General features: G+C 70.4%; 47 protein-coding genes, 2 pseudogenes and 1 riboswitch. Of the genes and pseudogenes, 33 read left to right on the forward strand and 16 right to left on the reverse strand.

The window, feature by feature from the left end; translation table 11 throughout:
* Nucleotides 1-174: 174 nt before the first annotated feature.
* On the reverse strand, nucleotides 175-705 hold the full coding sequence (locus tag ACH492_RS29790; RefSeq protein ID WP_398990948.1) for a TerD family protein: 531 nt from the start codon (nucleotides 703-705) through the stop codon (nucleotides 175-177).
* Between the two features lie 246 nt (nucleotides 706-951).
* On the opposite strand from ACH492_RS29790, the gene ACH492_RS29795 reads away from it, so the two are divergent.
* From ACH492_RS29795 to ACH492_RS29805, 3 genes are all read left to right on the forward strand, one after another.
* Complete coding sequence (locus tag ACH492_RS29795) at nucleotides 952-1,557, forward strand: YdbC family protein (RefSeq protein ID WP_307660690.1); 606 nt, start codon at nucleotides 952-954, stop codon at nucleotides 1,555-1,557.
* Between the two features lie 227 nt (nucleotides 1,558-1,784).
* Complete coding sequence (locus ACH492_RS29800) at nucleotides 1,785-2,444, forward strand: histidine phosphatase family protein (RefSeq protein WP_398990950.1); 660 nt, start codon at nucleotides 1,785-1,787, stop codon at nucleotides 2,442-2,444.
* A 12-nt stretch (nucleotides 2,445-2,456) separates the two neighbouring features.
* A complete protein-coding gene (locus ACH492_RS29805; protein WP_398990952.1) occupies nucleotides 2,457-3,365 on the forward strand; it encodes an ADP-ribosylglycohydrolase family protein in 909 nt (302 codons plus the stop codon).
* 210 nt (nucleotides 3,366-3,575) lie between these two features.
* Here ACH492_RS29805 and ACH492_RS29810 read toward each other — a convergent pair whose 3' ends face one another.
* Complete coding sequence (locus tag ACH492_RS29810; RefSeq protein ID WP_398991092.1) at nucleotides 3,576-5,129, reverse strand: MFS transporter; 1,554 nt, start codon at nucleotides 5,127-5,129, stop codon at nucleotides 3,576-3,578.
* A 121-nt stretch (nucleotides 5,130-5,250) separates the two neighbouring features.
* Here ACH492_RS29810 and ACH492_RS29815 point away from each other — a divergent pair, with 121 nt between their 5' ends.
* From ACH492_RS29815 to ACH492_RS29825, 3 genes are all read left to right on the forward strand, one after another.
* Complete coding sequence (locus tag ACH492_RS29815) at nucleotides 5,251-5,877, forward strand: TetR/AcrR family transcriptional regulator (protein ID WP_398990954.1); 627 nt, start codon at nucleotides 5,251-5,253, stop codon at nucleotides 5,875-5,877.
* A 94-nt stretch (nucleotides 5,878-5,971) separates the two neighbouring features.
* Nucleotides 5,972-6,673: a ribonuclease HII gene (locus ACH492_RS29820; RefSeq protein WP_398990956.1), complete on the forward strand. Its 702-nt coding sequence runs from the start codon at nucleotides 5,972-5,974 to the stop codon at nucleotides 6,671-6,673.
* Between the two features lie 82 nt (nucleotides 6,674-6,755).
* Nucleotides 6,756-7,376 (forward strand): hypothetical protein, encoded by a 621-nt coding sequence (locus tag ACH492_RS29825; protein WP_398990958.1) that lies wholly within the window; start codon nucleotides 6,756-6,758, stop codon nucleotides 7,374-7,376.
* A gap of 64 nt (nucleotides 7,377-7,440) precedes the next feature.
* Here the strand turns inward: ACH492_RS29825 and ACH492_RS29830 are convergent, their stop codons facing one another.
* Together ACH492_RS29830 and ACH492_RS29835 are read right to left on the reverse strand one after the other, a co-directional pair.
* On the reverse strand, nucleotides 7,441-8,070 hold the full coding sequence (locus ACH492_RS29830; protein ID WP_398990960.1) for a hypothetical protein: 630 nt from the start codon (nucleotides 8,068-8,070) through the stop codon (nucleotides 7,441-7,443).
* Nucleotides 8,071-8,298: 228 nt separating this feature from the next.
* On the reverse strand, nucleotides 8,299-10,479 hold the full coding sequence (locus tag ACH492_RS29835) for a RecQ family ATP-dependent DNA helicase (RefSeq protein WP_398990962.1): 2,181 nt from the start codon (nucleotides 10,477-10,479) through the stop codon (nucleotides 8,299-8,301).
* A 110-nt stretch (nucleotides 10,480-10,589) separates the two neighbouring features.
* Here ACH492_RS29835 and ACH492_RS29840 point away from each other — a divergent pair, with 110 nt between their 5' ends.
* The 7 genes from ACH492_RS29840 (at nucleotide 10,590) to ACH492_RS29870 (ending at nucleotide 20,885) form a co-directional block, all read left to right on the forward strand.
* Nucleotides 10,590-11,900: a DUF4192 domain-containing protein gene (locus ACH492_RS29840; RefSeq protein ID WP_398990964.1), complete on the forward strand. Its 1,311-nt coding sequence runs from the start codon at nucleotides 10,590-10,592 to the stop codon at nucleotides 11,898-11,900.
* A gap of 229 nt (nucleotides 11,901-12,129) precedes the next feature.
* Nucleotides 12,130-14,049, forward strand: a complete 1,920-nt coding sequence (locus ACH492_RS29845) for a glycogen debranching N-terminal domain-containing protein (protein WP_398991094.1) — start codon at nucleotides 12,130-12,132, stop codon at nucleotides 14,047-14,049.
* Nucleotides 14,050-14,146: 97 nt separating this feature from the next.
* Entirely contained in the window at nucleotides 14,147-14,911 is a 765-nt protein-coding gene (locus ACH492_RS29850) for an NUDIX domain-containing protein (protein WP_307660680.1), read from the forward strand.
* Nucleotides 14,912-15,126: 215 nt separating this feature from the next.
* Complete coding sequence (locus ACH492_RS29855; RefSeq protein ID WP_398990966.1) at nucleotides 15,127-16,959, forward strand: ATP-binding cassette domain-containing protein; 1,833 nt, start codon at nucleotides 15,127-15,129, stop codon at nucleotides 16,957-16,959.
* A gap of 159 nt (nucleotides 16,960-17,118) precedes the next feature.
* Complete coding sequence (locus tag ACH492_RS29860) at nucleotides 17,119-18,006, forward strand: FadR/GntR family transcriptional regulator (RefSeq protein WP_398990968.1); 888 nt, start codon at nucleotides 17,119-17,121, stop codon at nucleotides 18,004-18,006.
* 337 nt (nucleotides 18,007-18,343) lie between these two features.
* Nucleotides 18,344-19,900, forward strand: a complete 1,557-nt coding sequence (locus ACH492_RS29865) for an RNA polymerase sigma factor (protein WP_398990970.1) — start codon at nucleotides 18,344-18,346, stop codon at nucleotides 19,898-19,900.
* 169 nt (nucleotides 19,901-20,069) lie between these two features.
* The gene (locus ACH492_RS29870) at nucleotides 20,070-20,885 is read left to right on the forward strand and encodes a serine protease (RefSeq protein ID WP_398990972.1); all 816 of its coding nucleotides are present in this window, start codon (nucleotides 20,070-20,072) and stop codon (nucleotides 20,883-20,885) included.
* Nucleotides 20,886-21,068: 183 nt separating this feature from the next.
* Here the strand turns inward: ACH492_RS29870 and ACH492_RS29875 are convergent, their stop codons facing one another.
* Nucleotides 21,069-21,299, reverse strand: a complete 231-nt coding sequence (locus tag ACH492_RS29875) for a hypothetical protein (protein WP_307660675.1) — start codon at nucleotides 21,297-21,299, stop codon at nucleotides 21,069-21,071.
* 434 nt (nucleotides 21,300-21,733) lie between these two features.
* On the opposite strand from ACH492_RS29875, the gene ACH492_RS29880 reads away from it, so the two are divergent.
* The 5 genes from ACH492_RS29880 to ACH492_RS29900 all read left to right on the forward strand — a co-directional run bounded on the left by ACH492_RS29880 (nucleotide 21,734) and on the right by ACH492_RS29900 (nucleotide 28,049).
* A complete protein-coding gene (locus tag ACH492_RS29880) occupies nucleotides 21,734-23,851 on the forward strand; it encodes a type IIA DNA topoisomerase subunit B (RefSeq protein ID WP_398990974.1) in 2,118 nt (705 codons plus the stop codon).
* 106 nt (nucleotides 23,852-23,957) lie between these two features.
* A complete protein-coding gene (locus ACH492_RS29885; protein ID WP_398990976.1) occupies nucleotides 23,958-25,121 on the forward strand; it encodes a sensor histidine kinase in 1,164 nt (387 codons plus the stop codon).
* Entirely contained in the window at nucleotides 25,118-25,792 is a 675-nt protein-coding gene (locus ACH492_RS29890) for a response regulator (RefSeq protein ID WP_398990978.1), read from the forward strand. The genes ACH492_RS29885 and ACH492_RS29890 overlap by 4 nt, the downstream gene beginning before the upstream one ends.
* 98 nt (nucleotides 25,793-25,890) lie before the next feature.
* On the forward strand, nucleotides 25,891-26,460 hold the full coding sequence (locus tag ACH492_RS29895; RefSeq protein WP_398990980.1) for a DUF485 domain-containing protein: 570 nt from the start codon (nucleotides 25,891-25,893) through the stop codon (nucleotides 26,458-26,460).
* Nucleotides 26,457-28,049 (forward strand): cation acetate symporter, encoded by a 1,593-nt coding sequence (locus ACH492_RS29900; protein ID WP_398990982.1) that lies wholly within the window; start codon nucleotides 26,457-26,459, stop codon nucleotides 28,047-28,049. The genes ACH492_RS29895 and ACH492_RS29900 overlap by 4 nt, the downstream gene beginning before the upstream one ends.
* 122 nt (nucleotides 28,050-28,171) lie before the next feature.
* Here the strand turns inward: ACH492_RS29900 and ACH492_RS29905 are convergent, their stop codons facing one another.
* Both ACH492_RS29905 and ACH492_RS29910 read right to left on the reverse strand, forming a co-directional pair.
* Complete coding sequence (locus tag ACH492_RS29905; protein ID WP_398990984.1) at nucleotides 28,172-28,852, reverse strand: response regulator; 681 nt, start codon at nucleotides 28,850-28,852, stop codon at nucleotides 28,172-28,174.
* Nucleotides 28,849-30,492: an ATP-binding protein gene (locus tag ACH492_RS29910; RefSeq protein WP_398990986.1), complete on the reverse strand. Its 1,644-nt coding sequence runs from the start codon at nucleotides 30,490-30,492 to the stop codon at nucleotides 28,849-28,851. Before ACH492_RS29910 ends, ACH492_RS29905 begins: the two co-directional genes overlap by 4 nt.
* Before the next feature lie 76 nt (nucleotides 30,493-30,568).
* Here ACH492_RS29910 and ACH492_RS29915 point away from each other — a divergent pair.
* A pseudogene (locus ACH492_RS29915) lies at nucleotides 30,569-30,670 on the forward strand (carbohydrate ABC transporter permease); the annotation flags it as partial.
* Between the two features lie 218 nt (nucleotides 30,671-30,888).
* Nucleotides 30,889-31,092, forward strand: a pseudogene (locus ACH492_RS29920) (hypothetical protein); the annotation flags it as partial.
* Nucleotides 31,093-31,113: 21 nt separating this feature from the next.
* Here the strand turns inward: ACH492_RS29920 and ACH492_RS29925 are convergent.
* The gene (locus tag ACH492_RS29925; RefSeq protein WP_398990988.1) at nucleotides 31,114-32,346 is read right to left on the reverse strand and encodes a citrate/2-methylcitrate synthase; all 1,233 of its coding nucleotides are present in this window, start codon (nucleotides 32,344-32,346) and stop codon (nucleotides 31,114-31,116) included.
* Between the two features lie 87 nt (nucleotides 32,347-32,433).
* On the opposite strand from ACH492_RS29925, the gene ACH492_RS29930 reads away from it, so the two are divergent.
* Nucleotides 32,434-33,597: a citrate synthase gene (locus ACH492_RS29930; RefSeq protein ID WP_398991095.1), complete on the forward strand. Its 1,164-nt coding sequence runs from the start codon at nucleotides 32,434-32,436 to the stop codon at nucleotides 33,595-33,597.
* A gap of 59 nt (nucleotides 33,598-33,656) precedes the next feature.
* Here ACH492_RS29930 and ACH492_RS29935 read toward each other — a convergent pair whose 3' ends face one another.
* Both ACH492_RS29935 and ACH492_RS29940 read right to left on the reverse strand, forming a co-directional pair.
* Entirely contained in the window at nucleotides 33,657-33,893 is a 237-nt protein-coding gene (locus ACH492_RS29935; RefSeq protein WP_356229864.1) for a hypothetical protein, read from the reverse strand.
* Between the two features lie 124 nt (nucleotides 33,894-34,017).
* Complete coding sequence (locus ACH492_RS29940) at nucleotides 34,018-34,656, reverse strand: DUF6082 family protein (protein ID WP_398990991.1); 639 nt, start codon at nucleotides 34,654-34,656, stop codon at nucleotides 34,018-34,020.
* A 346-nt stretch (nucleotides 34,657-35,002) separates the two neighbouring features.
* On the opposite strand from ACH492_RS29940, the gene ACH492_RS29945 reads away from it, so the two are divergent.
* Nucleotides 35,003-36,052 (forward strand): CobW family GTP-binding protein, encoded by a 1,050-nt coding sequence (locus tag ACH492_RS29945; protein WP_398990993.1) that lies wholly within the window; start codon nucleotides 35,003-35,005, stop codon nucleotides 36,050-36,052.
* Here ACH492_RS29945 and ACH492_RS29950 read toward each other — a convergent pair.
* Nucleotides 36,049-38,499 carry a DNA topoisomerase (ATP-hydrolyzing) subunit A gene (locus ACH492_RS29950; protein ID WP_398990995.1) on the reverse strand — a complete coding sequence of 817 codons (2,451 nt, stop codon included), beginning with the start codon at nucleotides 38,497-38,499 and terminating at the stop codon, nucleotides 36,049-36,051. The two genes, ACH492_RS29945 and ACH492_RS29950, sit on opposite strands and share 4 nt — an antisense overlap.
* A 159-nt stretch (nucleotides 38,500-38,658) precedes the next feature.
* Between ACH492_RS29950 and ACH492_RS29955 the strand changes: the two genes are divergently transcribed.
* From ACH492_RS29955 to ACH492_RS29970, 4 genes are all read left to right on the forward strand, one after another.
* Complete coding sequence (locus tag ACH492_RS29955) at nucleotides 38,659-40,023, forward strand: M16 family metallopeptidase (protein ID WP_398990997.1); 1,365 nt, start codon at nucleotides 38,659-38,661, stop codon at nucleotides 40,021-40,023.
* Between the two features lie 17 nt (nucleotides 40,024-40,040).
* Nucleotides 40,041-41,408, forward strand: coding sequence for a M16 family metallopeptidase (locus ACH492_RS29960; protein WP_398991097.1), 1,368 nt, complete (start codon nucleotides 40,041-40,043; stop codon nucleotides 41,406-41,408).
* Between the two features lie 229 nt (nucleotides 41,409-41,637).
* A riboswitch (cyclic di-AMP (ydaO/yuaA leader) is annotated at nucleotides 41,638-41,801 on the forward strand.
* A 12-nt stretch (nucleotides 41,802-41,813) separates the two neighbouring features.
* On the forward strand, nucleotides 41,814-42,584 hold the full coding sequence (locus ACH492_RS29965) for a M23 family metallopeptidase (protein WP_398990999.1): 771 nt from the start codon (nucleotides 41,814-41,816) through the stop codon (nucleotides 42,582-42,584).
* Nucleotides 42,585-42,762: 178 nt separating this feature from the next.
* Nucleotides 42,763-43,440, forward strand: coding sequence for a GntR family transcriptional regulator (locus ACH492_RS29970; protein ID WP_398991001.1), 678 nt, complete (start codon nucleotides 42,763-42,765; stop codon nucleotides 43,438-43,440).
* Nucleotides 43,441-43,587: 147 nt separating this feature from the next.
* On the opposite strand, the gene ACH492_RS29975 is transcribed toward ACH492_RS29970, so the two are convergent.
* Entirely contained in the window at nucleotides 43,588-43,869 is a 282-nt protein-coding gene (locus ACH492_RS29975; protein ID WP_398991003.1) for an HPr family phosphocarrier protein, read from the reverse strand.
* Between the two features lie 161 nt (nucleotides 43,870-44,030).
* Here ACH492_RS29975 and ACH492_RS29980 point away from each other — a divergent pair, with 161 nt between their 5' ends.
* From ACH492_RS29980 to ACH492_RS29995, 4 genes are read left to right on the forward strand one after another with little or no spacing between them, the layout of a single operon-like run.
* On the forward strand, nucleotides 44,031-46,994 hold the full coding sequence (locus tag ACH492_RS29980) for a GNAT family N-acetyltransferase (RefSeq protein ID WP_398991005.1): 2,964 nt from the start codon (nucleotides 44,031-44,033) through the stop codon (nucleotides 46,992-46,994).
* A 37-nt stretch (nucleotides 46,995-47,031) separates the two neighbouring features.
* A complete protein-coding gene (locus ACH492_RS29985) occupies nucleotides 47,032-47,616 on the forward strand; it encodes a DUF5998 family protein (protein WP_398991006.1) in 585 nt (194 codons plus the stop codon).
* Entirely contained in the window at nucleotides 47,616-48,809 is a 1,194-nt protein-coding gene (locus ACH492_RS29990) for an alkaline phosphatase family protein (RefSeq protein ID WP_398991008.1), read from the forward strand. The genes ACH492_RS29985 and ACH492_RS29990 overlap by 1 nt, the downstream gene beginning before the upstream one ends.
* A 50-nt stretch (nucleotides 48,810-48,859) precedes the next feature.
* Complete coding sequence (locus tag ACH492_RS29995) at nucleotides 48,860-49,540, forward strand: thymidine kinase (RefSeq protein ID WP_398991010.1); 681 nt, start codon at nucleotides 48,860-48,862, stop codon at nucleotides 49,538-49,540.
* On the opposite strand, the gene ACH492_RS30000 is transcribed toward ACH492_RS29995, so the two are convergent.
* On the reverse strand, nucleotides 49,512-50,285 hold the full coding sequence (locus ACH492_RS30000) for a VOC family protein (protein WP_398991012.1): 774 nt from the start codon (nucleotides 50,283-50,285) through the stop codon (nucleotides 49,512-49,514). The genes ACH492_RS29995 and ACH492_RS30000 overlap by 29 nt on opposite strands.
* Before the next feature lie 224 nt (nucleotides 50,286-50,509).
* Between ACH492_RS30000 and ACH492_RS30005 the strand changes: the two genes are divergently transcribed.
* A complete protein-coding gene (locus ACH492_RS30005; protein WP_398991014.1) occupies nucleotides 50,510-51,340 on the forward strand; it encodes a sulfurtransferase in 831 nt (276 codons plus the stop codon).
* Between the two features lie 74 nt (nucleotides 51,341-51,414).
* Here ACH492_RS30005 and sepH read toward each other — a convergent pair whose 3' ends face one another.
* The 3 genes from sepH to ACH492_RS30020 form a co-directional block, all read right to left on the reverse strand.
* On the reverse strand, nucleotides 51,415-52,461 hold the full coding sequence (sepH, locus tag ACH492_RS30010) for a septation protein SepH (RefSeq protein ID WP_398991015.1): 1,047 nt from the start codon (nucleotides 52,459-52,461) through the stop codon (nucleotides 51,415-51,417).
* Nucleotides 52,462-52,986: 525 nt separating this feature from the next.
* Complete coding sequence (locus ACH492_RS30015) at nucleotides 52,987-54,306, reverse strand: D-arabinono-1,4-lactone oxidase (protein WP_398991017.1); 1,320 nt, start codon at nucleotides 54,304-54,306, stop codon at nucleotides 52,987-52,989.
* Entirely contained in the window at nucleotides 54,266-55,507 is a 1,242-nt protein-coding gene (locus ACH492_RS30020) for an MFS transporter (RefSeq protein ID WP_398991018.1), read from the reverse strand. Before ACH492_RS30020 ends, ACH492_RS30015 begins: the two co-directional genes overlap by 41 nt.
* Nucleotides 55,508-55,696: 189 nt before the next feature.
* Here ACH492_RS30020 and ACH492_RS30025 point away from each other — a divergent pair, with 189 nt between their 5' ends.
* Nucleotides 55,697-56,824 carry a ferrochelatase gene (locus ACH492_RS30025; protein ID WP_398991020.1) on the forward strand — a complete coding sequence of 376 codons (1,128 nt, stop codon included), beginning with the start codon at nucleotides 55,697-55,699 and terminating at the stop codon, nucleotides 56,822-56,824.
* A gap of 9 nt (nucleotides 56,825-56,833) precedes the next feature.
* Nucleotides 56,834-57,634 (forward strand): inositol monophosphatase family protein, encoded by an 801-nt coding sequence (locus ACH492_RS30030; protein ID WP_398991022.1) that lies wholly within the window; start codon nucleotides 56,834-56,836, stop codon nucleotides 57,632-57,634.
* Nucleotides 57,635-57,671: the final 37 nt, after the last annotated feature.

Genomic DNA, 57,671 nt, shown 5'->3' on the forward strand with positions numbered 1-57,671 from the left:
GCTGGCTTTCTTGTCCCTGTTCTGGGTGCTCGCTCTCGCCGCGCGCCGGGCGGCGCGGGGGGGGGGGGGGGGGGGGGGCGGGGGGGGCCCGCCCCGGGGGGGGGGGGGGGGGGGCGGGGGGGGGGGCCCCCCCCCCCTCTCTCGTGCTCTCGTGCGTATCGATACAACGCGTGCTCAGTAAGTACTGTTGCCCATCAGCGCGATGAACGACTGCGGATCGGCGTCGAATCCGCGGACGGTCTCGCGGAACTCCCAGGCGCCTGCCTCGCTTTTGGTGAAGTCGCCGACGACCGCGCCGGTGGCTCCAGCCACGCTGGTGAAGTCGTTCTTCCCCAGCTCGGTGTGTCCCTCGAGGACCCGCACGAGGGGGTTCGCTATGTCGCCGAACACCTTTCGCCCGTCCCGCTGCTGGATGACCACCCCCACGACGACGCGCCCGTACGTGGCCGCCAGCCGGTCGAACTCCAGCGTCATGACCTCGTCGGAGCCGAAGCCCTGACCGGTCTTGCTGTCCCGGGTCAGGATGATGGTGCCGTCGGGCGACCGGCTGTCGAAGTGGACGACGTACACCGGTTCTCCGGTCGGGGCGTCCGCCTTGTACGTCGCGGCGACGATGTCGAGGTCATGGGGCGACTCGCCCAGAGGGCTCGGATCCCACTTGAGTGTCACCTCGGCCTTCCGGATCCCCTTGTTGAGACTGCTCACCGGATTCCCCTTCCCCGTAACTGCCGGGTGTTTTACGTCGGTTGACCATGTTGCCACGCTCACTCTTCCGCACCACGGGGTTCGTATCACCGGTTCGCGCCGTCATTACGATCATTGGGCAGTCTGGGGCCGTTCGAGCCGTCGGTGTCCAGGATCGAACTGGACGCCGGGGATTCGGCCGAGCTGGTACGAGTGCACTCTGCCGGAGCGTGACCGGGGCCACGTTCCGCGCCGTACGATGGCGCGGTGCTGGTCAAGTGGATTCGCTGCACAGTGGTGGACCGTCGTGGGTTCGAGCGGGGACAGCGGAAGTGGGCGGGGCTGCTGGGTGAGCCGGGATTCCGGGGCCAGGGCGGTGGGTGGAGTAAAGGGCGGCCTCATGTCGCCCATGTCTTCGCCTTCTGGGAGAGCCGGGCGTTCTACGACTCGTTCATGGCGCGCTCCCACGACCGGCTGGCGTCCGGGCAGTCAGGGACGTACAAGGACATACAGGTCAAGCTGTTCGACTACCGCTTCGATGTGAAGACCGGGTTCGAGCCGCGGTTCACGGACGCCGACGTGGTGCGGGTCGCCCACTGCAGGGTGCGCGAGGACCGGGTCGAGCACTATTCGCTGATGCAGGAAAAGGTGTGGAACCCGGCGATGGCCGGGTCGCCCGGGATGGTGCGCGGCGTGTTCGGGGAGGCGCCGGGGAGCGAGTTCCTGGTGATGTCGATGTGGCAGTCGGCGGCCGAGCACGGGAAGTACCGCAGGGAGCGGGTGGAGCGGCTGCTGCTGCGCGCGCAGACCGAGGCGGATGTCGCGGCGCTGGCCGGTGATGTGGTGCAGCTCGAACCGTCCTGGACGGTCTGAAGCCACGGGCGCACCCAGTGGAGGCGCAGCTGACCGCCGGCGCAGCGGGCGGTCCGACCGGCTACCGCTAGCTTCTGGCGCCGTGCCACCGGCCGGCCCGCCACGCCGACGCACGGAGCCCGCTGCGCCGCCGACCGCCGACCGCTTGCGCCGCCGCCCCGCCCTGATACGCCGGATGGACTCGGCCCGGCTGCTCGGCCGAGCCCGGCCCGATCTACTGTCGTGCCATGGCACGACCGCGACGCATCGTCCTCGTCCGGCACGGCGAGTCGGAAGGAAACGCCGATGACACCGTGTACGAACGCGCGCCCGACCATGCGCTGCGGCTGACCAGCACCGGCTGGGCCCAGGCCGAGGAGACGGGCGTGCGGCTGCGTGAGCTTTTCGGACGTGAGCGCGTCAGCGTCTACGTATCGCCCTATCGCCGCACCCATGAGACCTTCCGCGCGTTCGGCCTCGATCCGGAGCTGGTGCGCGTCAGGGAGGAGCCGCGGCTGCGCGAGCAGGACTGGGGGAACTGGCAGGACAGGGACGACGTACGGCTGCAGAAGGCCTACCGGGACGCCTACGGCCACTTCTTCTACCGCTTCGCCCAGGGTGAGTCGGGAGCGGACGTGTACGACCGGGTCGGGGCGTTCCTGGAGAGCCTGTACCGCAGCTTCGAGGCGCCGGACCACCCGCCGAACGTACTCCTGGTGACGCACGGACTGACCATGCGGCTGTTCTGCATGCGCTGGTTCCACTGGTCGGTCGCCGAGTTCGAGTCGCTGTCCAACCCGGGCAACGCCGAGACCCGGATACTGCAGCTCGGCGAGGACGGCCGCTACACGCTTGACCGGCCGTTCGAGCGCTGGCGCACCCCCGAGCCGTATGGCGTCACCGGATAGAGTGGCAGGAAGATGACCGCTGACTCCTCTCGCGACCGGCGCTTCGAACGCGCCCTGGACAGCCTGCGTGGACTGTCCGTGGGAGACGCCCTGGGCTCCCAGTTCTTCGTTCCCTCGAACTATCCACTGCTGAAGCGGCGGCAGCTGCCGCCTGGCCCCTGGCACTGGACCGACGACACCGAGATGGCCTGCTCGGTGCTGACTGTGCTCGCCGCCCACGGCCGGGTGGACCAGGACGCACTCGCCAGGTCCTTTGCCGAGCACCACGACTTCGACCGCGGCTACGGCCCCGCCGTCAACCGGATGCTCCGGCTGGTCAGGGAAGGGGGCGACTGGCGCGAGCTGGCCGCCGAGCTTTTCAACGGCCAGGGCTCGTGGGGCAACGGCTCGGCGATGCGTATCGCGCCGCTCGGCGCCTGGTACGCCTCCGATCCGGAGCAGGCCACCCACCAGGCCGAGATCTCCTCGTACACCACGCACCAGCACCGTGAAGCGGTGGTCGGGGCCATGGCCGTGGCGGCCGCCGCCGCGATCGCCGCGAATCCGGCCGGGCCACCAGGGCCCGCGGAGCTGCTCGACGGTGTCGTAGCGCTCGTACCGCGCAGCGCGGTGGGGGCGGGTCTTCGCCGGGCGCGGGACATGCTCGACTACGACGACGCGGGGACCGTCGCCGCCGTTCTGGGCAGCGGCCGGCGCACGAGTGCGCATGACACCGTGCCGTTCGCGCTGTGGTCCGCGGCTCGCTCGCTCGGCGACTTCGAGCGCGTGTTCTGGACGACCGCGCAGGTGGGGGGCGATGTGGACACCACGTGTGCGATTGCCTGCGGCGTGGTCGCTGCGGGCAAGTCGGGGCAGCCCCCCGCGGCCTGGCTGGAGCAGACCGAAGCCCTCCCGGACTGGGTGCCGGAACAGGCCCGCTGAGCCGCTGCCGCGGGTCCCGCAGCCTGCCTGCGGCTCGCCCCTACCGGCACGCGCGCGTGCCGGTAGGGGCGAGGTCCCGTGTCAGGCGTACGGCCGACTGAGCCGCCTGGCTTCCGACTGCTGAGGTGGGGTACGGGCCATGCCCCCATACACGGCCCGTACCCCGGCTCCGGAAGGCTGCGCTTCACGCGTCGGCCCCAGGCGGCAGCCCTACCCGGCGTGGCCACCCGCGCCCGCCGAGCCGCTGAGCGCCTCCAGGTCGCTCTTGCGCACCCGGATGACGAAGACCGCGGTCAGCACGGCGAGGCCGACCAGACCCACCCCCGCCCAGAACGCCGTCGCGATGCCTTCGGCCAGCACCTGATGCCCCCACGGCGGCGGCAGCTCGTGCGTTTTGGCGAAGATCTCCTTCTGCGCGGGCGTCGAGTCCGCGAGGAACGACGGCAGTTGACGCTCGGCCTCGTCGCGGCTGGCGGTGCTGAAGACGGTCATCAGAATCGACAGTCCCAGGGAACCTCCGACCATCTGTGTGGCGTTGAGCAGGCTGGAGGCCGCACCCGATTCGTGTTGCGCGACGCCCGAGACCGCCGTGAGCGTCGCCGTCACGAAGACCAGACCCATGCCGAATCCGAAGAGCAGCATCGGCCCCAGCACCCCGCCCAGATACGAGCTGCCCGGGTCCAGCGCGGTCAGCCACGCCATGCCGCCCCCGGTGAGCACCGCGCCCGCGGCCAGGAACGGCTTGGGCCCGAGCACCGGCAGCAGCTTCGAGGAGATCCCGGCCGCGGCCACGATCATCACCGTGACTGGGAGGAACGCGAGACCGGAGGTGATGGGGCTGTAGCCCAGCACGTTCTGCACGAACAGGACAATGAAGAAGAACATGCCGAACATCGCCGCGGCGAGGCTCATCATGATCAGATATGTGCCTGAACGGTTGCGGTCGGCGAACATCCGCAGCGGAGTGATCGGTTCCTTCGCCCGCCGCTCGGTCAGTACGAACGCCGTGAGCAGCACGATGGCCGCCCCGAAGGCGCCCAGCGTGAGCTGGTCGCTCCAGCCGTCCTCGGAGGCCCGGATGAAGCCGTAGACCAGGGACGCCATGCCCGCGGTCGAGGTCAGCGCGCCCGTGATGTCGAACCGGCCGGAGTGCCGCTCGGACTCATTGATGAACACCGGCGCGAGGACGGCTATCAGGATCCCGATCGGAAGGTTCACATAGAACACCCAGCGCCAGTTCAGCCACTCGGTGAGCATGCCGCCGGCAAGCAGGCCGATGGCCGCGCCACTGGCCGAGACCGCCGCGAAGATGCCGAACGCGCGGTTGCGCTCGGGCCCTTCGCGGAATGTCGTGGTGATGAGCGCGAGCGCCGTGGGTGAGGCGATGGCTCCGCCGACGCCCTGGAGGGCGCGGGCGGCGAGCATCTGCCACGGCTCCTGCGCGACGCCGCACAGCAGCGAGGCGAAGGTGAAGAGCAGCACGCCGAAGACGAACACCCGTCGACGGCCGAGAATGTCACCTGCCCGGCCGCCGAGAAGCAGCAGACCGCCGAAGGTGAGGGTGTAGGCATTGACCACCCATGACAGCTGGGTCGTGGTGAACTCAAGTGCCCCCTGGATGTGTGGGAGCGCGATGTTCACAATTGTCGTGTCGAGGACCACCATGAGCTGCAGGGCGGCGATGACGGCGAGGGCGATTCCGGGGCGTCCTTGTCTGCGGGCCGCTCCCGGTTTGCTTGGAGCTGTTAACTGAGAGGTTGTCACCATGGGTCCCCCACAAGTGCGTTAGTGAACGCAGTCGTTCACTGTCTCGTCAACCGTAGAGAATCCCCGTCAGTGAACGCAAGCGTTCACTCGACCTCCCGTCCCCAACGGAGAGAAGAAGATGGTCAATTCGCGCTGGACTGCCGCCGCTGAGACGCGCCCGGTCTCGCTGCGCCGTCGAGGACCCGTACTGGAACGTGCGATCCTCGACGCCGCTCTGGAGCAGTTGAGTACGGTCGGCTGGAGTGGGCTCACCATGGAGGGCGTCGCCGCCGGAGCCCAGACCGGGAAGGCCGCCGTCTACCGGCGGTGGCCCTCGAAGGAGGACCTTGTCGCGGACGCCCTGCAGGCCGGACTGCCGACACTGGACGTGGCCGCCGACCATGGGAGCATCCGCGAGGACCTCTTTCAGCTCTGCCGGAGGGTGCGGGACGCGATGTACTCCAGATCCGGCTTTGCCCTGCGTTCAGTGCTTTACGAGTGCGACATCGCTACCGCCGAACGGTTCCACGGGGTGATCGTGCGCGGGGTCATCGAGCCGTCCAACCGGCTCCTCCGTGAGGTGGTACGCCGTGGTGTCACGCGTGGTGATGTACGCCCAGACGTCACCGGCGACCTGGTCTTCGACGTGATTCCGGGCCTGATGATGTACCGCTCAAAGGTGTGCGGAAGCGAATGGCCCGACGGTGACATCGCCGACATGATCGATCAGGTGATGGTGCCGCTGCTCCGCCCGGGCGACGGCTGAGTGCGGGCGTGGAGCCGGTTGGCAGCCGACGCGGAGCCGGTGACGGGAACCGGGTGTCGCGGGCGGGGTCAGGCGGCGTAACCTTGCTGGCGCCATGCCGTACGAACCACCCACACACACAGTCGAGCGCTCGATCCGAGCCACCACCGGCGCCAAGATCATTGCTGGTGTCGACGAGGTCGGACGCGGGGCGTGGGCCGGTCCGGTCACTGTGTGCGCGGCGGTCACCGGCCTGCGCAGACCGCCCGAAGGGCTCACCGACTCCAAGCTGATCGCCCCCAAGCGCCGTACGGAACTGGCCGTGCTGCTGGAGAAGTGGGTCACGGCGCACGCCCTGGGACACGCCTCGCCGGAGGAGATCGACGAACTGGGGATGACCGCGGCGCTGCGGCTGGCCGCAGTCCGAGCGCTGGACGCGCTTCCGATTCGTCCGGACGCGGTCATCCTTGACGGCAAGCATGACTACCTGGGATCCCCCTGGCAGGTCCGTACGGTCATCAAGGGGGATCAGTCCTGCGTCGCGGTCGCGGCCGCCTCGGTGATCGCCAAGGTGCACCGGGACGCGATGATGGCCGAACTTCGGGGGGAGTTCGCCGACTTCGGCTTCGACGACAACGCCGGCTACCCCTCGCCCGTGCACAAGGCGGCGCTCAGGGTGCTGGGGCCCACGCCCTACCACCGGCTCTCCTGGGCCTATCTTGACGCGTTGCCCCAGTGGCGGCACCTCAAGAAGGTCCGCATCTCCGCGGAAGCGGCCGCACTGGAAAGCGGGGGCCAGCTCGGCTTCGAATTCTGAACCCGCCCTCCCAGCAGGCCAGTCGCACTTTTGTACCCACCCGCCGATGCCCTCTTCACCGGCATTTGATAGACATCCACCCATGCCTCTCATCCCCGAGGAGCCTCAGATTCACGAGAGTGCCCAGGGTCCCCGCGCCACGCCGGCCGCAGGCCGCACCGCGCCGACCCCCCGTCCCGTACCCGGTCCGCGTTCCGCGGCCTCGCCGCGTCCCGGACACCCGGGTCCCGGTCCCGCCAAGCCGGCGCCGCCGACACCGCGTACGCACCACTCTGCCGGGCAGCCGCAGGCCTCCCGGCCGGGAAAGCCCTCAACGCCGCAGATCCAATTGATCCCCGCCCCGGCGGACGGCGCGCTCGACGCCGCCGGCGAGGCGGTCGACCTGCTGCTCGACTCCGGCCGTGCTCCGGGCGAGGTCCTGGTGCTCACCACCGGTGAACAGCACCCGTGGGCCGCGCACGAGCTGTCCTTCGGCGCGGCCGCCTACTGGGCCCAGCACGATGCCCAGGACGACGTCTTCTACGCGGACGCCGCCGCGGCGGGCCGGGCCTTGGCCCGTCCCGTGGTGGTCGTCGCGGTCAACGGAGGCGCCGACGACGCAGCCGCCCGTGCACTGCCCGCGGCCCTGGCGAAGGCGACCGCGCTGCTGATCGTGTGTGGCGATCCCAAGCGGATCAATACCGTGCTCGGCAGGGGCGTCTGAGCCGTCGCCGTACGGCGATTAACCGGACGGCTGCCCCTTCGTGGGCAGCCGGAAGGTGGCACCCTCAGCGGGCCGCCGTGCGCCGAAGTGCTTCGGCCGCGCCACTCGCGCTGCGCAGCGGCATCGGTTCGATGTCGGTCGTGATGTCGGCGAGGTCGCCCGGCAACGAGGTGGAGTTGGGCCGTCGGCCACCTCGGCCGTCGCCCAGTACCTGCCATCCCCCGCGCGTCAGCGTGATGTACGCACCGCAGCGCAGCCCGTGCAGGGTGCATGCGTCCCGCAGTCCCCACATCCACGCTCCGTCCTCCTCCGTCCAGCGCTCGTCGCCCTCGCGGCAGTAGAGCAGCACGGCGGTGCGCACGGGCGTACGGCGGCGCAGGTCGTGCGGGATGACCCGGCGCAGATGAGCCAGCACTATGTTGCGGAACTCCCAGCCGTCGACAGGCGCGGATCGCCGGGGGAACGACGCGCTGGCAGCAAGCCGTTCCTCGTGGTCGAGCACGGCGACGACGGCGGTCGCCGGCGTCGGCTGATGCCGGGTGTGCAATCCGCTGACCACCTCGCGGGGGTTGCGCAGCAGCGGTATACCTGCCGCCGCCCACTCGGCGGGCTCGAGCATCCTGGCGAGCCGGCTGGCGGAATTGGCCGACGTCGCGAGCGAAGTGGCTGCGGACGGAGCGAATCCGAAGGTCACGGTCCTCCCTTCGCATACGCGCCGACAGTGCGGGCAGGGTCGAGTGGGGGCGCACCGCGGCACGGCCCTTCCGGACCACGAACGGGCCGCACGGGGAGCACTCCAATTCTTCCTGTCGCGTGAGCGTGGGGCAACGAGCAATTTGGCGGCACCGACGGGAATCGGCGGGTATGAGGCTCATATTCCTGCCGTATCCCTGCCCAGCTGCGCCGCCGGCGACCCCTCATGTCACGTCTGAGTCGCGAGGACCAGCGGAAACACCCCCCTCGCACCAGACCTGCGCAGCAACCTCGCCGCCACCGCGAGGGTCCAGCCACTGTCCGAAAGATCGTCCACCAGCAGGACAGGTCCGTCGGCCGAGACCAGTTCCTCGGCCAACCGGGGCGGCACGACGAACGCCTCATGCAGGGCACGCACCCGCTGCGCGCTGTTGGTGCGCGAGATTCGAGTATCCATTGCCTCAGGTGCGTACTCCACGGTGCCCAGCAGCGGCATCCGGCCGACCTCAGCGATCCGGGCTCCGAGGGATCCGACCAGCTGGGGCCTGCTGCGCGAGGCGACAGTGACCACACCGACCGGCCGGGGCGGTGCGTCCGGCGCGCCGGACGCCCATCCGCCCGGACCCTTGGCCCAGTCGGCGAGCACGGTCACCACCGCCTTCACCACATCGTCCGGAACCGGACCGTCCGGAGCCTGTGCCGCGAGCATCGGGCGGAGCCTGTTGCCCCAGCCGATGTCGGACAGCCTGCCCAGCGCGCGGCCTGCGAAGGACTGCTCCCCTTCAGGGATTCGGCCCTTGAGAGCGACCCCTACCGCTGCCAGCCCGGTCGGCCACATCTTGCGGGGCTCCACCTCCACACCCGGCCTGCCCAGCTCCCCGCGCGCGGCATCCAGGGCCGCTCCGGAGACCTTGTCGCTGAACCGGGCTCCCGAGCAGTTGTCGCAGCGCCCGCAGGGAGCGGCTTCCTCGTCGTCCAGCTGCCGCCGCAGAAACTCCATCCGGCAATTTGTCGACCGTGCGTAGTCGCGCATTGCCTCCTGCTCGGACTCGCGCTGCCGTGCGACCCACGCATACCGCTCGGCGTCGTACGACCAGGGCTGCCCCGTCGTGGTCCAGCCGCCCTTCACCCGGCGCACCGCACCGTCCACGTCCAGGACCTTGAGCATGGTTTCCAGCCGGGTACGCCGCAGCTCGACCAGCGGCTCCAGCGCGGGCAGGGAGAGCGGCCTGCCCGCCTGTCCCAGTACGTCGAGGGTGCGCCGCACCAGTTCCTCGGGCGGGAAGGCCACCGAGACGAAGTACTGCCAGATCGCCTCGTCCTCCCGGCCCGGCAGCAACAGGACTTCCGCGTGCTTGACGCCACGGCCCGCGCGGCCCACCTGCTGGTAGTAGGCGATGGGGGACGAGGGCGAGCCCAGGTGCACGACGAATCCGAGATCGGGCTTGTCGAAGCCCATGCCCAGCGCGGACGTGGCGACCAGGGCCTTGACACGGTTGGCCAGCAGATCTTCCTCGGCGTGCTGCCGGTCGGCGTTCTCCGTGCGGCCCGTGTACGAGGACACAGTGTGGCCGCACTGCCGGAGATACGCGGTCACCTCCTCGGCCGCGGCGACAGTCAGGGTGTAGATGATCCCTGAGCCGGGCAGCTCACCGAGGTGATCGGCCAGCCAGGCCAGCCGGGTCGCGGCATCGGGGAGCTGAAGCACGCTCAGGCTGAGGCTTTCCCGATCCAGCGGGCCACGCAGCACCAGGGCGTCCGTGCCTGCTCCCGTGCCCAGCTGCTCAGCGACGTCCGCGGTCACCCGGGCATTGGCCGTCGCGGTGGTGGCGAGCACCGGGACTCCCGCCGGCAGCTCCGCCAGCATCGTGCGCAGCCGTCGGTAGTCCGGCCGGAAGTCATGGCCCCAGTCGGAGATGCAGTGCGCCTCGTCCACCACCAGCAGTCCGGTGGCGGCGGCCAGCTTGGGGAGCACTTGGTCACGGAAATCGGGGTTGTTGAGCCGCTCGGGACTGACCAGCAGCACATCCACCTCGCCCGCGGCCACCTCGGCCTGGACCGTGTCCCACTCCTCGGTGTTGGAGGAATTGATGGTCCGGGCACGGATGCCGGCCCGGGCCGCGGCCTCCACCTGGTTGCGCATGAGCGCGAGCAGAGGGGAGACGATCACGGTCGGGCCGCTGCCGCGCTCGCGCAGCAGCGAGGTCGCGACGAAATACACCGCGGATTTGCCCCAGCCGGTCCGCTGCACGACCAGCGCCCGGCGCTTGTCGGCGACGAGCGCCTCGATCGCCCGCCACTGGTCCTCGCGCAGCCGGGCGGTGCCCGTGGTGTCCGAGACGAGGCGGGCAAGTACGGAATCGGCCGAGGCCCTGAGGTCTGCGGGATCTGCGACGTCTGCGTTGGTCATGCCCCCATGCAACCCGATGCCGCCGACATTGCGCGAACGAGACCGCCAGCCTGTGGATAACGTTATCCACAGGGGTCGCGGAGCCGGGGCCCCCGCGAGACGGTCGTGCCATGAACAAGCACCACGAACCCACCGGTCCGGCCGACGAGCAGCAGATCACCTTGCGCGGCCCAGCCGAACTGGCCGACGCCCTCCCGTACATGATGGGCTTCCATCCGAACGATTCGATTGTGCTCGTCGCGCTGCACGGCGCCCGCGGCCGCTTCGGCGGGCGGCTGCGGCTCGGCATCCCGCGCTCACCGCGCGAATGGTCGCCCGTGGCCCAGCAGCTCGCGGAGTGCCTGATCGAAGGCAGCGAGCGCCGCGGCTCCCGCCCCGACGGCATCGTCGTCTTCCTATGCCAGGACCCGGCTGAAGGCGAGACCAGCCACCGGGTCATGGAGCGGCTGCGCCCCCTCGCGCAACGGCTGAGGACCGCCTGCGGCACCTTCGACGTGCCCGTCTTCGAGGCGCTCTGCATCTCCGACGGCCGCTTCTGGTCCTACTGCTGCCCCGACTCGCGCTGCTGTCCGCCCGAAGGCGATGTCCTGGCTCTGCCCGGCACCTCGGTGATGGCCGCGGCCGCCGCATACGCCGGGATCCAAGTACGCGGAACCCTGCGGCAGATGGAGGCGCGGCTCGAGCCTATGGCCACTGCCTCCGCGGCCGACCAGGAGAAGGCACTGGACGCCGCGGGCGCCGCGCTGGTGCCCAGGATCCTGGACGGAGAGGGGCGTCAACAGGTCGCCGCGGAGACCGTGGCGCTGGCCCGCCGACTGATGAAACGCATTGCGGAGACTCCCCGGTCCGGGGGCTGGGCCGAGACGGATGTCGCGGATGACAGGCTCCTCACTCACGACGAGGCCGCCGCCGTGATCCTTGGCCTTCAGGACCGGGACACCCGGGACCGGGCCGCGGAATGGATGGAGGGACCGGACGCGGATCCCGCGCTGCGGCTCTGGCGGGCCCTGTCCCGCCGTTGCGTCGGCCCCTACTCCGAGCACGCCGCCGCACCGCTCACGCTCGCCGGCTGGGTCGCCTGGTCCACCGGCGACGAACCTGGCGCGAGAGTGGCTCTCGGACGTGCCCTGCGCGTCGACCCCGAGTATGTCTTCGCCCGCCTACTGCACCAGGCATGCAACGAGGGACTTGACCCGGAGGCTCTGCGCAGCTGTCTGCGCAAGGAGCACGGCTCGGGGGCGTCCGCTGCTGCCCGCGGGGCAGGCGAGCGGCCGCGCCGTCCGCGTTCTCAGCAGGTCCGTCCGTCCTCAGGGAAGAAGGGCCTGTCGCCTGCCGGGACGCGTCCCGAAAAGTCGGTGTCGAGGCATCGCAGCAGGGGGAGTAGGCGCAGCGGGCAGCGTGGCACAAGGAGCGGACGATGACGGCCGTGACCTGGGCGCCCGTGCCGCCGTTCACCGTTGTGGCGGAGTCGTACGACCCGTGCCGTCGTATTCGCAGCGGCTGTCCGGAGCGCACGGAAGGCACAGCAGAACCCCCATGGCCATCACCGCCCCTCGCCCGCCCCACCTGCCGCAGACGGGACAGAGCTCCGGCTCCGGTCCAGCGCCGCCCGGAGCCGGACGGCCCGGTGATCTTCCGCCGGTGCACAACATGCTCATCTGCGTCGCCCTGCCGTGCCTGGCGATCTCCCCCGAGCACGGCCAGCTCACCGGGACGGGGCTCGAAGGCGTCTACCACTCGGGTCGACGACTGCTCTCCCGATGCCAGTTGCGGGTCGCGGGGCGCGAACCGGTCGCGGTGCAGGGCAGATTGGTCTCCGCCCACCGGGCCAGATTCATCGCGGTGGTGCGCACGCCCGCCGACACCGGACCCGATCCGAAGGTCGGGGTGGAGCGCTCGCGCGACGCCGACGGCACGGAACGAATCACGCTGCGCAGCTCGGCGGAGAGACCCCTCAGGCTCCCGGTGGAGATCACGCTCGGTACCGACCTCGCGAGCCTGGGCGCGGTCGCGGCCGGACGGCCCGGCCCCGAACTGCGCGCCAGCGTCCATGACTCGGGCATGCGCTGGTCCGCCGGTCAGGGCGCCCATGTCGTGGTCACCGCGGATCCGCCCCCGAAGGACGCTCTGGCCTCCGCGGGAATGCTGCGCTGGGAGGTGGAACTCGCACCCGGGGCCTCCCGCACCATCGAGCTGCATGTCCGCTCCGACCGCCCGGCCCGGTCGTCCGGCCGGACATGCAGTCATACCCTGCCCGAGGCGCGAGCAGAGGGGGACGACCCCAGGCTGCAGGCACTGCTCAGGGCCGGCCTGGGTGACCTCAGGGCGCTGCTGCTGCGGGACCCCGGGGGATCCGCCGATGTGTATCTGGCCGCCGGGGTGCCATGGCGTTGCGGGCCGGCACCCGCCGAAGCGCTATGGGCCGCACGCATGGCGCTCCCGCTCTCGACCCGGCTTGCCTCGGCCACCCTGCGTACGTTCGCCCGTACCCAACTTCTGGGTCAGGGACCGGACTTCGGGCGCATCCCTGGCCCGATGAGGGATGCGGGCCCGCATCTGCCGTCGAGTTGTACGGGCGTCGAAGCGACCCTCGCGTTCCCCGTGGTCCTTGCCGAGGCGTGGCGCTGGGGACTGCCCGAGCAGGAGCTGGCGGGGCTGCTGCCGGTGGCGGAGCGCTGTTTGCACTGGCTGCGGCAGGCCGCGGGCGACGACGGCATCCTGTCCGAGCCGGTGCCGTCGGGAGTCCAGCGCGCCGAGACCCAGGCCCATGCCCATCGTGCCGCACTGCTGGGCGCCGACCTGCTGGAGGCCTACGGCCGTCCAGGAGCCGACGCCTGGCGCGAGTGGGCGAGCGAACTGCGCCACCGCTTCCGGGAGGACTTCTGGATGGACGACAGAGCGGGCGGCCGTCCCGCGGCGGGGCGGCTGCCCGACGGCCGGCTGGTGCCTCACCTGGGCGGTGGTGCCGCGCACCTTCTCGACACCGGACTGCTCGGCGGCGGTCGGTACGCCCCCGGGCTGCTGAACAGGGTGCAGACCGGGCAGCTGGCCAGACTCCTCGGCGGCCCTGCACTGGACTCCGGCTGGGGCCTGCGCAGCCTGGGGGCCAAGGAGCCGGGGCACAACCCGTTCGGCCACCGCGCCGGAGTCGTCCGTGTACACGACACGGTCGTCGCAGTCGCGGGACTGGCCGCCGCCCGGTATGAGAAGGAGGCGGTGTCACTGCTGCGTGGGGCCCTCGACGCAGCCAAGGCCTTTGGGTACCGGCTGCCCGAGATGTACGCGGGGGAGCAGCGCACGGCGGACGGCGTTCCGGTGCCGCACCCGGCCGCCTGTCGCCCGTCGGCCCTGGCCGCGGCCGCCGGGGTTCAGCTTCTGACGACCCTCGTCGGCATTCGCCCCGATGCCCCTGGCCGTACGGTCGCGCTGCACCCGGTGCGCTGCGCTCCCCTCGGTGCCGTACAGATCTCCGGGCTGTGGGTGGCGGGAGAGCCGTTCGCTGTACGCGTCAGTAGGCTCGGCCTGGGGATGGTGGAGGAGGCCGCCGACGGCCTTCAGCTGGGGGTGTGAGTGCGGTGGGTGGGCGGGCGGGGGAGCGGGCGAAGAAACAGTTGCCGCAGGTGGCGAAGGGAGTGTTTATCGTCAGGCAGACGACTATGATCACGGCATGTCGCCCTACGACCCGTCGGCCTTTCCGCCCTTTGCTGTCACCGTCGACCTGGTCGTGCTCACCGTGCGTCGTCATGCGCTCTGCGCGCTGGTGGTACGTCGCGGAGAGCCGCCGTTCCAGGGCCGGTGGGCGCTGCCCGGTGGCTTCGTCAGGGGTGACGAGGATCTGGCGGCGGCGGCAGCGCGCGAGCTCGCCGAGGAGACCGGACTGTGCGCGCACGATCCTGCCTCCCCGGCACCGGGAAACGGTGCGCATCTCGAGCAGTTGGCGACGTACGGCGACCCCAAACGGGACCCCCGTATGCGAGTTGTCAGCGTCGCCCATCTGGTGCTTGCGCCCGACCTTCCCGCGCCCCGAGCGGGCGGTGACGCGAACAGCGCGCGGTGGGCCCCTGTCGAGGATCTCCTGGGCCAGGAGAACGGGTTCGGCCGCGAAGGCGAGCAGCCCGCCCCGCTCGCCTTCGACCATGCGCGGATCCTGGCGGACGGCGTCGAAAGGGCCCGCTCCAAGATCGAGTACTCCTCCCTGGCTACAGCGTTCTGCCCACCGGAGTTCACGGTCGGCGAGCTGCGACGGGTGTACGAGGCCGTGTGGGGCGTCGCGCTCGACCCCCGCAACTTCCACCGCAAGGTCACCGGCACCCCTGGGTTCCTGGTGCCTGCGGGCGGCACGACCACCCGCCAGGGCGGCCGCCCCGCGCAGCTGTTCCGGGCAGGCGGCGCGACCTTGTTGAACCCGCCGATGCTGCGCCCGGAAGTCTGACCGAAGCCGTCCCGAGCCCGGTCGAGGCTCGGCCGTGCCGTCTGGCCGGAGCCCCGTAGAAACACGCCCCCCGCGTCCGGACAGGACTCCCGGCCGACGTCGGTGAGGGGCTGACACCCGGGCCCTGGCCGTTGCGTGAAAAGTCAGAAATGTCGCGTTATCTTGCTGGGGACCCGCCCTGCCGCCGAGCGGTCTCACCTTCCGCGAGAGAAGCGATGCTCCAGGCCATCGGACTGACCAGCACCCCCCGCCGAGACCTCCCGCCCGCCGTCGACGACCTCACCTTCGAGGCCAGGCCAGGCAGTGTCACGGCGCTTGCCGGAGCCGACGGCTCCGGCAAGACGACGGCGCTGCGGCTGATGCTCGAACTCGAGTCGGGCCGGGGCATCACCTACTTCCGCGGCAACCCCCTCCACCGCATCGCCCACCCAGCCCGCGAGGTGGGGGTGCTCCTCGGCGATGTGCCCGGCCATCCGGCACGGACCGCCCGGGGCCAGCTCCGTATGCTCTGCGCCGCGGCCGGAGTGCCTGCCTCACGCGCCGACGAGCTGCTCGAAGTCGTCGGTCTCACCGGCCTCGGCGGCCGACGTCTCGGCACGCTCTCGCTCGGCATGGACCGCAGGCTCGGGCTCGCCTCCGCACTGCTGGGTGACCCACAGACGCTCATCCTCGACGAGCCTGCGAAGGGTCTCTCGCCCCGCGAGAACAGCTGGCTGTACGGACTGCTGCGCACCCACGCCGCCCGCGGCGGCACCGTCCTGTGCACCACCAGCGACCCCAAGGAGGCCGCGCGTCTCGCCGACCGCGTCATCACCCTCGACGCTGGCCGCCTCGTCGCCGACCAGGACGCAGCCGCCTTCTCCCGCACCAGGCTCCGCCCCCGCGTGGCAGTCGGTACCCCGCACGCCGCACGCCTTGCCGCCGTTGTCACCCGCGAGGCGCGTGCCGCCCGGCGCTCGGTCGAGGTTGTCGCCGAGGGTGGCAGCCTGCTCTCCGTCTACGGCAGCAGCTGCGCCGAGATCGGCGAAACCGCCTTCCGGCACGGCGTACTCGTCCACCGGCTCACCGACGAGGTGGGTGACACGGGCCCCGCGCCGTCCGCCGCCGCCTCGGCGCCCGCGCCGGCCGCCGCCCCCGCCCCTGACGCCGAGAAACTCTTCGCCCCCGCCCCTGACGCCGAGAAGCCCCCCGCCCCGCCCGCCCCCCGAGCCACGCAACACCCCGATCCCCATCCACCTCCAGCGCCGCCCCCGGTCCGGTCCCAGCCGCGTCCCGTACGCAGCCCCCTCTGGCCCCTGCGGTACGAACTACGCCGCCTCCTCGGAGTCCGTACCGCCCTCCTGGTCGCGACAGCCGTGCTCGTCGCCTCCGCCGCCCTGTGCGTCCTGCTGGCCAGTGCCGGCTCCACCCCCCTCCCGACCGCGCTTGCCGCCTGGCCCGAGTTCCTTCCGCTGCCGCCCGCGGCCTTCGGCGCCGGACTGCTCGGGGCGCTTTCCTTCGGCGAGGAGTTCCGCTACCCCGCGCTCGCCGCCGCCCGCGGCACCGTGCCCCGCCGCCTCAGCCTCCTGCTGGCCAAGCTCGCGGTGACCGCCATGGCCGCGCTGTTGCTCGCGTTCCTCACCGTGGCGGCCGACGTCCAGGCCCTCCGCCTCGTGTACGGAAGCGGTTTGGCCCAAGTCCCGCGGAACTGGCCCGACCTGGCCGCCAGTTGGGGAGGGCTCGCGGTTGGCTGTGCCTGGGCGGGGCTGCTCGCCGCCGGAATCTGCCGGGTCACGGCCGCGGGAGTGGCCGCCGTACTCGCCGTGCCGGTCGTCATCGCCCCGCTCGTGCAGACGGCGCTCGCCGCTCCGCCAGTCCGTTCGATCGCCGGACTCCCGGGCAGGCTGCGCGAGCTGGCCTGGGTGCAGCTGCCGTGGCAGACGGACGACTGGCTGGCGGCCGGGGGGAGCCTCGTCGCCCAACCTGTCGGCGCGGCACTGGCGTTGTCGTTGTCGGCTCTGATCTGCGCATATCTGTTCACGGGCCTTCGTCGTAGCGCCCGTTGGTGATCATGATCGACCGGGTCTCGGCGAACTGCTCACAACTCCCTTGAGTACGCCCGCTTCCTTCCGATAAGGCGTCAATTGCGGGGCTGGCGCCGATCACCCTTTCGTGTGCTTTTCACCAAAGACCTCAAGGGCCGCTGAACCCAAGCCGACAAAGGATGCGTGAGTACCCTTGCGCACACCATGATGACCGCCGCCCGCCCCGCCGAGTCCGGCCTCGCCGGCCCGGGCGAACTCGACCGATACCCCTACGCGGAGTCGCCCGGCGCCGACCGCGTCGGCCCTCCCTCCTGGGACGGCTCCGAAGCCGAGTTGGGCCGGGTCGGCCGCCGTGCAGCAGGCAGCCGCGGCCGCGGACTGCACGGCCAACTCGTCCAGCAGCTTGGGCAGATGATCGTCTCCGGAGACCTCGGAGCCGACCGCCCGCTCGTCCCAGAGGAGATCGGCCAGCGCTTCGAGGTCTCCCGCACCGTCGTCCGGGAGTCGCTGCGAGTCCTCGAGGCCAAGGGCCTGGTCAGCGCCCGCCCCAATGTCGGCACCCGGGTCCGTCCGGTCAGCGACTGGAATCTGCTGGACCCCGACATCATCGAGTGGCGCGCCTTCGGTCCGCAGCGTGACGACCAGCGCCGCGAGCTGAACGAGCTGCGCTGGACCATCGAGCCGCTCGCCGCCCGCCTCGCTGCAGGTCACGGCCGTGAGGACGTCCAGCAGCGGCTCGCCGACATGGTCGAGATCATGAGCCATGCGCTCGCTCAGGGTGACGGGATCACCTTCTCGCGGGCCGACGCGGAGTTCCACTCCCTGCTGATCCAGCTCGCGGGCAATCGCATGCTGGAGCACCTCTCCGGCATCGTCTCCGCGGCCCTCCAGGTGTCCGGCGGCCCGGTCACCGGCTGTGACCGCCCGACCGAGGTCTCTCTGACCCATCACGCGCGGATCGTCGACACCCTCGCCGCCGGCGACTCGCACGCCGCGGAGTCGGCCATGCGTCAACTGCTCACCGTCCACCCGGAGGTGGAGCGAGTCGTGCCCGCGCCGCGCGAGCACTGACCGCGGGGCACGGTCAGGAGTATGGAGGCGTACGCATCGCGTGTCGCCGGATTCCACGGGGGTCCGGCGGCACGATTGTGTAGTGATCGCCCCATCTGGTCGTTTCGTCGTAAATGAGGTGTGACTCGGGCCACGTGGATTGGGCGTAACACTCCTCGAAACAGTGCGATGACCTAAGAGGTGACAGCCGAGGAGGGAATACAGCCGCCAGCGAGCGCGCTGTTCAAATCTGAGGCTCATCCCGCGCCACCGGCACATCCGCAGCCCGGTGGTCGTCGGCTCCGGCCCGATCATGGGCGGGGCCGGAAGCCGTTTCCATCGTTCCGAGAGGTTGTTCGTGTCGGCCAGCACATCCCGTACGCTCCCGCCGGAGATCGCCGAGTCCGAGTCTGTGATGGCGCTCATCGAGCGGGGAAAGGCTGATGGGCAGATCGCCGGCGATGACGTGCGTCGGGCCTTCGAGGCTGACCAGATTCCGCCAACCCAGTGGAAGAATGTTCTGCGCAGCCTCAACCAGATCCTCGAGGAAGAGGGTGTGACGCTGATGGTCAGTGCCGCGGAGTCGCCGAAGCGCGCCCGCAAGAGCGTCGCAGCGAAGAGCCCGGCAAAGCGCACCGCCACCAAGACTGTCGCGGCCAAGACCGCCACGGCGAAGACCGTCGCGGCCACCGCGGCGCCGACGGCCGAGACCGTCGACGTCCCGGCCGACGAGGTCGAGGCAACCGCGCCTGCCAAGAAGGCCGCCGCCAAGAAGGCGCCAGCCAAGAAGACGGCAGCCAAGAAGACCGCCGCCAAGAAAACCGTGGCCAAGAAGACCACGGGCAAGAAGGACGCCGACGAGGCCACCGAGGGCGAAGAGCTGCTCGATGAGGTCCAGCCCGGTGGCAAGGGCGAGGAAGAAGAGGCCGAGGGCGAGAGTAAGGGCTTCGTGCTCTCCGACGACGACGAGGACGACGCGCCTGCGCAGCAGGTCGCCGTCGCCGGCGCCACCGCCGACCCGGTCAAGGACTACCTCAAGCAGATCGGCAAGGTCCCCCTCCTCAACGCAGAGCAGGAGGTGGAGCTCGCCAAGCGCATTGAGGCGGGTCTGTTCGCCGAGGACAAGCTGGCGAACTCCGACAAACTCGCGCCGAAGCTCAAGCGCGAACTGGAGATCATCGCCGAGGACGGCCGTCGCGCCAAGAACCACCTGCTGGAGGCCAACCTCCGCCTGGTCGTCTCGCTGGCCAAGCGGTACACGGGCCGCGGCATGCTCTTCCTGGACCTGATCCAGGAGGGCAACCTCGGTCTGATCCGCGCGGTCGAGAAGTTCGACTACACCAAGGGCTACAAGTTCTCCACGTACGCCACCTGGTGGATCCGTCAGGCGATCACCCGCGCCATGGCCGACCAGGCCCGCACCATCCGTATCCCGGTGCACATGGTCGAGGTCATCAACAAGCTCGCGCGCGTGCAGCGCCAGATGCTCCAGGACCTGGGCCGTGAGCCCACCCCGGAGGAGCTGGCCAAGGAGCTCGACATGACCCCCGAGAAGGTCATCGAGGTCCAGAAGTACGGCCGAGAGCCGATCTCGCTGCACACCCCCCTCGGTGAGGACGGCGACAGCGAGTTCGGTGATCTGATCGAGGACTCCGAGGCGGTCGTCCCGGCCGACGCGGTCAGCTTCACGCTGCTGCAGGAGCAGCTGCACTCGGTGCTCGACACCCTGTCAGAGCGTGAGGCGGGCGTGGTCTCCATGCGCTTCGGTCTCACCGACGGCCAGCCGAAGACCCTGGACGAGATCGGCAAGGTCTACGGCGTGACGCGTGAACGCATCCGGCAGATCGAGTCCAAGACCATGTCGAAGCTGCGTCACCCGTCGCGTTCGCAGGTTCTGCGCGACTACCTCGACTAGGTCGCGGTCGTACGTCGACGAAGGGCCCGCATCCCGTCGGGGGAGCGGGCCCTTCGCCGTGCGCCCTGCGCGTGTACCCGCGTCTGCGCACCGTGTGTGCCCGGGTGCGGGCTGTGGTCTGCTGGCTGACTCTGAGTGGACTTGTTTCACGCTGCGTCAGGAGGCCCTTATGCGTCGTTCCCTCGCCCGAGCCCTGACCGGGGCGCTGGCCCTGATCACCGCGGCGGCATTGGCGCCGTTGACATCGCCCGTGCCGGCCGCCGCCGACGGAGTGGTGGTGGGTGGCTATCCGGCACGTGTCGCCGACAGCCCATGGGTTGTTGCGCTGGCCAGCCGTGACCGGTTCGGGGGTACGCGCGCCGGTCAGTTCTGCGGAGGTGTCGTGGTGGCGCCGACAAAGGTGCTGACCGCCGCCCACTGCCTGAGCCGGACCGTCCTCGGCAAGGAGGTGAGCGAGATCCGCGACCTGCGCGTCCTCGCGGGTCGCTCGGAACTGGTCGGCGCAGGAGGCCAGGAAATCGCCGTCAGCGGCACCCAGGTCGCGCCGAAGTACGACCCGACGACGAACAACGTGGACGTCGCGATGCTGACGCTGGCCAAGGCGCTGCCCGCCTCCCAAGTGATTGGTCTGGCACGTTCCGGAGACCGGGCGTACCAGCCGGGGACGAGCGCCACCGTCTACGGCTGGGGCGACACGAAAGGGGATGGCAGCTATGCGTCCACCCTCCACGCCGCGCAGGTGACGATCCTTTCGGACCAGACCTGCGGACAGGCCTATCCGGGCGGCCTGAGCGGGCGCTACGTCGCGTCTACGATGCTCTGCGCAGGAGACGCCAACGGTGGGCGGGACGCCTGTCAGGGAGACAGCGGAGGGCCGCTGGTGGCCGGCGGGAAGCTCATCGGCCTCGTCTCGTGGGGCAGCGGCTGCGGGCAGGCGGGCAGCCCGGGGGTGTATACGCGGATCTCGGCCGTGGTCCGGTGGTGAACCGGGGCATGAAACCGGACGCCGGCCCTGAGGCCTGAGGCAAGACGCCTGAGGCAAGACCTCCTGAGCGGCCGCGGCCGCGGTCACGGTATGAGAGCGGGCGGCCGCCCCTGGTGTTCAGGGGTGGCCGCCCATCGGCCGGTCCTGGAGACCGGCCCGTGGCTCGTCGTGGGATGCGAGGTGTCAGTGTTCCTCTTCACCGACAGCGGCCGGCACGGCCGTGAGTCGGTCGGTCTCATCCTGTATTTCCGCGGCGATCTTCTTGAGTTCCGGCTCGAACTTACGTCCGTGGTGGGCGCAGAAGAGCAGTTCACCGCCGCTGGTCAGGACGACACGCAGGTACGCCTGGGCGCCGCAGCGGTCGCAGCGATCAGCGGCCGTCAGGGGGCTCGCGGGGGTCAGAACAGTAGTCACGTCGCCTCTTCTCTAGCTCGACGAGCTGTCGTACCAGGGTCAACATCCAACCAGCCCGAAAACGTTCCCGCTCGGGGCTTTTCCTCGAAACTTCTTCTTAAGGTGGCTGTCTGCTGCCGGTTGGCGGCGAATGAGCCGTATTGCTTCGCTCTACGGATTTCGCGTTGCTTGTCTCGTTTGGCCCTCCCGGCTGGGTTGCCGGTTGTTCATGAGGACGTGCCCGGAGCCTAAATGGTTCATGCCTGGAAGGGAACGTGATGTGCACGTCACTCCATCGAGGGATCGAACATGTATGCGAGGCTGGACTAGCATGAGAATTCGCGAGGGTGGCGTTACATCGGCTCTACCAGGCCTCGGTACCCTCTGACCGGCGACCGACGCCGGGGCCTATACCCCACTGGGCCACATCTGAAATTCAGCGAGGAGCGAACCGCGTGACCGCCGAAACGTCCGTGCCGTCCACAGCGGTGCTGACCGCAGACCGTGACGGCTCCAACTACACCGCGCGGCACCTGCTCGTACTCGAGGGGCTCGAGGCGGTTCGCAAGCGCCCCGGAATGTACATCGGGTCCACCGACAGCCGCGGTCTGATGCACTGCCTCTGGGAGATCATCGACAACTCCGTCGATGAGGCCCTCGGGGGCCATTGTGACCACATCGAGGTGATCCTGCACGAAGACGGATCCGTCGAGGTCAAGGACAACGGCCGGGGCATCCCTGTCGACATCGAGCCCAAGACCGGCCTCTCCGGCGTCGAGGTCGTGATGACCAAGCTGCACGCCGGCGGCAAGTTCGGCGGCGGTTCGTACGCCGCGTCCGGCGGTCTGCACGGCGTGGGCGCCTCCGTCGTCAACGCCCTCTCCGCCCGCCTCGACGTCGAGGTGGACCGCAGCAGCGCGACGCATCTGATCAGCTTCCGGCGCGGGGTCCCCGGTATCTTCACCGAGTCGGGCCCCGACGCCCCCTTCGACCCGGCGAACGGGCTGCTCAAGGGCAAGCGCGTGCCCAAGACCCGTACCGGCACGCGCGTGCGGTACTGGGCTGACCGACAGATCTTCCTCAAGGACGCCAAGCTCTCTCTGGAGCACCTCCACCAGCGCGCCCGCCAGACCGCCTTCCTGGTGCCCGGCCTGACCATCGTGGTGCGCGACGAGCGGGACCTGGACGGCGAGGGGAAGAGCGAGGAGATCTTCCGCTTCGACGGCGGCATCAGCGAGTTCTGCGAATACCTCGCCCAGGACAAGGCCGTCTGCGACGTGCTGCGGCTGACCGGGCAGGGCACTTTCAAGGAGACCGTCCCGGTCCTCGACGACCGCGGCCATATGACCCCCACCGAGGTCACCCGGGAGCTCGGCGTCGACATCGCCCTGCGCTGGGGCACGGGATACGACACCACCGTCAAGTCCTTCGTGAACATCATCGCCACCCCCAAGGGCGGCACCCATGTGACGGGCTTCGAGCGCTCCATCACCAAGACGGTGAACGAGGTGCTGCGCTCCGCCAAGGTGCTGCGCGTCGCCGAGGACGACATCGTCAAGGACGACGCCCTGGAGGGTCTCACCGCGGTCGTCACGGTCCGGCTGGCGGAGCCGCAGTTCGAGGGCCAGACCAAGGAGGTGCTTGGCACCTCTGCGGCCAACAGGATCGTGGCCAATGTCGTCGCCAAGGAGCTCAAGGCGTTTTTGACCTCCACCAAGCGGGACGCCAAGGCGCAGGCCCGCGCGGTACTGGAGAAGGCCGTGGCCGCCGCCCGTACGCGTATCGCGGCCCGCCAGCACAAGGAGGCGCAGCGCAGGAAGACGGCCCTGGAGTCCTCCTCGCTGCCCGCCAAGCTCGCCGACTGCCGTAGCGACGACGTGGAGCGCAGCGAGCTCTTCATCGTTGAGGGGGACTCGGCGCTCGGCACCGCCAAGCTCGCCCGGAACAGCGAGTTCCAGGCGCTGCTGCCGATCCGCGGAAAGATCCTCAACGTACAGAAGTCGTCCGTCTCGGACATGCTCAAGAACGCCGAGTGCGGCGCGATCATCCAGGTCATAGGAGCGGGGTCGGGCCGGACCTTCGACATCGACGCGGCGCGTTACGGCAAGATCGTCCTGCTGGTCGACGCCGATGTCGACGGCGCCCACATCCGCTGTCTGCTGCTCACGCTCTTCCAGCGCTATATGCGGCCGATGGTGGAGGCCGGCCGGGTTTTCGCCGCCGTGCCGCCGCTGCACCGGGTCGAACTTGTCCAGCCCAAGAAGGGCCAGGACAAGTACGTGTACACGTACTCCGACAACGAGCTGCGCCAGACGCTGCTGGAGTTCCAGCGCAAGGGGGTCCGCTTCAAGGACTCCATCCAGCGCTACAAGGGCCTCGGTGAGATGGACGCCGATCAGCTCGCGGAGACCACGATGGACCCGCGCCACCGCACCCTGCGCCGGATCAACATCGGCGACCTGGACTCCTCCGAGCAGGTCTTCGACCTGCTCATGGGCAATGAGGTCGCGCCCCGTAAGGAGTTCATCACCAGCTCCGCCGCGACTCTGGACCGCTCGCGGATCGACGCCTGACGTCGGCCCCGCCCACCCAGGGGTGGAGCCGTCGGCTCCACCCCTGATCCGATCCCGGGCCGGGGTCCCGCTCCGTAGCATCGAGGGCGACGGAGGGGGACCCGACGTGCCCAGCAGCCAGTGGACCGAGTGGCCCACGCGGGAAGCGCTGTCCCGGGTGGGCGTACCGCGTGTGCGCATCGCCCTCGACATCGCCGTGCTGGCCTCCATGGCAGCCTGGGCCGTCTCCAGCGCGTACGCATCGGGCGCCTTCCACGGCTGGCGGGCGATGCTTCCGGCGCTCGGCCTGCTCTGCTGCACCGCGGCCGTCCTCGGCTACCACCAGACGACCCTGGCCAACCGGATGCTGCCCTCGCTCGGACTGCTCGCAGCCGTCGCCGCGGTGGGGGCGGGGTCGTACGCGGCGGGAGCGGACGTTCCCTCGGCGGTGCTGTGGATCTCGGCCTCTGTCATGGCGATGGAACGCCTGCCGCTGGCCCCCGGTCTGGTCACCGGCGTGGTGATGGTCAGCTTCTTCGCGCTGATCCAGGACAGCAGCGCCCTGGGGGCCGGGATCACGATGGCCTCCGTGCTGCTCGGCGGCTACTCACTGCGCCTCGACGCCCAGGCCCGCAGTGCCGGCTTCCGGCTGCTCGCCCAGGAGCGGGCCGCGCGCGAGGCCGAGGCCACCTCCGCGGCCCTCGCCGAGCGGGCCCGAATAGCGCGCGAGATCCACGACGTCCTCGCGCACAGCCTCTCCGCGCAGCTCGTGCATCTGGAGGCCGCCCGGCTACAGATCGAACGGGGCCCGGAAGGGCCGTTCCGCGAACAGATCCTGGAGCGGGTGGTGGCCGCCCGGGTGATGGCTCGCGAAGGCCTCGCGGAGACCCGGCAGGCGCTCTCCGCCCTGCGCGGCGAGATGGCTCCCGTCGAGGACTATCTGCGCGAGCTGGGAGTCGCCGACGGGGCGGAGACCGAGGTGACGGGTGAGCGACGGCAGCTGACCGCCGAGGCCTCGCAGGCGGTTCGGCGGGTTGCGCAGGAGGCCCTGACCAACGCGCGCAAGCACGCGCCCGGCGCAAAGGTACGCATGCTGCTCGTGTACGAGGACGGTGAAGTGGCTTTGGAAGTACGGGATTCGGGAGCCGCCGGCCAAGCCGGTGAGCTCGGGACCTCCGGCTCCAGGTACGGTCTGCTGGGGATGCGCGAACGGGCCGAACTGCTCGGCGGCACCCTGGAGGCGGGATCGGAGGGAGAGGGCTTCGTGGTGCGGCTGCGAGTGCCGGCATGACCGCGCGGATCGCCAGAGTGATCGTCGCCGACGATCAGGCGGTGGTGCGCGAGGGCATTGTGATGCTCCTGGGGTTGCTGCCCGGAATCGAGGTCGTCGGCTCGGCAAAGGACGGTGAGGAAGCCCTCGCCCTGGTCGCCGAACTCGCCCCCGACGTCGTCCTGATGGACCTGCGGATGCCCCGCTGCGACGGGGTCGAGGCGACCCGCCGTATCCGCGGCGAACACCCCGGCACCCAGATCGTCGTGCTCACCACCTATGCCGACGACGACTCGCTCTTCCCGGCCCTGCGGGCGGGAGCGCGCGGCTATCTCACCAAGGACGCCGACGGCGACGAGATCGTACGGGCTATCCAGGACGTCATGGCCGGCCGGGCCGGGCTTTCGCCGGTTGTCCAGCGCCGGCTGCTGGAGCAGGTCACCTCGGCGCCCGAACCCTCAGGGCCGAAGCTGCCCGACGGGCTGACCGCGCGCGAGGGCGAGGTGCTGGCCCTGATCGCGGACGGCCTCACCAACGCGGACATCGCTCGCAGGCTGCACATCTCCACGGCCACCGTGAAAACCCACATCAACAACCTCTTCTCGAAGGCAGGCCTTCACGACCGTGCGCAGGCGGTGCGGTACGCCTACCGGGAAGGTCTCGCGCAGCCACCCGGGTCGGGGATCACCTGATGGGGTGAAGACCGGCGGGAGATGCGTCCGGGATCTTCCTGCTCTGTCCATCCTTGTACACGCGGCCGAAACGGTTCGCCGACAAGGAGAGTTGATCGGTGGAGAAGCAGGAAGGGCGGGACGCCGCGGGGGTACGGCTCGACGACCCGTGGTACGACGCGCTGGCCTCCGGCTGGGGCGAGCTGGACGGCACAGGTGCCCCCGCGCCCGTCCAGCCGCCGCAATCCGCGGACCGGCAGAGCGCCGGGCCGTGCGCGGCCGACATCTATCTTGAAGTGCAGCGCAGCGCCGCCTTCCAGGAGGTGCGCGGCCGCTACCGGAGGTTCGTCGTCCCCGCCGCCCTCGCCTTTCTCACCTGGTACTTGGCGTACGTCGTCGCGGCCACCACGGCTCCCGGGATGATGGCCCGGCCGGTGGCGGGCGCGGTGAATGTGGCGATGGTCGCCGGGCTCGGACAGTTCCTCACCACCTTCCTGCTGACCTGGGCGTATGCCCGCCATGCGCGGTTGCGCCGGGACCGAGCCGCGCTCGATCTGCGCTGGACCGTGTTCGATCAGACAAGGGCGCAGGAGCAGACGAGAGCCCAGGAGCAGACGAGAGCCCGGGAGCAGGCAAGGGCGCAGGAGCAGGCGAGAGCACAGGAGATGACGCGGGGGCACGAGCGTTGAGCGGCGACCACCAGACTCTGGCGCTGCTGCTCTTCAGCGCGTTCATCGCGCTCACCCTCGCCATCACGACCTGGGTGAGCCGCAACAGGCGTGGTTCCGCGGAGGAGTTCTACGCGGGCGGGCGGCTTTTCTCCCCCATGGAGAACGGGTTTGCCATCGCCGGCGACTACATGTCCGCCGCCTCGTTCCTCGGCATCTCCGGCCTCATCGCCCTCTACGGCTACGACGGAATGCTTTACTCCGTCGGCTTCCTGGTCGCCTGGCTGGTCGTCCTGCTCTTTGTCGCCGAACTCGTGCGCAACTGCGGCCGGTTCACACTCGCCGATGTCGTCGCGTCGAGGATGAGCGAGCGCCCGGTCCGCATCGCGGCGGGAACTTCTTCCGTCGCCGTGTCCGTTCTCTATCTGGTGGCGCAGATGGTGGGGGCGGGCAGCCTTGTCGCGCTGCTGCTGGGCGGTACGAGCGAAGCCGCGCGCTCGTGGACCGTGATCGGCGTGGGTGCACTGATGGTGATCTATGTGTCGCTGGGAGGGATGCGAGCCACCACCTGGATCCAGATCGTGAAAGCCGTGCTGCTGATGGCCGGCGCGATCGCGATGACCGTGCTCGTACTGACCCGCTTCCACGGCGACTTCAACCAGCTGCTGAACTCCGCCGCCGAACGGAGCGGCCACGGCAAGGACTTCCTCTCGCCCGGCCTCAAATACGGCGGGAACTGGACCGCACGCCTCGACTTCATCAGCCTCGGCCTGGCGCTCGTCCTGGGCACGGCGGGGCTGCCGCACATCCTGTCCCGCTTCTACACCGTGCCGACCGCGCGGGCCGCCCGCCGCTCGGTCGTCTGGGCGATCGGCCTCATTGGCAGCTTCTATCTGATGACGATCGTGCTCGGCTTCGGCGCGGCCGCGGTGGTGGGCTCCGATGCGGTACGGGCGTCGAACGCCGCTGGGAACACGGCGGTTCCGCTGCTCTCCCTCGATCTGGGCGGGGGCGCCGGATCGACCGGCGGCACGGTTCTCTTCGCGGTGGTCGCGGCCGTGGCCTTCGCGACCATCCTCGCCGTCGTCGCCGGTATCACCCTCGCCTCCTCGGCCTCGGTCGCCCACGACCTGTACGCCTCACTCAAGCGGCGCCACTCCAAGCAGCGCAGCGAGGTCGCGGTCGCCCGGGTCGCCGCGGTAGCCATCGGGGCGGCCGCCATCGCGCTCGGCCTGCTCGCCCGCGATCTGAACGTCGCGTTCCTGGTCGGCCTGGCCTTCGCGGTCGCCGCCTCCGCCAATCTGCCCGTACTGCTCTACTCGCTCTTCTGGCGGAACTTCACCACGCGCGGCGCGGTGTGGTCGGTGTACGGCGGGCTGATTCCGGCGGTGCTGCTTGTCGTGTTCTCGCCAGTCGTGACGGGCAGCCCGGAGGCGCTCTTCCCGGGGGTGGACTTCCATGTCTTCCCGCTGCAGAACCCGGGGCTGGTCTCCATCCCGCTGGGCTTCCTGGCGGGCTGGATCGGCACCGTGACGTCTGCTGAGCCGCCGGACGCCGCGAAGCATGCGGAGACAGAGGTACGGGCGCTCACGGGCGCGGGAGCGGTCTGAAGCTCGTGGGGCGGTCGAAGGCCACCGCGGACCGGTTTTCTCAGATGCTCGCCGACGAAGGCCGCCCGCGGACCGGTTTTCTCAGATGCTCGCCGACGAAGGCCGCCCGCGGACCGGTTTTCTCAGATGCTCGCCGACCAGAGGTACCGGTGTTCCGGGCGGCCCGTCTCGCCGTACTTCAGGCTCAGTTGCACTCGGCTCGCCCGCTCCAGCAGCTTCAGATAGCGCTGCGCCGTTTGCCGGCTCACCCCCGCACGCTCCGCGATCTCCTGGGTGGACAGCGGTCCTTCGGCGGCCAGCAGCACCTGGCGCACCAGCTCGGCGGTCGTCGGCGAGTGGCCCTTGGGCAGGTCCGGGGCGATCGAGCCGGCCGACAGTGCCCCGAAGATCCGGTCCACCTCGGCCTGTTCGGCCTCGCCGCCGCCCTCCAGGGTGCGGCGGAGCGAGGCGTACGCCTCCAACTTGGCGCGCAGGCCCGCGAAGTTGAACGGTTTCACCAGGTACTGGAGTGCGCCATGGCGCATCGCCGCCTGGACAGTGGCCACATCGCGGGCCGCGGTCACCATGATCACATCGGTCTGGTGGCCCAGCCTGCGCAGCTCGCGTACGATCGCGAGCCCGTTCCCGTCCGGCAGATAGTGGTCGAGCAGGATCAGATCCACCGGACTGTCGGCGATCCGGGCGAGTGCCTCGGCCGCCGAGTAGGCCTTCGCGGAGACTCGGAAGCCGGCCACCTTGGACACATAGGCAGCGTTGATCTCCGCGACCCTGATGTCGTCGTCCACCACCAGTACGTCGATCATCGTGCCTCCACAACCGTGGCCAGCCCAGGCTCGGTCAGCGCTTCGGGGAGTACGACGGTGAACTCGGCGCCGCCGCCCGGCGCCTCGCGCACCCGTGCGCTGCCGCCCTGCCGTTCCGCGAGCCTGCGCACCAGCGCCAGGCCGAGTCCGCGCTTGCCGTGGGCAGGGAGTTCCTTGGTGGACCAGCCCTCGGTGAAGATCAACTCCCGCTGTTCGGGCGGGACTCCGGGGCCGCTGTCCGCGATCCGCAGGACGGCCGTACGGCCCTCGGCCCGCAGCTCGACCTCGATCCACGGGTCCTGCGATCCGGCGGCCGCGTCCAGCGCGTTGTCGACGAGGTTGCCGACGACCGTTACCAGACCGCGCGGGTCCACCAGCCGGTCGGGCAGCAGCGTTCCCGGCGCGATGCGCAGCGAGACACCGCGCTCCGCAGCTACCGTCGCCTTGCCCACCAGCAGTGCGGCCAGCAGAGGGTCATGGATCCTCTCGGTGACCTGCTCGGCGGTGGCCCGGTGCACGCCGACCACCTCGGTGACGAACTCCACTGCCTCCTCGTGCATCTCCAGTTCGAGGAGTCCCAGCAGGGTGTGCATCCGGTTGGCGTGCTCATGGTCCTGTGCGCGCAGGGCGTCGATCAGTCCGCGGGTCGAGTCCAGCTCGCGGCCGAGCTGCTCCAGCTCGGTACGGTCGCGCAGGGTGGCGACGGCGCCGCCGTCGTCGGTGGGCATCCGGTTGGCGATCAGCACCCGGTTGCCTCGTACGGTCAGCAAGTCCTCGCCGGTGACCCGGCCGGCCAGTACATCGGTCGTTCGGCCCGCGCCCAGCACCTCGTCGAGCGGCCGCCCCATCGCCTCGTGGCCGAGGCCGAGTAGCCGCTGCGCCTCGTCGTTCATCAGCCGGATCCGGCCCGACCTGTCGAGGGCCACGACCCCTTCCCGGATGCCGTGCAGCATCGCCTCGCGCTCCGCCAGCAGCGCTGAGATGTCGGAGAAGGCCAGGTCGTGCGTCTGCCGCTGGAGCCTGCGGGAGATCAGATAGGCGGCCAGGGCCCCGACGGCCAGTGCCCCGCCGGCGTACGCGAGCAGCCCGGGGATCGCGGCCAGCAGCCGGGCGCGCACGCTGTCGTACTCGATGCCGACCGACACCGCGCCGACGATCCTGCCGCTGTCGTCACGCAGCGGCACCTTTCCGCGGGCGGAACGGCCAAGTGTCCCGCTGTCGATCTCCATCACCTCGTTGCCCGCCAGCGCCGCGCTGGGGTCGGTGGAGACGACGCGGCCTATCTCCTGGGGGGCGGTGTGGGACCAGCGCACCCCGCGCCTGTCCATGATCACGACGTATTCGGCACCGGTGGCCTCCCGGATCCGCTCGGCCTCGGCCTGTACCGGACCGCCGGCCGTCGGCCGTGAGCCGAGCAGCTCGTCGGCGACCTCCGGGGACGCGGTGGTCTCGGCGATGGCGAGCGCCCGGCGCATCGCCTGGTCGTCGAGCTGGGCGCTGAGCGGCGCGAGGAAGAGACCGGTGGCCAGCACAGTGACACCGGTGGCGATGGCCAGCTGCATCAGCAGGACCTGGGAGAAAACCCGCTGCGGCCAGCCGAACCGCCGGCGCCGGGCGGGGGTGGTCGGAACGGGGCTCATGCCTATGAACGGTAGATGGCCGAGCGGACTTTCCGAAATTTCCATTTCAACGCAAATGGCTTGCGCATTTTGCGGCGCGGTCGTCGGCGTCTGGAAGGACTTCCTCTGGCCGATGCTCACCCTGCCCGATCCGACCAAGCAGACACTCAACGTCGGCATCTACTCCCTGGCGAACGGCCGCAGCCAGGCCACCGTGTCCTGGGGGAGCCGGCCCTCGTCGTCCAGGGGGCCGCTCGTCAGCAGGACGCTTGTGTGGCCGGGGCGGAGCTGACGCCGCGGCCGGCGTCGCCGGACATCGATCCCCCACCCCAGGAGGCTGAGTGTCATGAGCGCAACAAGAGCCCCCACCTGCCGCACTCTCTGCACCTGCTGCGTCTGCCGCACCCGCCGCACCCTCTGTCCGTGCTGGGGAGCGCCGACGGTTCGTCGTGGTCCACGCTCGTGGCGGGGAACGGCTACCGCTTCGACCCGGTGACTGGGAACACGGTCACCGTCCGGCTCCCGGCCGGTACGAGCATCTGCCATCTGCGCCTCACTGTGACGGCCAACACCGGCTGGCCGGCAGCGCAGTTCAGTGAAGTGGAGGCCTATCGCTCCTGACGCATCGAATCCTCCGCCCGCTCACGGCAACGGCCTGGGCGGGCGGGGGCCGTCGTACTGCCCGCTCGGACGCATCCGCAGCGGGCGCTCCTCGTACTCCTCCATCGCGTGCGCGATCCAGCCGGCCGTACGCGCCACGGAAAAGACCGTCTCGCCCGCCTCGGCCTGCATCCCGGCCGCCACCGAAAGCACCGCGAGCGCCAGGTCGACATTGGCGTGCAGCTCCACATGGCGGGCCGTCGTGGCCTCCACCTCGCGTGCCGCCTCGAGCGCGGGGCGGGCGGCGGGCAGCTCGGCCAGTACGCCGAACAGCGCCTCGGCGCGGGGGTCCTTGCCCGGGTAGAGCCGATGGCCGAGACCCGGCACACGACGGCCCGCCCGAAGATGGTCCGCCACGACGGCCGCGGCGCTCCCCCGCTCCAGGACCTCGGCCAGCATCCGGTGCGCGAGACCGCTGGCGGCCCCGTGCAGCGGGCCGTCGAGTGCGCCGAGCCCTGCCGAGACCACGGCGTACGGATGGGCGCGCGCGGATGCGGCGACCCGCACGGCGAGCGTCGAGGCGGCCAGATCGTGGTCGATCAGCAGGGAGAGCGCCATGTCCAGGGCCCGAATGAATGACTCGTCCGGGTGCTCGGCGGTCAGCCGCGACCAGAGCCGCCAGGCGATCCTGCCCTCGCCCCGGTGCCGCCTGCCGACCGTCGGCAGGGCGTCGACCAGGGTGGGGATCAGCGTCCGGGCGCTGCCGAGCACGGCGTCCCGGTCGAGGTCGAAGCGCAGCGGATCCGCGACCGCCGCCGCGATGGCGGCCACCCGGAGCCGGTCCGCCGAACCGCTGTGCGCGGGCAGCGCCTCGACCGCGCGACGGGCGGCGGCGAGCGGCTCGGCGGGGGCGGTGAACCGGACACCGGCCCGCAGGGTGCCGGTCCAGAGCCAGTCGGCGATCTCCTCGTAGCCGTAGCGGCGGGCGAGTTCGGTCGCGTCGACGCCGCGGAAGTAGTAGCGGTCCTTGTCGATCAGCGTGATGCGGGTGCGGATCCGCTGAGTGACGTCGCCGCCGGGAGAGGGCTCCCTTCGGCCCCTGCGGGAGAGCGCGTCGACCTCATTGGCGTCGAAGGTGCTGCCGCGTCCGCTGGGATCGCGCCTGCTGGAGAGCTGGCCGCGGCTGACATACGCGTACACCGTCTCGGGTTTCACGCCGAGCCGTGCGGCCGCCTCCTTGGTGGTCAGCCGCTCGCCGTCCGCCTGGTCCGTCATAGCGTCACCGTACACATATTGATTCAATCAATGTTGACACTGATCCTGTCAAGCATGGACAGTCGAATCAAGTTCAGGGAGGACACCATGCAGAGCACCGGGACCACCGCACCCGTCGACGTACCGCGCGGACTCGCGGGCGTCGTCGTCACCGACACCGCGCTGGGTGACGTCAGAGGGCGCGAGGGCTTCTACCACTACCGCCAGTACTCGGCCGTCGAACTCGCCGAGAAGCGCCGCTTCGAGGACGTCTGGCATCTGATGTTCTACGGCGAGCTGCCGGACGCGGCGCAGCGTGCGGCCTTCGTGGAGTACACCGCGTCCCTGCGTCATCTGCCCGACGACGTCCGCGCCGCACTGCCCGCCATAGCCCGCTCGTGCGCGCTGTCCGGGCCGCTCGCCGGACTGCGCACGGCGCTCTCCCTGCTGGGAGCCTCCGCGGGGCTGCGCCCGGTGTACGACCTCGACGCCGACCGTCGCCGGACGGACGCGCTCGCGGCGTGTGCGACGGTGCCGACGCTGCTCACCGCGCTGTACCGGCTGGGCCAGGGACTGGAGCCGGTCGAACCGCGTGACGACCTGCCGTACGCCGCCAACTACCTCTACATGCTGACCGGTTCCGAGCCGGAACCGACGCGGGCCCGGGCGGTCGAGCAGTACCTCGTCTCCACCGTCGACCACGGCTTCAACGCCTCGACCTTCACGGCCCGCGTGATCACCTCCACCGGAGCCGATGTGGCCGCCTGTCTGGTGGGAGCAATCGGCGCACTCTCGGGTCCCCTGCACGGCGGAGCCCCGAGCAGGGCTCTCGACACCCTCGATGCGATCGGCACGCCGGAACGCATCGACCCCTGGATCAGGGAACGGGTCCTGGCGGGGGACCGGATCATGGGCTTCGGCCATCCCGTCTACCGCACCGAGGACCCTCGCTCGCGGATGCTGCGGGGGATCGCGGAGAGCTTCGGCGGACCGCTGGTGGAGTTCGCGGTCCAGGTGGAGGCGCGCGTCGAGGCGATCCTGGCCGAACTCAAGCCGGGCCGCGAGCTGCACACCAATGTGGAGTTCTACGCCGGGGTGGTCATGGAGCTGTGCGGGCTGCCGCGTGAGATGTTCACGCCCACGTTCTGTGCGGCAAGGGTCGTCGGCTGGAGTGCCAACATCCTTGAGCAGGCGGCGGACTCGAAGATCATCCGCCCGTCTGCCCGCTATGTGGGACCGCCGCCGCCTCAGCCTGTTCCGGTGGCGTCCTGACGCATGCCTCAGCCCGGTACCGCTTGGCGGAACTGGGCTGTGCGTGCCTGATGTACGGGTTAGGCGTCGGGGATGTCCGCCTTCGCGCGCACAAGGGTCTCGCGGCTCACCACGACGATCCGTTCGTACTCGGCCCGCCCCGCGTCGGGCGGTAGCTCGCTTTCGAGCGCAGTGGTGCGGTCTGTCCCGATGACTGCGAAGTTGCCGTCACTCAACTCGAAGATATCGGGACATGTCTGACCTGACAGGCTTCCCCGCTCGCGTGGGGAAGCGCCAATTCTGCGCACGATCTTCACGTGTGGCCGTTCCTAGGTTCTGGTTTCGGACCCCCGGAAGGATTCCGCGCGCGCGCCCTCAACATACGCGACTTGCCCAAACCGTAATCCGAATGGAGGACCATGCGGTGGGCAAATTGCCTAATCACGGCGGATCGGTCCACCAGTTCGCACGGTCCAGGCGCTGCCTCGCGATGATGCCGTCGACCACGCGGCCGAGCTGTCCCTCCCGCGACTCGTATCTCAGGCTGGCGCGGTGATGGCGCGTCAACTCCCAGTACTCTCGGAAGATGGCGTTCTGGCAGATGACCCGGAGATGTCCGTACACCTCCGTTTCGTTCGTCGAGCCGATCTGGTACGCGTGGAGGACGTTGTTGTAGACGGCGTTGGCGAAGAGATACTGCCGTTGCTTCACCAGCGGGACCTCAAGCTCATAGGTGTCCAGTACGGCGACCAGATCCGGGTCCTCCATCGCCTTGCTCAGCAGTTCGAACTGAAGGCGGTGCTGATTCGTCAGGGCGCTGCGCTCGTGAAAGCCGTTCGCCTCGGCCATGTGCTTGAGCTGAATGCTCAGATTGGTGTTCTGGCGGTGCAGCTGTCGGTGCTGGACCGCCAGGGCGATGACCACCGCGCCGAACGCAAGGCCGGAGAACACGGCGTTGGCGGGTGAGACGTCGGTGTCCGGAGAGAGCTCGTGCATCACTGCACCGATTGCCAGACTGAGGGCGGCGACCAGTGTGATCACCCCTACTGTGGCAGCGATCCCCAGTGCGATCGCTGCCACGACCCCCCTTTGCGGCTCACTTCCCTGTGTGGTCATGTCAACCCCCGATCCACAGGCGGCCGTTCGCTGGGCACCGGGCAGGGACGTGCTGAGGGCCGGCGAGCGGTCGCAGTCTGCGCGTGCTGTCGCCCTGCCGCCGAGCGGCTCTGATCGGTGAAGGGCGAGAAGTGGAGGCGAGGATGAACCAGTCGCCGTCCCAAGGAGGTTGCCCGGCGGGCGGCTGGAGCAATCGCGTAGCTGAACGCCTGACACGAAGATTTTGGCCGATGAGGGCAGCAGGGGCGCAACATTTGCCGCCTCCAGCCACGGGAGTAACTGAATATCGGGTCGACTACGATCCTGGTGCGTGGCAAGAAATCCGATACCTGTCGTCGTTCTCGCGGGCTTTCTGGGATCCGGCAAGACGACCTTGCTCAACCATCTGCTGCGAGCGAGCCGCGGCACCCGGATCGGCGCGATCGTCAATGACTTCGGCTCCATCGAGATCGACGCCATGACCGTGGCCGGTCAGCTGGGCGATTCCACCGTCTCCCTCGGCAACGGGTGTCTGTGCTGCGCGGTCGACGCGAGCGAGCTGGACGTCTTCCTCGACAAGCTCACCCGACCCGCCGCTCGCCTTGATGTGATCGTCATCGAGGCCAGCGGACTCGCTGAGCCGCAGGAACTCGTCCGCATGCTTCTGGCCAGCGACAACGAGAGCATCGTCTACGGCGGACTCGTCCAGGTCGTCGACGCAGCCGAGTTCGACGGGACACGGGAGCGACACCCCGAGATCGACCGGCATCTCGGCATCGCCGATCTGATCGTGCTGAACAAGGCGGACCGTATCGGTGAGGCCGCCGGTCAGCGGTTGCTCGAGAAGGCCGCTTCTCTCGCCGGGGGAGCCGCGGTGATGCCGGCGACGTACGGGCGGATCGACCCGGAACTGCTCTTCGAGTGCCGCCCCCGGACCGAGCGCGTGGGGCAGCTGTCGTTCGAGGATCTCCACGACGACGACCAAGATCACGACGATCACGACGGCCATCTGCACACCGCCTACGAGACCGTGTCCTTCAGCTCGGGCGAGCCCCTCCACCCGCGCAGACTGCTGGACTTTCTCGACTCGCGGCCCGACGGCCTCTACCGCATCAAGGGCTTTGTCGACTTCGGCTTGCCCGACCCGCGCAACCGGTATGCCGTCCACGCCGTCGGCCGCTTTCTCCGGTTCTATCCGGAGCCTTGGCCGGACGGCGCGCAGCGGGCGACCCAGCTGGTCCTGATCGGCTCCGGAATCGACACCGGAGCCCTGGTCAAGGAACTCGACGCCGCCCGGGTGACCCGGCCGCAGGACGCCCCCGATGAGCACAGCATGTGGGGCGTCCTGCGGTTCGTACAGGAAGAAGCGGCTGCGGGCTAGCTCGCCGGCCCCGCCAGCACCGCCACCGGCGATGTCAGCGGCGTGCCCGAACCGTCGCGGCGCGGGTCGATCTCCGGCAGCTCGGCCGGTGCGCCGTTCTTCTGCGCGGCCCGCGCCGGAGCCGCGCCCGCCCAGGCCAGTACGAGCACGTCCTCGCCCTTGAGGAACCGCTGGCAGCGCACTCCGCCCGTCGCCCGCCCCTTGCGGGGGTACTGGTCGAAGGGCGTCAGCTTCGCCGTCATCACCGAGTCGTCCAGCGTGCCGTGCGAGCCGGCGACCGTGAACACCACCGCGTCCCCGGCCGGATCCACCGCCGTGAACGAGATCACCTCGGTGCCGTCCGCCAGCTTGATGCCGGCCATGCCGCCCGCCGCCCGGCCCTGCGGCCGCACCTGCGAGGCCGGGTAGCGCAGCAGTTGCGCGTCGGAGGTGATGAAGACCAGGTCCTCGTCGCCCGTACGCAGCTCGGCGCCGCCGACGACCCGGTCGCCGTCCCTGAGGGAGATGACCTCCAACTCGTCCTTGTTCGCGGGGTAGTCGGGCACAACACGCTTGACGACACCCTGCAGGGTGCCGAGCGCCAGGCCCGGCGAGGACTCGTCGAGCGTGGTGAGGCAGATGATCCGCTCGTCCGCCTCCAGCGACAGGAACTCCGAGACCGGCGCCCCGCCCGAGAGGTTGGGCGTCGAAGCGGTGTCCGGCAGCTGCGGCAGATCGATCACCGAGATCCGCAGCAGCCGCCCGGCCGATGTCACCGCGCCCACGTCGCCGCGCTGCGTCGCGGGCACCGCGGAGACGATCACATCGTGCTTGGCGCGTCTGCCTCCCTCGTCCACCGGCGGCTCGCCCGTGGCCGTACGGGCCAGCAGACCCGTCGAGGACATCAGCACCCGGCACGGGTCGTCCGCGACCTCGAGCGCCACCGCGGCGATCGGCGTGCTCGCCGACTCCAGCAGCACGGTGCGCCGCTCGGTGCCGAACTTCTTCGCCACCGCGGCCAGTTCGCCCGAGACCAGCTTGCGCAGCTCGGCGTCCGAGTCCAGGATCCCGGTCAGCTCGTCGATCTCGCCGTTCAGCCGGTCGCGCTCGCTCTCCAGCTCGATGCGGTCGAACTTGGTCAGCCGGCGCAGCGGGGTGTCCAGGATGTACTGGGTCTGGATGTCGCTGAGCGAAAAGCGCTCGATCAGCCGCTCCTTCGCCTGCGCGGAGTTCTCGCTCGACCGGATGAGGCGGATGACCTCGTCGATGTCGATCAGCGCGACGAGCAGGCCCTCGACCAGGTGCAGCCGGTCGCGCCGCTTTGTCCGCCGGAACTCGCTGCGCCGGCGCACGACCTCGAAGCGGTGGTCGAGGTAGACCTCAAGCAGCTCCTTGAGGCCCAGCGTGAGCGGCTGCCCGTCCACCAGCGCCACGTTGTTGATGCCGAAGGACTCCTCCATCGGCGTCAGCTTGTAGAGCTGCTCCAGCACAGCCTCCGGAATGAAGCCGTTCTTGACCTCGATGACCAGACGCAGACCGTGCGAGCGGTCGGTGAGGTCCTTGACGTCCGCGATGCCCTGGAGCTTCTTCGACGAGACCAGGTCCTTGATCTTCGCGATCACCTTCTCCGGGCCGACGGTGAAGGGCAGTTCGGTGACGACCAGGCCCTTGCGGCGCGCCGTGACGTCCTCCACGGAGACCGTCGCGCGGATCTTGAAGGTACCGCGCCCCGTTTCGTACGCATCCTTGATGCCGGTCAGGCCCACGATCCGGCCGCCGGTCGGCAGGTCGGGCCCGGGGACGAAGCGCATCAGCGTCTCGAGGTCCGCGCCCGGGTGCTTGATCAGATGGCGGGCGGCGGCGATGACCTCGCCCAGATTGTGCGGCGGCATGTTCGTCGCCATGCCGACCGCGATCCCGGACGCGCCGTTGACCAGCAGATTCGGGTAGGCGGCGGGGAGAGCGACGGGCTCGCGCTCCTGGCCGTCGTAGTTCGACTGGAAGTCGACGGTGTCCTCGTCGATCGACTCGGTCATCAGTGACGTCGCGTCGGCCATCCGGCACTCGGTGTACCGCATGGCGGCCGGCGGGTCGTCATTGCCGAGCGAGCCGAAGTTGCCGTGCCCGTCGACCAGCGGCAGGCGCATCGAGAACGGCTGGGCCATCCGCACCAGGGCGTCGTAGATCGACGCGTCGCCGTGCGGGTGCAACTTACCCATGACCTCGCCGACGACACGGGCGCACTTCACATACCCCCGGTCGGGGCGCAGGCCCATCTCGTTCATCTGGTACACGATCCGGCGGTGCACCGGCTTCATGCCGTCACGTGCGTCCGGCAGGGCCCGGGAGTAGATCACCGAGTACGCGTACTCGAGGAAGGAGCCCTGCATTTCGTCCACCACGTCGATGTCGAGGATCCTCTCCTCGAAATCGTCCGGCGGCGGGGTCTTCGTGCTGCGGCGGGCCATCGCGGCTGCTGCTCCTTCGCGTACCAGGTCTGGAACTGACGCCGACCATTGTGGACCGTCCCACTGACAACGCCGACCGCGACCCGGGAACTTCGCCAGGTGTCAGCGCGCTTGCATACAGTGGCAGGACTTCTCCATATCGCGATCGAAGGGACGTACATGCCCATGGGTCACACGGCCACAGCGCAGGCCGGTTCCGGCGGCCTGACAGCGACTGAGCACCGGCTGGCCAACGGCCTGCGCGTGGTGCTCTCCGAGGACCACCTGACCCCGGTCGCCGCTGTCTGCCTCTGGTACGACGTCGGCTCACGCCACGAGGTCAAGGGCCTTACCGGCCTCGCCCACCTCTTCGAGCACCTGATGTTCCAGGGCTCGGGCCAGGTGAAGGGGAACGGCCACTTCGAGCTGGTCCAGGGCGCCGGTGGCTCGCTGAACGGCACCACCAGCTTCGAGCGCACCAACTACTTCGAGACGATGCCCACACACCAGCTGGAACTGGCGCTCTGGCTGGAAGCCGACCGGATGGGCTCGCTGCTCGCCGCGCTCGACGACGAGTCGATGGAGAACCAGCGCGACGTCGTCAAGAACGAGCGCCGCCAGCGGTACGACAACGTTCCGTACGGCACGGCTTTCGAGAAGATGACCGCCCTCGCCTACCCCGAAGGCCACCCGTTCCACCACACGCCGATCGGCTCGATGGCCGACCTGGACGCGGCGACCCTCGAGGACGCCCGCACCTTCTTCCGTACGTACTACGCGCCGAACAACGCCGTGCTGTCGGTCGTCGGCGACATCGACCCGGAGCAGACGCTCGCCTGGATCGAGAAGTACTTCGGCTCCATCCCGGCCCATGACGGAAAGCAGCCACCCCGTGACGGATCGCTGCCGGAGATCATCGGTGAGCAGCTGCGCGAGGAGGTTGTCGAGGAGGTCCCGGCCCGTGCGCTGATGGCCGCCTACCGGCTGCCGCACGACGGCACGCGCGAGTGCGACGCCGCCGATCTGGCGCTGACCGTCCTCGGCGGCGGCGAGTCGTCCCGGCTGCACAACCGTCTGGTGCGCCGTGACCAGACGGCTGTAGCGGCCGGCTTCGGTCTGCTGCGGCTGGTCGGCGCGCCCTCGCTCGGCTGGATGGACGTGAAGACGTCCGGCGGCGTGGAGGTCCCGCAGATCGAGGCCGCGGTCGACGAGGAGCTCGCGCGGTTCGCCGCGGAGGGCCCCACGCCCGAGGAGATGGAGCGCGCGCAGGCCCAGTTGGAGCGCGAGTGGCTGGACCGGCTCGGTACAGTCGCGGGCCGCGCCGACGAACTGTGCCGGTACGCAGTGCTGTTCGGTGACCCGCAGCTCGCGCTGACCGCCGTGCAGCGGGTGCTGGACGTCACCGCCGAGGAGGTGCAGGCGGTCGCCAAGGCCAGGCTGCGCCCCGACAACAGGGCAGTGCTGGTCTACGAGCCCATCTCGGCCGACGACGGCGAGGGCGACGACAGCGACGAGACCGACGAGCACGAGGGGACCGACCAGTGAGCGACGCTGCCGTGACCATGCAGTTCCACCCGCAGCCGGCCGCCGGAGAGGCCCGGCCCTGGGCGTTCCCCGCCCCCGAGCGCGGCACGCTGGACAACGGGCTCACGGTGCTGCGCTGCCACCGTCCCGGCCAGCAGGTGGTGGCTGTCGAGATCTGCCTCGACGCGCCGCTGGACGCCGAGCCGGAGGGCCTCGACGGCGTCGCCACGATCATGGCGCGCGCCCTGTCGGAGGGCACCGACAAGCACTCCGCGGAGGATTTCGCGGCCGAGCTGGAGCGCTGCGGAGCGACACTCGACTCGCACGCCGACCACCCCGGCGTCCGCGTCTCCCTGGAGGTCCCGGTCTCCCGGCTGCCCAAGGCGCTCGGCCTGCTCGCCGACGCGCTGCGCGCACCCGCCTTCGCCGACAGCGAGGTGGAGCGGCTCGTACGCAACCGTCTCGACGAGATCCCGCACGAGACGGCCAATCCGGGCCGCCGTGCCGCCAAGGAGCTTTCCAAGCAGCTCTTTCCGGCCTCCCTGCGCATGTCGCGCCCCCGTCAGGGCACGGAGGAGACGGTGGCCCGGATCGACTCCGCGGCCGTGCGGGGCTTCTATGAGGCGCATGTGCGGCCCGCCACGGCCACCGCGGTGATCGTCGGCGACCTCACCGGGGTCGACCTGGACGCCGTGCTGGCCGACACCCTCGGCACCTGGAAGGGCGACAGCGCCACGCCCCGTCCCGTACCGCCGATCACGGCCGACGACACGGGCCGCGTGGTCGTCGTGGACCGGCCGGGCGCCGTGCAGACGCAGCTGCTGATCGGCCGCATCGGGGCGGACCGCCACGACCGCGTCTGGCCCGCGCAGGTGCTCGGCGCGTACTGCCTGGGCGGCACCCTCACCTCCCGCCTGGACCGCGTACTGCGCGAGGAAAAGGGCTACACCTACGGCGTGCGGGCCTTCGGCCAGGTCCTGCGGTCCGCCCCCGACGGTTCGGGCGCCGCGATGCTCGCCGTCAGCGGCTCGGTGGACACCCCCAACACCGGACCGGCGCTGGAGGACCTCTGGAAGGTGCTGCGCACGCTCGCGGCCGAGGGGCTCACCGACGCCGAGCGGGATGTCGCCGTGCAGAACCTGGTGGGCGTCGCCCCGCTGAAGTTCGAGACGGCGGCGTCCGTCGCGGGCACGCTCGCCGATCAGGTCGAGCAGTCCCTCCCGGACGACTACCAGGCGCAGTTGTATGTACGGCTGGCCGAGACCGGCACCGTGGAGGCGACGGCCGCGGCCGTCAACGCCTTCCCGGTGGACCGGCTTGTCACGGTGCTCGTCGGCGACGCCTCGCAGATCGAGGAGCCGGTCAGGGCACTGGGCATCGGTGAAGTGACCGTTGTCACGGGCTGATTGACCGCAAGACGATCCGTCATACCTGGCAAACAACTTAAAACAGACAAGCGGAACCCCGGCCTCCAAAGCGACGCCGGGGTTCTGTCTTATGCCCGGTTTGTTGGAGAGGCTGCCTGTCTGCCCTGTGGCATGCACTACAAAAGGGCCTGTCTGTTTGGTGAATGAAAGATGCCCCGCCTAGCGTCGGTCCGGCTGTCCGCCAGTTGCCCGCCGCACCCGCGGCATCGGACAGTCATCGCCGAGTCCCCGTCAGGCGCGAGCCTGGGGAGCCGGGGACCCAATCAGTCCCTGGGGTGAATCGGACGCCTTCGCACCGTGCGGAGGGGCCCGTAGGAGACCTTCCTGCTCCGAACCCGTCAGCTAACCCGGTAGGCGAGAAGGAAGGAAAGGATCAGCCACTACATGGCGTTCACCCGTGCCACCGGGAAGCACCGTGCCCCGAGCCGTCTGACGCGCAAGAGCGCGAGCATGGCGGGCGTCGCGGCCCTTGCCACCACCGGCGTCATCGGAACCCTCGCTTCCCCGGCGCTCGCCGCCGAGCCCGGTGCCACCGCGGTCGAGGACACCGGCCTGACCCAGATCGTGGCCGCCGACTCGCTCGCCGACCAGATCGCCGACCAGGCCGCCGCCCAGAAGCAGGAGGCCGCAGAGGCCGCCGCCAAGGCGAAGGCCGAGGCTGAGGCCAAGCGCAAGGCCGAGGCCCGCGCCAAGGCTGCCCGCGAGGCCAAGGAGCGCGCCGCCCGTGAGGCCGAGCGCAAGCGCCTCAACTCCTTCGTCTCGCCGATCTCCGGCTCGTACGTCTCCACCGGCTACAAGACCGGCGGCGCCGTCTGGTCCTCCGGCAGCCACACAGGCATCGACTTCCATGCGGCGTCCGGCACCACCGTGCACGCGGTCGGCTCCGGCACCGTCGTCGAGGCCGGCTGGGGCGGCGCGTACGGCAACAACGTCGTGATCAAGATGAACGACGGCTCGTACACGCAATACGGCCATCTCTCGTCGATCAGCGTCTCAGTGGGTCAGAGCGTCACCCCTGGCCAGCGGATCGGCCTCTCAGGCGCGACCGGCAACACCACCGGGCCACACCTCCACTTCGAAGCCCGCACCAGCCCGGAGTACGGCTCCGACATCAACCCGGTCGCGTACCTGCGCGCGCACGGCGTCGGCGTCTGAGCGACACCCGAGTGGACGAAGGCCCCGGCCGCCGCCGGGGCCTTCGGTGTTCGGTCCTCTGGCCAAAAGATATCCATGAATTTCCAGGTGCCATCGGAAAATCCGGCCCACTGCAATAGAGTCACCGAACAGGCGTCAATCGGCTGCGTTTCGCGCGGATTAAAGCGGAGGTTCGGTCATGCGCATTCCCGCGCACTCGGTATGCACGGCGATCCGCGACGACATCGTCTCCGGTGTATTCGAGCGCGGCAGCCGGCTCACCGAGGAGCAGCTGGCGCGCCGCTACGGCGTCTCCCGGGTCCCCGTGCGCGAGGCCCTGCGCACGCTGGAGTCCGAGGGTTTCGTCACCACTCGCCGGCACGCCGGCGCCTGCGTCGCCGAGCCCACCGAGCAGGAGGCGGCCGACCTGCTGGAGGTCCGGATGCTGCTGGAGCCGCTGGGCGCTGCCCGGGCCGCCAAGCGCCGTACGGAAGCGCACCTCAAAGTCCTGCGTGGTCTGGTCAGGCTGGGGCAGGAGCGGGCCCGCCGTGGCCAGGGCGAGGATCTGCGCTCGCTGGGCGGCTGGTTCCACGAGACGCTCGCCCAGGCCTCCGGCAGCCCCGGTCTGACCGCCCTGCTCACCCAGCTGCGGCACAAGATCACCTGGATGTACGCCGTCGACCAGCCCGCCAAGCCCATCGAGTCCTGGGCCGAGCACGGCGCGATCGTGGACGCCGTGGCGCGCGGCGATGTGGAACGGGCGCGGGCGCTGACCGCCCTGCATGCCGAGCGGGCCACGGCCGCGCACCGGCTGCGCGGTCCCGAGCGGGTGAGGACTTCGCAACATGCCGTAAACACCGCGAGCGCCCGTAATTAACAGCCGCACCGTATACAAAGAGAAGATATTCGTGGGGCGGATTTTATGCTGCCCGAATTCATGGTGCCCGGACCGCAAAAAGCGGAGCCGCGGTCTCCCGAATTCGGGATGCCGCGGCTCCGTCGTTGAGCAATTCGACTGGCAGGTTCAGACGGTCTCGGGAAGCTCTTCGAGCCCCTCGGCAACCAGCTTGGCCAGACGGTCCAGGGCGGCGTCGGCGCCGTCCGCCTCGGAAGCGAGCACGATCTCCTCGCCGCCCTGAGCGCCCAGGCCGAGCACCGCGAGCATGGAGGCGGCATTGACCGGGTTGCCGTCAGCCTTGGCGATCGTCACCGGGACGCCGGCGGCCGTGGCGGCACGGACGAAGATGGAAGCGGGGCGGGCGTGAAGGCCCTCGGCCCAGCCGACATTGACGCGGCGCTCAGCCATGGTGTTGCCCTTCAAGTCTTAGCGGTTGTCTAGACCAGTCTCTCATGCGTTGCGGCGTGCTCGTACCGGCCTTGGGCCGGGGGCGGCCGCCGATCGGATCTCCCCAGACTGCCCGCGGCCAACGGCCGCCGCTACTGGTGGGTGAGCCTTACGCTTTCGGCATGCAGACCGAGCCGGACCACGCCTACCCCGATCACTGGGAAGCAGACGTGGTGCTGCGCGACGGCGGCACCGCACGCATCAGGCCCATCACCACCGAGGACGCCGAGCGACTGGTCAGCTTCTACGAACAGGTCTCGGACGAGTCGAAGTACTACCGCTTCTTCGCGCCCTATCCACGGCTCTCCGCCAAGGACGTCCACCGCTTCACCCACCACGACTACGTGGACCGGGTGGGTCTCGCGGTCACGGTCGGCGGCGAATTCATCGCGACTGTCCGCTACGACCGGATCAACGCGCAGGGCCGCCCCGCGAGTGCCCCTGCCGACGAGGCCGAGGTCGCCTTCCTCGTGCAGGACGCCCACCAGGGGCGCGGGGTCGCGTCCACGCTGCTCGAACACATCGCGGCGGTCGCCCGCGAGCGCGGGATCCGGCGCTTCGCCGCCGAGGTGCTGCCGGCCAACAACAAGATGATCAAGGTGTTCCGGGATGCCGGCTACACCCAGAAGCGCAGCTTCGAGGATGGCTCCGTCCATCTGACCCTCGACCTGGAGCCGACCGCCGAGTCCCTCGCCGTGCAGCGCGGCCGCGAGCAGCGCGCGGAGGCCCGCTCCGTGCAGCGCCTCCTCGCGCCCGGATCGGTCGCCGTCATCGGCACCGGCCGTGCGCCGGGCGGTGTGGGCCGAACCGTGCTGCGCAACCTCCTCGATGGCGGGTACACCGGGCGTACGTACGCGGTGAACCGCGCCTTTCCCGAGGGGCAGCGAGAGGTGGACGGCGTACCCGCCTTCCGCTCGGTCGGCGAGATCGGGGAGCCGGTCGATCTCGCGGTCGTGGCGGTTCCCGCCGAACGGGTACCGGAAGCGGTCGCCGACTGCGGCGAGCACGGCGTCCAGGGTCTGGTCGTCCTCACCGCCGGATACGCCGAGAGCGGCGCGGCCGGGCGGGAGCGGCAGCGCGAACTGGTGCGGCAGGCCCGCTCGTACGGCATGCGCATCATCGGCCCGAACTCCTTCGGCATCATCAGCACATCGGACGCCGTCCGCCTCAACGCCTCCCTCGCGCCTCAGTCGCCGGCGCCGGGCCGTATCGGCCTGTTCACCCAGTCCGGCGCGATCGGTATCGCCCTGCTGTCGGGCCTCCACCGGCGCGGCGCGGGCCTGTCCTCCTTCATCTCGTCGGGCAACCGCGCGGACGTGTCCGGCAATGACTTTCTGCAGTACTGGTACGAGGACCCGGACACCGATGTCGTCCTGCTGTACCTCGAATCGATCGGCAACCCGCGCAAGTTCACCCGCCTCGCGCGGCGTACGGCGGCGGTGAAGCCGGTCGTCGTGGTCAAGGGCGCCCGCCACAGCGGCAGCGAGCCGCCCGGGCACGCGGTGCCGGTGACCCGGATCCCGGACGCCACGGTCGGGGCCCTGCTGCGCCAGGCGGGCGTGATCCGCGTCGACACGGTCACCGAACTCGTCGACGCGGGCCTGCTGCTGGCGGGCCAGCCGCTGCCGGCCGGGCCGCGGGTGGCGATCCTCGGCAACTCCGAGTCCCTCGGCCTCCTCACCTACGACGCCTGTCTCGCGGAGGGCCTGCGCCCGCTGCCGCCGCGCGACCTCACGACGACGGCCACTCCGGCGGACTTCCGGGCGGCGCTCGCCGAAGCGCTGACCGGCGATGCGTGCGACGCCGTCGTGGTTACCGCGATCCCGTGGGTGGGCGAGAACGGCGTCACGGAATCGGGTGACGGCGAGGTCCTGGCGGCGGCCCTGCGCGACGCGGCGGCGACGTCTCCGGCAAAGCCGGTGGCCGTGGTCCACGTGGAAATGGGCGGCCTGGCCGAGGCGCTGGCAGCGGCCACGAGCACGCGTACGAACACGGCCCCGGCAGTGGCCACGAGCACGCCCCCGGCAGCGGCCACGAGCACCCGCACGGGCACGGCCCCGGCGACCGACGACCCGGACCCTGGCGCCGGCCACAAGGCACCGGAAGCTGCCGCGCGGCCCGCAACCACCCCCCGCCGTCCCCCGGGGCAGAGCGCGTCCCCCGTGTCCGCCGCCGCGCGCTACGGGGCCCCGGCCCCCACGACCGCCCCGCACGACTACCGCATCCCCGCCTATCCCGCCGCCGAGCGCGCCGTCCGCGCGCTCTCCGAGGCGGTGAAGTACGCCCAGTGGCGCCGGGGCGCCGCCGAGCTCGGCAAGGTCCCCCAGTACGAGGACATCGACGAGCCCGGCGCCGCCGCCCAGATCGACGCGCTGCTCGGCGAGCACGCCGACCCCCGCGGCATCACCCTCGCCCCCGCCGCCGCCCACGAGCTCCTTTCCCGGTACGGCATCTCCGTACGGCCGACCCTCCCCGCCCCAGGCCCCGACGACGCCGCGCGGGCAGCCGCCCGCCTCGGCTATCCCGTCGCCCTCAAGACCACCGCCCCGCACCTCCGCCACCGCGCCGACCTCGGCGGCGTACGGCTCGATCTCGCCGACGAGGTCCAACTGCGGCAGGCATACCACGAGTTGACCGAGGTCCTCGGCAAGCCCGAGGAGCTGCAGCCCGTCGTGCAGGCCATGGCCCCCCGCGGTGTCGACACCGTCGTGCGCGCCGCCATCGATCCCGCCGTCGGCGCCGTGCTCTCCTTCGGGCTCGCCGGTGCCCCCTCCGAGCTGCTCGGTGACACCGCCCACCGGCTCGTCCCCGCCACCGACCGCGACGCGGCCGAGCTGATCAGGACCATCCGGACCGCGCCCCTTCTCTTCGGCTGGCGCGGCTCCGCGCCCGTCGACACCCCGGCACTCGAAGAGCTGCTGCTACGGGTGTCACGGCTGGTCGACGACCACCCGGAAGTGGTCGCGGTCAGCCTCGAACCGGTCGTCGTCGCCCAGCGCGGCCTCTCCGTGCTCGGCGCGTCCGTCCGCCTCGCGCCACCCCCCGCCCGCACCGACCTCGGCCCCCGGCGACTCCCCAGCTACTGAGCGCTCACCCGCCCCGCGGCCCCGTAGGATGGACCGCATGGCGAAGACCGGTACGACGACCCAGGGGCTGCGCGCGGCGATCGAGCGCAGCGGCTACTACCCGGCCCTCGTGGCCGAGGCGGTGGAGGCCGCTGTCGGTGGTGAGCAGATCGCGTCGTACCTGGTGCACCAGGAGACCACCTTCGACGCGAACGAAGTGCGCCGCCATGTCACCGTCCTCGTCCTGACAGTCAACCGCTTCATCGTCAGCCACACCGACGAGCAGGCCGCCGACTCGTCCTCCCCTACGCCGTACGCCACCACCTCCACCGAATCGGTCAAGCTCGGCCGGATCTCGTCCGTCGTGGTCAGCCGCGTCGTCGCCAACCCCGAGTCGTACACCCCCGGCACCCTGCCCCGCGAGGTCGTCCTCACCATCGGCTGGGGCGCCGTATCCCGCCTCGACCTGGAGCCCGCCGCCTGCGGCGACCCCAACTGCGAGGCGGACCACGGCTACACCGGCAACTCCACCGCCGACGACCTGAGCCTGCGCGTCAGCGAGGCCGGGGACGGTCCGGACGCCGTCCGCCAGACGCTTGCCTTCGCCCAGGCACTCTCCGAAGCTACGGCAGCCACGCGCTGATGGCTCAGCCCGCAGCCTGGCCGGAGGAACCCGTTCCCCTCGCTCTCGACACCGCGCCCGTCCCCGATTACGGCACCGGATCGCTCGCCGATCTGCTGCCGACGCTCGCCGCGGGCCAGGGGGTGCCGGGCCTGACCCAGTCCATCCCCGAGCTCACCCCCGCCGACCGGAACTGCGTGTTCCTGATCGACGGCCTCGGCTGGGAGCAGATCAAGGCCCACCCGGAGGAGGCCCCGTACCTCACCTCGCTGCTCGCCACTTCGCGCGGCGGCACGGGACGGCCGATAACCGCCGGCTTCCCCGCCACCACCGCCACTTCGCTGGCCTCCGTCGGCACCGGCCTGCCGCCCGGTGCGCACGGTCTGCCCGGCTACACCGCGCGCAACCCGGAGACCGGCGAGCTGATGAACCAGCTGCGCTGGAAGCCGTACACCAATCCAAGGGCCTGGCAGCCGTACCCCACCGTCTTCCAGCTGGCCGACGCGGCAGGCGTGCACACCGCGCAGGTGACGTCGCCGACCTTCGAGCACACCCCGCTCACCAAGATCGCGCTCAGCGGCGGCAGCTTCCTCGGCCGGCTCTCCGGGGAGGAGCGAATGGACCTCGCGGCTGACCAACTGGCCGCGGCAGACCGGTCATTGGTCTACACGTACTACAGCGACGTGGACGGCAAGGGCCACCGCTTCGGAGTCGACTCCGACGCCTGGCGCGGCCAGCTCATGTACGTCGACCGGCTGGTGCAGCGTCTCGCCGAGCAGCTCCCGCCCCGCGCGGCCCTGTATGTCACTGCCGACCACGGCATGATCGACATTCCCTTCGACGAGCAGTCGCGCATCGACTTCGACGAAGACTGGGAGCTGCGCGCGGGAGTCGCCCTGCTGGGCGGCGAGGGCCGGGCCCGCCATGTCTACGCCGTCCCCGGCGCCGAGTCCGATGTGCTCGCGGTCTGGCGCGAGGTGCTCGGCGAGCAGTTCTGGGTGGCGAGCCGGGACGAGGCGATCGCCGCCGGCTGGTTCGGCGCGCGGGTCGATGAGCGGGTGTTCGGGCGGATCGGCGATGTCGTCGCCGCCGCCCACGACGACGTGGTGATCACCGCATCCGTCAATGAGCCGCACGAGTCGATGATGGTGGGGATGCACGGCTCGATGACCCCCATCGAGCAGCTCGTCCCGCTCTTCGAAGTACGCTCATAAGCGCCCGTGGACGCTCCTCTCACGCAGACCCGAAAGGTCCTCAACTCCCCATGCCCGAGCTGGTGTTCTTCTCCGGAACGATGGACTGCGGAAAGAGCACCCTCGCTCTTCAGATCGAGCACAACCGGTCCGCGCGCGGCCTCCAGGGGATGATCTTCACGCGCGACGACCGCGCGGGTGAGGGCAAGCTCTCCTCCCGGCTCGGCCTGGTCACCGACGCGGTCGAGGCCGCGGAGGGCTTCGACTTCTACGGATATCTCATCGCCCATCTCTCCAAGGGCGGACGCTGCGACTACGTCATCGCCGACGAGGCGCAGTTCCTCGCGCCCGAGCAGATCGACCAGCTCGCGCGCGTTGTCGACGACCTCGACCTGGATGTCTTCGCCTTCGGCATCACCACCGACTTCCGCTCCAAGCTCTTCCCCGGCTCGCAGCGGCTCGTCGAACTCGCCGACCGGGTCGAGGTGCTGCAGGTCGAGGCGCTGTGCTGGTGCGGCGCGCGGGCCACGCACAACGCCCGTACCGCCGGCGGGGTGATGGTCGTCGAAGGCGCCCAGGTCGTCGTCGGCGACGTCAACCAGTCGCCGGACGAGATCGGTTACGAGGTGCTGTGCCGGCGCCACCACCGGCGGCGGATGACCGCCGCCACCGCCCGCGCCGCCGCGCTCTCCCCGGACGTCCTGCCGGTCGAGGTCGCCGACGTCAGCGACCGGCCGTCCGTACGACCGTGAAGACGGCGCCCTCCGGGTCCGCGACGGTCGCGGTCCGCCCGCCGGTATCGTCCCTCGGTGCCTGCAGCACATGCCCGCCGAGCTCCATCACGCGGCGTGCGGCCTCGTCGGTGTCCTCGACCTCGAAGTACGTCATCCAGTGCGTGCCCCGGTCGCGCGGCAGGGCATGGCCCACGCCGTGCAGGGCGGCGACCTGCCGCCCATCCAGATGAAGCGTCACATAGTCGAAGTCGGCCGAGACAGCCCGCTCCAACTCATAGCCGAAGACCGCCTGGTAGAACTTGCTGACCGAAGCGGTCTCCGTGGTCAGCAGCTCTTCCCAGACCGGTGTGCCGTGCGTGCCGTACACGGCGGTGCCGCTGAGGGCGGCCCGCTGCCAGATGCCGAAGACCGCGCCCGCCGGGTCGGTCACGATGGCCAGCCGGCCCGCGTCCCCGGCATCCAGGGGGCCGACGCCGACCGTGCCGCCGTAGCTCCTGATCTTTTCGACGGTCGCGTCCGCGTCGTCGGTCGCCAGGTACGGCGTCCAGGCGACCCCGAGATGCCGGTCGGCCGGGAGCCGGCCGATGCCCGCGACCTCCTTGCCGTCCAGCAGCGCGCGGACGTACGGCCCGAGCTGCTGCGGGCCGGGTGCGAACTCCCAGCCGAACAGCTCTGCATAGAAGGTCTGGGTCGCGTCAAGGCTGTGCACCATCAAGCTCACCCAGCAGGGCGCGCCGGGTGTGTGCCGAGTCGCCTCGGTCATCGTCACTCTCTCCTCGGACCATCGTGGTGGTCGTGCGGGGGACCAGATACGCGCCGTTGTGCGGAACGGTGTGCGCCCCGTGCAGATGCTCGCACCCCCCGGCGTCCGGTGCGCCCCGGCCGCGCCGCTTTTGGCCGGTTCCCGATGGAGGATGCCCGTTTTGGCAATAACCATCCGTTTCGGAGGCGCTACTCTCTGCCCGGCCGCTGCGCAAGGATGGACACATGAACCCCATCGTTTCCGCGACCGATCTCGCGAGCGAGCTTGCCGGAGCCCGCCCTCCGGTGCTCCTGGACATCCGCTGGCAGCTGGGCGGGCCGCACGGGCGGCCGGACTACGAGGCCGGTCACATCCCCGGCGCGGTCTTCGTCGACCTGGACGCGGAGCTGGCCGGCCCGCCCGGCGACGGCGGCCGCCACCCGCTGCCGGATCCTGAGACCTTCGGCGCGGTGATGCGCAGGGCGGGCGTTTCGGCCGGTTCGCCGGTTGTTGCGTACGACGGCGGCCAGGGCTGGGCGGCGGCCCGCGCCTGGTGGCTCTTGCGCTGGACGGGCCACACGGACGTACGAGTCCTGGACGGGGGACTCGCCGCGTGGACGGGACGGCTGGAGACCGAGACCCCCACCCCCGCCGAGGGCACCTTCACCCCCGCACCGGGCGCGCTCCCGCTCCTGGACGCCGACGCGGCGGCTGCCCTGGCCCGCTCGGGCATCCTCCTCGACGCACGCGCGGCGGAGCGCTACCGGGGCGACGTCGAGCCGATCGACCGGGTCGGCGGACACATCCCGGGCGCGATCTCGGCCCCGACGACGCAAAACGTCGACCAGGAAGGCCACTTCCTCCCGCCCGGGGAACTCGCGGCCCGCTTCGCCAAGCTGGGAGCCTCCGAGACCACGCCCGAGGTGGGCGTCTACTGCGGCTCCGGCGTCTCTGGCGCGCACGAGGCACTGGCTCTGGCCATCGCGGGCTTCACTCCGGCGCTGTACGCGGGCTCCTGGTCGCAGTGGTCCAGGGACGAATCCCGCCCGGTGGCGACGGGCCCCCAGCCGGGCTGACGCCCGGGCATGCCAGGGGGCCCGGCACCGTCGTGGTGCCGGGCCCCTGCGCAGTCGGTCGAGGCCGGCGCGCCCTAGTCCTGCTTCTTGCGGCGTGTGCCGAACACGATCTCGTCCCAGCTCGGCACCGCCGCGCGGCGGCCCGGGCGGACGCCGTCCGCCTCCGCCTGCCTGTCCGTCGTACCTGTCAGGCGGTCGCGGTGGCCCGCCACCGAGCGCGGCATGAGCACGTCCGCGTACGCCGAGCCCGCGCCCGCCGAGGCCGCCGGAGCGACCGGCTCCTCCGCCTCGGGCTCCTGGACGGGCTCCGTCGCAGGAGGCTCCGGCGGTGCGGGCCGCTCGGGCACGACCATGTCGCCCCGGAAGCTCGGCACCGCCTCCAGCAGGCTCGTCAGGGAGTCCCGCTCCCCGCCGCTCTCCTCCGGCTCGGCCGAAGGCACGGGCGGGCGCTCCATCTGGCGGTCGAGCGCGCGGTCCAGCGGACGGTCCCGCGGCAGCCGTGCGATGCGCGGTACGAACGGAAAGCTCGGCTCCTGCGACGCGATCGTGTCGTCCGTCTCGCCGATCAGCGCGCGAGCCTCGTCGTCGACGGCCTGGACGAGCCGCCGGGGCGGGTCGTACGTCCAGCTCGCCGAGTGCGGCTCGCCCGCCACCCGGTAGACAAGCAGGACCTCCCAAGTGCCGTCGTCCCGGCGCCAGGAGTCCCACTGCACGGTGTCCTTCTCGGCGCCGCGCAGCGTCAGCCGCTCCTGCACCGCCTCACCGAGCTGCGGCCCGGTGTTCTCGCCGGGACGGCGTACGGGAGTCTTGCGCGCCCGCTCCGCCATGAACGCACGCTCCGCGAGCACGGGGCCCTCGAAGCGCCGCACCCGGTCGACCGGAATGCCGGCGAGCTGCGCGACCTCCTCGGCGGAGGCTCCGGCGCGTATACGTGCCTGGATGTCGCGAGGGCGGAGATGGCTCTCCACCTCGATCTCGATCTGGCCGAGGCGGGCGCGGTCATTGCGCACGGCAGCGCGCAGCCGCTCGTCAATCGGAAGCGTGTACTCCGTGCTGTCCGCAGCCTTGAGCACCAGTCGTGTGCCGTCGTTGGAGACGGCCACGACACGCAGTTCGGGCATGGGGACCTCCCGGGTGGTGCCTGCCGACGTCACGTGCGTCGCTGCTTCCGCTAGTCGAGTGTGGCCTGCCCGGGTGCAGCCTGCCACAACCTTGCCGAGTTGCCCGGCGTGTCGGGCACAGGCCCTGGATCGCCGTTATGGCACGGTTACCTATTTGCCACTCTGAGTAACAGGTCGGTCACTCTATGCATCCAGTACCCATGCGGTGCCGCGGCGCCGCCGGATCGAGCGCCGCTTTCGGCCCCCTACCTGGGGTCCGGACACCCGAGAGGGAGGCCGGGCCCAGGGCTCGCCACAGTACTCCATTCGGGCCACGGGGGTGGACCGCCGCGCCGCCGAACTTCTGCTCGAGCGCGGGAGTTGGGCGTCTGGGACATGGGTGACCAGGTGCCCTGATTCACAGAACCTTCCCAAAGGGAACTATTCACTTCGCTCAACTGCCCCTACATGATGCACGGTTGCACAGATGGGCATGGTTGGGCGGATGGACAAGCAGGCGCCCGCCGACGAGGCCGCCCTCTGTCCTCAGTCGCCCAGAACTCGCCGCAGATAGTCGTTGCCGAACAGCCGCTCCGGGTCCAGCCGGTCGCGCAGCGCCGTGAATTCACCGAACCGCGGATACACCTCCGCGAAGTACTCCGCATCTCGCGTGTGCACCTTGCCCCAGTGCGGCCGACCGCCGTGCGCGGTCATGATCCGTTCCACCGCGGTGAAGTACGACCGGTACGGCGTGCCCTTGTAGAGGTGCACGGCTATGTACGCGCTCTCCCGGCCCGAGGCCGTCGAGAGCGCGATGTCGTCGGCCGGGGCCGTCCGTACCTCCACCGGGAAGCTGACGCGCAGCGGCGAGCGTGCGATCATCGCCTTCACCTCGCGCAGCGCGCCGACCGCCGCCTCCCGCGGAAGCGCGTACTCCATCTCCACGAACCGCACCCGGCGCGGAGATGTGAAGACCTTGTAGGGGATGTCCGTGTACGTACGGGCGGTGAGGGCGCGGCTGGAGATTCTGGCGATCGTCGGGATGGTCGCGGGGACCGCGCGGCCGAGCGAATTGACCACCTGGAAGAGGCCGTTGGACAGCAGCTCGTCCTCGATCCAGCCGCTGATCTGTCCGGGCGGGGCGGCTGGGCCCGCGCTGCGGTTGTTGCGCTTGGTGTTGCAATTGCCGGTGTGCGGGAACCAGTAGAACTCGAAGTGCTCGTTCTCGGCGAAGAGCGCGTCGAATTCGGCGGTGACCTTGTCGAAGGCCATCGGCTCCTCGCGGGCCGTCAGCAGAAAGACCGGCTCCACGGCGAAGGTGATCGCGCTGACGACGCCGAGCGCGCCGAGCCCGATCCGGGCCGCCGCGAAGACGTCCGGATTCTTCTTCTCGGAGCAGGTCAGCACCGAGCCGTCCGCCGTGACCAGCTCAAGTGCCCTGATCTGGGCGGCGATCGAGGCCGATTCGCGGCCAGTGCCGTGCGTGCCGGTGGAGGTCGCGCCCGCCACCGTCTGATCCATGATGTCGCCCATGTTCGTGAGCGAGAGCCCCTCACGGGCGAGGGCCGCGTTCAGTCGCTTGAGCGTAGTGCCCGCCTCGACGGTGACGGTCATGGCCGTACGGTCGATGTCCCGGATCCCGGCCAGCAGTTCGGGCCGGATCAGCACCCCGTCGGTGGCCGCGGCGGCGGTGAAGGAGTGGCCCGTGCCGACGGCCTTCACCTTGAAGCCGTCCTCGGCCGCCTTCCGTACGGCGTCGGCGAGTTCCTCGGCGGAGGCGGGTGAGACCTCCCGTACCGGACGGGCGGTGACATTCCCCGCCCAGTTACGCCACGTGCTGCGCCCCGTCTTCGTACTCCCGCTCACGCTGCCCCTCCCGCGTCGGCACCGGCCTGCCCAGCCGGCGGTACCCCAGGAACGCCACCGCGGCCGCGAGCGCTCCCGCAACGGCGGGCACCACGTACCCCGCGTCCGCTCCCGACGCGTCGACCACCCAGCCGGCGGCCGAGGAGCCGAGCGCCACTCCGACCGCGAGCCCGGTACTGGTCCAGGTCATGCCCTCGGTCAGGTTGGTGCGCGGTACGTGCGCTTCGATCAGGGCCATCGTGGTCACCATCGTGGGTGCGACGGACAGTCCCGCGACAAAGAGCGCCACGGCCAGGAAGGGAAGGTTCCCGGCCAGTTGGAGGGGGATCATACTCACGGCCATCGCACACACTCCCACCAGCCACCTTCGGGAGGCCGAGCCCTTGAGGTGGAGCAGTCCGAAGACCGCTCCGGCGAGGCAGGAGCCGAGCGCGTACACCGCGAGGACCAGGCTCGCCGCGGCCTTGTGCCCCTGCTCCTCCGCGAAGGCCACCGTGACGACGTCGACCGCGCCGAAGATCGCGCCCGTCGCCACGAAGGTGGCCACCAGCACCTGCAGTCCGGGGGAGCGCAGTGCGGAGCCGCCGGTGTGGTGCTCGCGCGGATGCGGCACGGGCTCGGTGGCGCGCTGCGCGGTCAGCCAGAAGACGCCGACGACCAGGAACGCGGCGGCGAGCAGCGGGCCCGCCTCGGGGAACCAGGCGGTGGAGAGCCCGATGGAGATGATCGGGCCGAAGATGAAGCACACCTCGTCGACGATCGACTCCCACGAGTACGCGGTGTGCAACTCGCGCGGCGAACCCCGGTAGATCTCGGCCCACCGGGCGCGGGTCATCGAGCCCACGCTCGGCACACAGCCCGCGGCCGCGGAGAAGACGAACAGCGTCCAGTCCGGGGCGTCTTGCTGGGCGCAGACCAGCAGGCCCGCGACGGCCGCCACCGAGGCGAGGGTGGCCGGGCGCACCACCTTGGCCTGGCCGTGCCGGTCGACCAGCCGGGAGATCTGCGGGCCGAGCACCGCGGCCGACATCGCGAGCGTCGCCGCGAGCGCGCCCGCGAGGCCGTAGCGCCCCGTGAGCTGGGAAATCATGGTCACGATGCCGATGCCCAACATGGACAGCGGCATCCGGCCGAAGAAGCCTGCGGCGGAGAACCCCTTGCTGCCTGGGGCGGCGAATATGGCGCGGTACGGACTGGGCAAGGAGTGCTCCGGTAAGGCGCCTCACCGGGGCCCGTGGTGGGCGTGGGCCGAGGGGCGTTGTTGGTTCGCTGTGCCTGGGTGGCTTCGCCAGCGTAAGGCGTATGAGAGGCATTGGCAGATTACGCCGGTACCACTGCTCCGCGCACGGCGGTTTTCTCACCGTCAGAGGCTGGTGGCAGGATCGGTCCCATGTCGGATCAGCGTGACCCAGCCCCTTACGACGCCCTGCTGCTGCTCTCCTTCGGCGGTCCCGAAGGCCCGGACGACGTCGTCCCGTTCCTGGAGAACGTCACCCGCGGCCGCGGCATCCCCACGGAACGGCTCAAGGAGGTGGGGCAGCACTACTTCCTGTTCGGCGGGGTCAGCCCGATCAACGATCAGAACCGCGCCCTGCTGGACGCCCTGCGCAAGGACTTCGCCGAGCACGGCCTTGGCCTGCCGGTGCACTGGGGCAACCGGAACTGGGCGCCGTATCTGACCGACACCCTGCGCGAGATGGTCCAGGACGGCCACCGGCGCATCGCCGTCCTCGCCACCAGCGCGTACGCCTCCTACTCGGGCTGCCGCCAGTACCGCGAGAACCTCGCGGACGCGCTGGCCACCCTGGAGGCGGAAGGACTCGAGCTGCCGCGCGTGGACAAGCTGCGGCACTACTTCAACCACCCCGGTTTCGTACGCCCCATGATCGAAGGCGTCCTCAAGTCGCTGGCGGACCTTCCCGAGGAGGTGCGCGCGGGGGCCCATCTCGCGTTCACCACGCACTCCATCCCGACGTCCGCGGCCGACGCCTCGGGCCCGGTCGACGGGCACGGCGAGGGCGGTGCGTATGTACGCCAGCACCTCGATGTCGCCCGGCTGATCGCCGACGCCGTGCGCGAGCAGACAGGCGTCGAGCACCCCTGGCAGCTCGTCTACCAGTCGCGCAGCGGGGCCCCGCACATCCCGTGGCTGGAGCCGGACATCTGCGACCACCTGGAGGAGCTGCGCGGCTCCGGCGCGCCCGCGGTGGTGATGGTGCCCATCGGCTTCGTCTCCGACCACATGGAGGTCCTGTACGACCTCGACACCGAGGCCACCGCGAAGGCTGCCGAGCTGGGGCTGCCCGTTCGGCGTTCGGCGACGGTCGGCGCCGACCCGCGGTTCGCCGCCGCGGTGCGCGACCTCGTCCTGGAGCGTGCCGCGACGGAGCGGGGCCTGCCCGCCGAGCGCTGCGCGCTGGGGGCGCTCGGCCCCTCGTACGAACTCTGTCCGGTCGGCTGCTGCCCGGCCCGGGCGCCGAAGCCCGCGGCCGCCGGCGCCGACAGCCCTTACGCGTAAGGAAGCCCCGTGACCGATCCTCTCCTGCCCGAACTGCTGGACCTCGCCCTGGAGGCCGCCCGCCGGGCGGGGGAGCTGCTGCGCGACGGCCGCCCCGCCGACCTGGGCGTCGCCGCCACCAAGTCCAGCCCCATCGACGTCGTCACCGAGATGGACATCGCAGCCGAGAAGCTGATCACCGGCTTCCTGGCCGAGCACCGTCCCGACGACGGCTTCCTCGGCGAGGAGGGCGCCTCCACGGCCGGCACCAGCGGCGTCCGCTGGGTCATCGACCCGCTCGACGGCACCGTCAACTACCTGTACGGCCTGCCCACCTGGGCGGTCTCCATCGCCGCCGAGCGCGACGGCGAGACGGTCCTGGGGGTCGTAGCGGCCCCGATGCGCCGCGAGACCTACCGGGCGGTGCTCGGCGGCGGCGCGTACGCCGACGACAAGCCTCTCCGGTGCCGCCCTGCGCCCCCGCTGGACCAGGCCCTGGTCTCCACCGGCTTCAACTACGTCGCGGCCGTACGCACCCACCAGGCGGACGTCGCCCAGCGGCTGATCCCGCGCCTGCGCGACATCCGCCGCAGCGGCTCCGCGGCCGTGGACCTCTGCGACGTCGCCGCGGGCCGCCTGGACGGCTTCTACGAGCGCGGCCTGCACCCCTGGGACCTGGCGGCCGGCGACCTGATCGCCCGCGAGGCGGGCGCTCTGACCGGCGGCCGTCCCGGGCAGGCACCTTCGTACGATCTGACGGTGGCGGCGAGCCCGGGCGTCTTCGAGCCGCTGCAGGGGCTCCTGGAGGAGTTCGGCGCCTGGCACGACTAGGGCCGCGCGGCTGGAACAAGCCGCGCGACTGGAACAA

It is taken from the genome of Streptomyces sp. NPDC019443, from assembly GCF_044389785.1.
GTDB lineage: Bacteria > Actinomycetota > Actinomycetes > Streptomycetales > Streptomycetaceae > Streptomyces.

Excerpts from the sequence above, each read along its gene's own strand:
- ACH492_RS29890 (WP_398990978.1), top strand. The coding sequence starts at position 25,118 with ATGACCGCGCGGATCGCCAGAGTGATCGTCGCCGACGATCAGGCGGTG.
- ACH492_RS29820 (WP_398990956.1), top strand. The coding sequence starts at position 5,972 with ATGCCGTACGAACCACCCACACACACAGTCGAGCGCTCGATCCGAGCC.
- ACH492_RS29980 (WP_398991005.1), top strand. The coding sequence starts at position 44,031 with ATGCAGACCGAGCCGGACCACGCCTACCCCGATCACTGGGAAGCAGAC.
- ACH492_RS29800 (WP_398990950.1), top strand. The coding sequence starts at position 1,785 with ATGGCACGACCGCGACGCATCGTCCTCGTCCGGCACGGCGAGTCGGAA.
- ACH492_RS29910 (WP_398990986.1), bottom strand. The coding sequence starts at position 30,492 with ATGAGCCCCGTTCCGACCACCCCCGCCCGGCGCCGGCGGTTCGGCTGG.
- ACH492_RS29805 (WP_398990952.1), top strand. The coding sequence starts at position 2,457 with ATGACCGCTGACTCCTCTCGCGACCGGCGCTTCGAACGCGCCCTGGAC.
- ACH492_RS29855 (WP_398990966.1), top strand. The coding sequence starts at position 15,127 with ATGCTCCAGGCCATCGGACTGACCAGCACCCCCCGCCGAGACCTCCCG.
- ACH492_RS30005 (WP_398991014.1), top strand. The coding sequence starts at position 50,510 with ATGAACCCCATCGTTTCCGCGACCGATCTCGCGAGCGAGCTTGCCGGA.
- ACH492_RS29985 (WP_398991006.1), top strand. The coding sequence starts at position 47,032 with ATGGCGAAGACCGGTACGACGACCCAGGGGCTGCGCGCGGCGATCGAG.
- ACH492_RS29995 (WP_398991010.1), top strand. The coding sequence starts at position 48,860 with ATGCCCGAGCTGGTGTTCTTCTCCGGAACGATGGACTGCGGAAAGAGC.
- ACH492_RS30000 (WP_398991012.1), bottom strand. The coding sequence starts at position 50,285 with ATGACCGAGGCGACTCGGCACACACCCGGCGCGCCCTGCTGGGTGAGC.
- ACH492_RS29960 (WP_398991097.1), top strand. The coding sequence starts at position 40,041 with ATGCAGTTCCACCCGCAGCCGGCCGCCGGAGAGGCCCGGCCCTGGGCG.
- ACH492_RS30025 (WP_398991020.1), top strand. The coding sequence starts at position 55,697 with ATGTCGGATCAGCGTGACCCAGCCCCTTACGACGCCCTGCTGCTGCTC.
- ACH492_RS29965 (WP_398990999.1), top strand. The coding sequence starts at position 41,814 with ATGGCGTTCACCCGTGCCACCGGGAAGCACCGTGCCCCGAGCCGTCTG.
- ACH492_RS29970 (WP_398991001.1), top strand. The coding sequence starts at position 42,763 with ATGCGCATTCCCGCGCACTCGGTATGCACGGCGATCCGCGACGACATC.
- ACH492_RS29850 (WP_307660680.1), top strand. The coding sequence starts at position 14,147 with ATGTCGCCCTACGACCCGTCGGCCTTTCCGCCCTTTGCTGTCACCGTC.
- ACH492_RS29925 (WP_398990988.1), bottom strand. The coding sequence starts at position 32,346 with ATGACGGACCAGGCGGACGGCGAGCGGCTGACCACCAAGGAGGCGGCC.
- ACH492_RS29840 (WP_398990964.1), top strand. The coding sequence starts at position 10,590 with ATGAACAAGCACCACGAACCCACCGGTCCGGCCGACGAGCAGCAGATC.
- ACH492_RS29975 (WP_398991003.1), bottom strand. The coding sequence starts at position 43,869 with ATGGCTGAGCGCCGCGTCAATGTCGGCTGGGCCGAGGGCCTTCACGCC.
- ACH492_RS29825 (WP_398990958.1), top strand. The coding sequence starts at position 6,756 with ATGCCTCTCATCCCCGAGGAGCCTCAGATTCACGAGAGTGCCCAGGGT.
- ACH492_RS29815 (WP_398990954.1), top strand. The coding sequence starts at position 5,251 with ATGGTCAATTCGCGCTGGACTGCCGCCGCTGAGACGCGCCCGGTCTCG.
- ACH492_RS29905 (WP_398990984.1), bottom strand. The coding sequence starts at position 28,852 with ATGATCGACGTACTGGTGGTGGACGACGACATCAGGGTCGCGGAGATC.
- sepH (WP_398991015.1), bottom strand. The coding sequence starts at position 52,461 with ATGCCCGAACTGCGTGTCGTGGCCGTCTCCAACGACGGCACACGACTG.
- ACH492_RS29990 (WP_398991008.1), top strand. The coding sequence starts at position 47,616 with ATGGCTCAGCCCGCAGCCTGGCCGGAGGAACCCGTTCCCCTCGCTCTC.
- ACH492_RS29930 (WP_398991095.1), top strand. The coding sequence starts at position 32,434 with ATGCAGAGCACCGGGACCACCGCACCCGTCGACGTACCGCGCGGACTC.
- ACH492_RS29835 (WP_398990962.1), bottom strand. The coding sequence starts at position 10,479 with ATGACCAACGCAGACGTCGCAGATCCCGCAGACCTCAGGGCCTCGGCC.
- ACH492_RS29950 (WP_398990995.1), bottom strand. The coding sequence starts at position 38,499 with ATGGCCCGCCGCAGCACGAAGACCCCGCCGCCGGACGATTTCGAGGAG.
- ACH492_RS29955 (WP_398990997.1), top strand. The coding sequence starts at position 38,659 with ATGCCCATGGGTCACACGGCCACAGCGCAGGCCGGTTCCGGCGGCCTG.
- ACH492_RS29870 (WP_398990972.1), top strand. The coding sequence starts at position 20,070 with ATGCGTCGTTCCCTCGCCCGAGCCCTGACCGGGGCGCTGGCCCTGATC.
- ACH492_RS29845 (WP_398991094.1), top strand. The coding sequence starts at position 12,130 with ATGCTCATCTGCGTCGCCCTGCCGTGCCTGGCGATCTCCCCCGAGCAC.